Source organism: Amycolatopsis sp. NPDC031561, assembly GCF_055580625.1.
The window spans coordinates 930749-983030 of the sequence record NZ_JBVILA010000001.1 but is presented as its reverse complement, the minus strand read 5'-3'; the positions used below and the strand labels follow the sequence as shown (position 1 = coordinate 983030).

Below are 52282 nucleotides of genomic sequence, written 5' to 3'. Positions count from 1 at the left end.
GAAGAGGGGGCTTCGTCACCCCCTTTAAGTAGAACCCCCCCCCCCCCGCGACAAACCGGGGGGGGTTTCCCCCCCCCCCGCTCCCCGACAATCGGACGGTGGAAATTCACGCGCCAGGCACTACGGTGGTGGTACAGACCATTCACCCGAGGGAGTCCTATGCGTGCCACCGGATTCGCCGCCGTCTGTACCGCTCTCCTGCTGCTGGGAGGCTGTTCCGGCGAAGAGAAACCGGCGGCGCCACCGGTCAAGGACGCGGCGCAACTGGCTTCGGCCGCCGCCGAGGGCACGCAGAAGGCCCGCTCGTCGAAGATCGCGCTGGAGACCACCGCCGAGGACGGCCGCAAGGTCGTGGTGACCAGCTCCGGGCTCTACGAGGGCCCGAACAGCAAGTTCTCCATGGTCGCCGAGGTCGCGGGCGAGAAACGCGACCTGATCTTCGCCGACGGCGTCCTCTACTACCACCTGTCCGACGCGCAGGTCCAGGAACTCAAGACCGGCAAGGAATGGGTCAAGATCACCGCCGACGGCAAGGACGCGCTCTCCGCGGCCAACGGCAGGCTGATGACGGACGTCGTCGAGACAATGGACCCGACGCGCACGACCGACCGGATCTCGAAGTCCGGCAAGGTCACCAAGTCCGAGCAGGCCGACCTGAACGGCACGGCCACCACGCACTACGTCCTCGACCTGGGCGGTTCCCCCGCCGAAGTGTGGCTGGACGCCGATCGGCGTCCGGTGCAGGTCACCCTCGGCAAGACCACGGTCAAGTACGACAGCTGGGCGTCCGACGTGGTGATCATCGCGCCGCCGCCCGAAGCGATCGGCGACAGCCGCTGAGCCGTTCCCCCGATCGGGGCGAGGTCCCCGGCTGTGTTTCGCTTGAGTGCCCGACCTTGAAAGCAGGTCCTCATGCGGAGAACGGCCCTGCCCGCCGTCGTCCTCGCCCTCGGCGCGCTGCTCGGCGCGTGTGACGGCGAAACCGTCTCGTTCACCGACGCCCGCGCGCTCGCCGACGGTGTCACGGCCGCCATCGACGGCAAGGCCGCGAAGTTTGCCACCGACGTCACCGCGGGCACGATGCGCTCGAAGAGCCAGGGACAGGCCCGGGTCGCCGCGCTGGCCATGACCACGGACTTCCTCGGCGAACCGCTCGAACTCCGGCTGATCGACAAGACCGTCTTCGCCAAGGTCCCCGAGAGCGCCCGCGAGGACGTTCCCGGCGGCAAACCCTGGGTCAAGGTCTCCCCCGACGGCGCGGACCCGTTCTCGCAGGTCGCCGGCGGCAGCATCGACCAGCTGGCGAAGCAGAACGACCCCGGCCGCGCGCTCGACCAGGCGCGGCGGGCCGGCACGCTCACCGAGTCCGGGCGTGCCGAACTCGACGGCGTGTCCACCGAGCACTACCGGCTGGACATCGACATGGCCGCGCTGGGCGGTGATCTGCCCGCCGGACTGTCGGCGGAAGCTCTCGGGGAACTGAACGGCAAGCTCGGGAAGATCCCGATGGAGATCTGGCTCGACGACGCGCGTCAGCCGGTGCAGGTCGTGCTCGACCTCGCCCCCGTCCTCGCCGCTTCGGGTGTGCCGGACGCCGCGATGGCCCGGATCGTCACGCGCTACAGCGAGTGGGGCACGCAGGCGGACATCCAGGCGCCGCCGCCGGAGGAGATCGGCGAAATCCCGGCGGGCTGACCCTGTCACGTTCCCCGCGCCCGTCTCGTCCAGAGGGGGAAGGCGAACAGGAGGACGGACATGCGCGTGATGGTGATCGGGGCGACCGGGGTGCTGGGGCGGCCACTGGTGCGGCGCTTGCTGGCCGAGGGCCACGAGGTGAGCGGGCTTGCCCGCGGTGAAGACCGCGTCGCGGCCGTGAGCGCGACCGGCGCGAAGCCGGTGACGGGTTCGCTGTTCGACGTCGATTCCCTGACCGGGGCGCTGCGCGGGCACGACGCGGTGGTGAACGTCGCGACCCGGATCCCGGGCGGGCGCGCCGCGATGACGTCGGCGGGATGGGCGGAGAACGACCGGCTGCGGACCGACGGCACCCGGACGCTCGCGGCCGCCGCGCGCCGGGTCGGCGAACTGGGAATCGTGGTGCAGGAAGGGATTTCGTTCGTCTACGCCGACGGCGGCGACGGCGAACTGGACGAGGACGCGCCTCTCGCGCCCACGGGGCACCTCGCGTCTTCGACGGTGGCGCACGCGAACATCGCGGAACTGGCGGACGAGGGGCGCACCGCGATCAGGCTGCGGATCGGGCTGCTCGTCTCGGACGACCCGATGACCACCATGATGCTGACGGCCGCGCGGCGCGGTTCGCCGCTGATCATCGGCCGCCGGACCGACTGGACCGCGGCGATCCACCCGGACGACGCGGCGGCGGGCGCGGTCGCGGCGCTACGGGCGCCGAGCGGCGTCTACAACCTGGCCGCGGATCCGGTGCGGAAGCGGGAACTCGGTGAGGCGATGGCGGCCGCGGCCGGGGTCCGCCGGGCCCGCGCGCTGCCGAAGTGGCTGGCGAACCGCGTGGGCCCGATGGCGGTGCTGGCGCGTTCGCAGCGTGTCGTCTCGACGCGGCTCACCGAGGCGACCGGATGGCGTCCCGAACGCCCGGTCCCCGGCCCTACCTGGTTCTGACCCACCCGCGTTCAGTCCTCTAGTTGCGGTAGTTGCACGTGCAAGGACCGCGTCCAGAGGACTAAACGCAGGGGCGCGGTCCTGGCGACTCTCCCGGCAGCCCGTTACGTCCTGAAGGCCACCTTTGAGACGATCAACGTCTCGAAGGTGGCCTTCAGGACAGCGGGAAACGCCTCGCGACCGGGCCGAAACCGTCCTGGATTTTGACCCACCCGCGTTCAGTCCTCTAGTTGCGGTAGTTGCACGTGCAAGGACCGCATCTAGAGGACTAAACGCCGGGGGTTACAGGAGTTCCAGCAGGAAAGGGAGTTCTTGGGGCGCGTACCAGGCGAGTTCGTGGTCTTCGGCGTCGCCGAGGGTGAACTCCGCGTCCGGGTCGCCGAGGTCGGCCTGGTCGATCACGGCCGCGGCGGCCTGCACGGACTCGGCCGCCTCGGCCGCGTCGACGTGGATCGCGGCGACGTCGGCGAGCTTCACCGGCCCGGCAAGCCGGACGACGGCGGCGTCGAGATCCGGGCGCAGGGTGACCTCGTCGAGGTCGGCCGAGATCACCACTCGCCGCGGCTCCGGCTTCTCCTCGGCCGCGATCAGCCGGAGCGACGCCCTGGCGGCGTCGAGCAGCGCGGCGTACTCGAGTTCTTCGTCGGATCCGCTGGCGTAGGACTCCCGCAACGCCGGGGTCAGCGCGAACCCCGTGCCGCTCCGCGCCCGGAACTCACCGGCGGTTTCGAGATCGCGCAGCATCGCGATCGTCCCGGGTAGATAGACCCTCACCAGTGCGCACCCTTCAGCTCTTCCAACGATTCCTCGATCATCCCGGCGAGCAGGTCCACATCGGACACGGCCTTGCGATCGCCGTTCAGTCCGAAGTAGACACCACCGTGATACGAGGTGACCCCGATCGCCAGCGCCTGATTGCGCACCAGCGGCATGACCGGGAACATCTCCACCATCTTCGCCTGTCCCGCGTAGAGCGGCACCTGCGGGCCCGGCGAATTCGTGATCAGCACATTGAAAATGCGCCCCGACATCGACCCGGCAGCCCGCGCGCCCAGCGAATGCAGCGTCGCCGGCGCGAAGCCGCCGACCGTCAGCAGCCCGCGCGCGGCGACCGAGCGGCCCGAATCGAGGTGATCCGCCATCGCGTGGCCGATGTGCTGCAACCGCAGGACCGCGTTCGGCTCACCGACCGGGAGATCGACGAGATAGGCGTCGACCTGGTTCCCGACCAGCGCGGGCGTCGAAAACTCCGCCGTCTCGGCGTCGCGGACGGCCATCGGCACCAGCGCGCGCACGGTGGTCGTCGCGGTCAGGTTCGAGCCGCGGGAGAGCAGCCATTCCCGCAGCGCGCCGGAGATCGCCGCCAGCACGACGTCGTTCACCGTGCCGCCGTGCGCGGCGCGGACCTTGCGGAAGTCCTCCAGCCGCGTGCGGACCACGGCGAACATGCGGCCGCCGGAGGTACGGACGTTGAGCGGCCCGGACGGCGCCGGATTCACCATGGTCTTCAACGCCGACGCGACATCCCCGACCGTTTCGGTGACCTTGCCCGCCATCGCGGTGGCGTCGTGGGCGATGGAGCGGACGTTCTCCACCAGCTCCGTCGGCCGCTGCACCGTCTCGGCGACCGCGTCGAGGATCAGCTGGGTGCGGCTCGGTTCCCGGCGCGGATGCCAATGGTCGTCGAACGGTTCCGGCTCCTGCGGGGCGGTGTCGAGGATCAGCTGCCCGAGCTCGATCGTGCCGATCCCGTCCACAACGGACTGATGCGTCTTGGTCACCAGCGCGACACGGTCCCCCGCGAGCCCTTCGACGAAGTACGCCTCCCAGAGCGGCCTTCCCGGATCGAGCCGCCGCGACATCAGCCGCGCCACGAGATCGAACAGCTGGTCGTCGGAACCCGGCTGCGGCAATGCGGACCGGCGGACGTGGTAGTTGAGGTCGAAGTCGAAGTCGTCGACCCACACCGGGCGGGCGAGATGACCCGGCACCTCCAGCACCCGCTGCCGGTAGCGCGGCAGGAACGCCAGGCGCTGCCCGATCAGGTCGAGCAGCTGCTCGTAGGTGAAGCCGTCGCGCGGTCGTTCGAAGATCGCCACACCGCCGACGTGCATCGGGGTCGAGTGGTCTTCCACGTACAGGAACGAGGCGTCCAGCGCGGAGAGGCGGTCGGGCATGAGCCGATCCTTACATAGTGGGACACTCGCCGGTGTGGGTGATGACTCGGTGATCTCGCCGAAGGACCGGTTCCTGACGGTGTACGGCCGGAAACCGGTGCTCGAGGCATTGGACGACGCGGCGCTCGAGGTGGACAAGGTGATTCTCGCCGACACCGTGCGGGGCCAGAACGCCGCCGAGATCGAGCGCGCCGCCAAGGCCGCCGGGGTGCCGGTGCAGCGGGCGAGCGCACACCGCGTGAAGGTGCTGGCCGGGAACGGCAAGCAGGACCAGGGCGTCCTGGCCGACGTCGTCGCGCCGCGCATGCGGTCGCTGCACGCGGCGCTGTCCGACGGCAGGCCGCCGTCACGGGTGCTGCTGCTCGACGGGATCACCACTCCGGCGAACGTCGGGATGATCCTGCGCACGGCGACCGCCGCCGGGCTGGAGGGTGTCGTGGTGCCGCGGCGCGGGGTCGCCGCCCTCGACCCGATGGTGGTCAAGGCCTCGGCCGGGGTCGCGTTCCGCGCGCCGGTGCTGCGGTGCGGCAGCGCGCGCGAGGCGGCCGAGATGCTCACCGAAGCCGGGTACGGCATCTACGCGCTGGGCGCTTCGGCCCGCTCCTCGGTGTTCGACGTCGAACTGCCGCAGCGCGCGGCGTTCGTGCTGGGCGGGGAGACGAACGGTGTCGGCGCCGAGGTCGGCGAGCTGGTGACGGAGTGGGTTTCGATCCCGATGCCCGGCGAAGTCGAATCGCTCAACGTCTCGGCGGCCGCCGCAGTGCTCTCGTTCGAGCTGGTGCGCCGCGCTAAGACTTCGGGAACAAGGCGCTGAGCTCGGTCAACGTCTCCTCGACCGACGTGTGGTGCACACCCGCCATCCCGGCCGCCACCGCGGCGCGGACGTTGTGGGCGGCGTCGTCGACGAACACGCACCCTTCGGCGGGCAGGCCGAGCAGTCCCGCAGTGAGCAGGTAGACCTCGCGCTCGGGTTTGGCCACGCCGACCTCGCCGGAGAAGACGAGCGCGTCGAAGAACGGGTCCAGCGTCCGTTTGGCCTCGTCCGACGCGCCGGGGGCGTTCGAGAGCAAGGCCGTTTTGATGCCGCGCTCCCTGGCGGCCCGCAGGAAGGCGTACAGCTCGTCCGCGCCGGCGTCCGTGAGCACTCCGACGTAGTCGATGACCAGCCCGTTCAGCACCGGCCCACCGTACACAAGCGATCACCGCCCGGTTCATCCTCTCGGGCGGTTCGTGTCGCGCCTCGGTCCACCGCCGGTCCCTTAGTTGCTGGGCGCGGCCGAGGGGGCCGCGGAGGGGACGATCGAATGACTTCGTACGTACTGAGACGGCTGAAACCGTATGAACCGCCCTGCCGTCCCGACGGCCGTCCGGAGCGGCGGCTGCACCGGGTACCGCAGCCGGACAACCAGCTCACGCTGGACCTGCCGCTGTCCGGCGAACGGTTCGAGGAAACGCCGCCGCCAGGGCAGGGACCCGACACGCTGGACGGGCGGCAAGTGGGCAGGCTGCTGACCACCATCCTCGAAGCCTGCGACGGACGCCGTCCGGCGGTCCAGGTGCGGCCGATCCTCGACCCGGCGCTCCACAGCGCGCTGCTCGACCGCGGCCGTCGCCGTCCTCCGGGCGGCTACCGGCCGAAGTCGATCCATCTGTGCCACCCGGCGGACGGCGTCATCGAGGCCTGCGCGACCGTCGAACAGAACGAGCGCTTCCTCGCCTTGGCCGCGCGCTTCGAGCGGACACCGGCAGGCTGGGTGTGCACCCGCTTCCACCTGTTGAAGCCCCCGCGACGCGTTTCCGCGCTAAGGCTCGCCGCATGACGAAGGGGGCCTTCGCCGCGTCTGTCTCGTGCGGCGAAGGCCCCCTTCTCGTTCACTGTCTCAGCGGCGCGGGCCCTTCTTGCCCTTCTTCTGGGAGGCGCGCTGCGCGGCACGACGCTCCCGGCGGGTTCCGCTCTGGTCACCGTCGTCGCCGGCACTGTCCGAATGCGACTCGACGCCCCCGTCCTCGGACGGGCCCGACATGGTCAGCCCGGACTGCGAACCGCCCCCGAGACCCTTGCCCCGCAAAGCGGACGGCACGGATTCGGTGTCGGTCGCCGGACCCTGCGGAGGCGTCGGACGGGCGTGCCGTCCGTCGCCGTTGGCGGCCTGGCCGTTCCCGGAGCCGACACCGGCGGGCAGCGCGGACGCGGACTCCGGCGCCGGGGCGGCGGGCTCGGCCTGCTCGACCTGGAGGTTGAACAGGAAGCCGACGGCCTCCTCCTTCAACGACTCCAGCATCGCGCGGAACATGTCGTAGCCCTCGCGCTGGTACTCGATGACCGGGTCGCGCTGGGCCAGGGCCCGCATGCCGATGCCCTCCTTGAGATAGTCCATCTCGTAGAGGTGCTCACGCCACTTGCGGTCGAGCACGGTGAGCATGACCTGACGCTCCAGGCTGCGCATCGCGCCTTCGCCGACCTTGCCGTCGATCTCGACCTCGCGCTCGTCGTACGCGCGGTGGGCGTCTTCGAGCAGCGCCTCGCGCAGCCTTTCGGCGTCGAGGTCGTCATCCGCGGTGAGGTCTTCCCAGGTGACCTTGACCGGGTACAGCGTCTTGAGCGCCGTCCACAGCTTCTCGTGGTCCCAGTCCTCGGAGTAGCCCGAGGAGGTCTCCTCGGTGACGTACGCGTTGATGACGTCGACCAGCATGTGCTCGATCTGCTCGCGAAGATCCTCGCCCTCGAGGACGCGCAGGCGCTCGGCGTAGATCACCTTGCGCTGCTCGTTCATCACCTCGTCGTACTTGAGGACGTTCTTGCGGATCTCCATGTTCTGCTGCTCGACCTGCGTCTGCGCGCTCTTGATCGCCTTGGAGACCATCTTGTGCTCGATCGGCACATCGTCCGGCAGCCGCATGGTGGTCATGACCCGCTCGACCATCGTCGCGTTGAAGCGGCGCATGAGCTCGTCACCGAGCGACAGGTAGAACCGGGACTCGCCCGGGTCGCCCTGACGGCCGGAACGACCGCGGAGCTGGTTGTCGATCCGGCGGGACTCGTGCCGCTCGGTGCCGAGCACGTACAGCCCGCCCGCCTCGCGGACCTCGTCGGCCTCGGCCTTGGTCTCGGCCTGGATCTCTTCGAGCACCTTCGGCCACGCGGCCTCGTACTCCTCGGAGTGCTCCACCGGGTCGAGGCCGCGCTCGCGCAGCACCTCGTCGGCGATCAGGTCCGGGTTGCCGCCGAGCACGATGTCGGTACCGCGGCCCGCCATGTTGGTGGCGACCGTGACCGCGCCCTTGCGCCCCGCGCGGGCGACGATCAGCGCCTCCCGGTCGTGGTGCTTGGCGTTGAGGACCTCGTGCGGGACACCCAGCTTGAGCAGCAGCTTCGACAGGTGCTCGGACTTCTCGACACTCGTGGTGCCGACCAGCACCGGCTGGCCGTTCTCGTGCCGCTCGGCGATGTCCTCGGCGACGGCCTCGAACTTGGCCTGCTCGGTCTTGTAGATGAGGTCGGCCTGGTCGGCGCGGACCATCGGCTTGTTGGTCGGGATCGGCACCACACCCAGCTTGTAGGTCTGGTGGAACTCGGCCGCCTCGGTCTCGGCGGTACCGGTCATGCCCGCCAGCTTGTCGTACAGCCGGAAGTAGTTCTGCAGCGTGATCGTGGCGAGAGTCTGGTTCTCGGCCTTGATCTCGACGCCTTCCTTGGCCTCGATCGCCTGGTGCATGCCCTCGTTGTAGCGGCGGCCGTGCAGGATGCGGCCGGTGAACTCGTCGACGATGAGGACTTCGCCGTCACGGACGATGTAGTCCTTGTCGCGCTTGTAGAGCTCCTTGACCTTCAGCGCGTTGTTCAGGTAGCCGACCAGCGGCGTGTTCGCGGCCTCGTAGAGGTTGTCGATGCCGAGCTGGTCCTCGACGAACGCGACGCCCTTCTCGCTGACACCGACGGTGCGCTTGCGGATGTCCACTTCGTAGTGGATGTCCACCTTCATCAGCGGGGTCAGTCGCGCGAACTCGACGTACCAACGCGAGGACTGGTCTGCCGGGCCGGAGATGATCAGCGGCGTCCGGGCCTCGTCGATGAGGATGGAGTCCACCTCGTCGACGATCGCGAAGTTGTGGCCGCGCTGCACGCAGTCCTCGAGGCTCCACGCCATGTTGTCGCGGAGGTAGTCGAAGCCGAACTCGTTGTTCGTGCCGTGCGTGATGTCGGCGGCGTACTGCTGACGGCGGACCTCGGGGGCCTGGTCTGCCAGGATGATGCCGACCTCGAGGCCGAGGAAGCGGTGGATGCGGCCCATCCACTCGGCGTCACGTTTGGCGAGGTAGTCGTTCACCGTGATGACGTGCACGCCCTTGCCGGACAGCGCGTTCAGATAGGCGGGGAGCACCTGGGTCAGGGTCTTGCCCTCACCGGTCTTCATTTCGGAGACCTGGCCGAGGTGCAGCGCGGCGCCGCCCATCACCTGGACGTCGTAGGGCCGCTGGCCGAGCACACGCCAGGCCGCCTCCCTCGCCACCGCGAACGCCTCCGGCAGGAGGTCGTCGAGTGACTCGCCGTCCGCGTTCCGCTTACGGAACTCGTCGGTCTTGGCCCGCAGAGCGGTGTCCGAAAGTTCCTTGACGTCGTCTTCGAGGGTGTTGATGTGATCGGCGATGTTGCGCAGCCGCTTCACCATCTTGCCCTCGCCCGCGCGGAGCAGGCGGTTCAGCACCATCCGGTCGACCTCACTAGCTGATTGTGATCGCACCCGAGCCGATCCCGGGCAGTCTCGTATGCGGCGGCGCCGGGTTTCGCACCGCCGTCCGACCCCCATCGTAGGGAACACCTCGGTGTTCGCGCACGCACCGTCGGTCGGTACCTGACGAGACCGGGGCGGGCCCCGCCGGATCCGGACAGGGCGGCGGCCCGCACGCCGAACGCGTGCGGGCCGCCGTCGTAGGCGTTTATGGGTGTCGGAGGGCCGGCTAACTCAGCCGGATGACGCCGTAGTCGAAGCCTCGCCTCCGGTAGACGACGCTCGGGCACCCGGCGTCGGAGTCGTTGAACAGATAGAAGTCGTGACCGACCAGTTCCATCTCGTAGAGAGCCTGGTCGACCGTCATCGGAACCGCGTCATGCTTCTTCTCGCGGACGACGCGACCGGGCTGGTGTTCGGTCACCCCGTCATCCCAGCGCTGCTGCTGGGGCATCTCGAAGTCGTCACCGCTCTCGACAGCGAAACCGTTGGCCATGGGTTCGGCCTCGGGCGCTTCGAGTACAGCGGTACCCGCGAGATGTCGGGTGCCGGTGGTCGTGCCACCGGCGGCCGCCATCGAAGTCGCCTCGGCGACGGATTCCGGGCGGCTGCGGCCGTAGTGCACGCGCCGTCGGTCGTGTGTCTTCCGCAACCGGTTCTCGAGCTTGTTCAGTGCGGAATCCAGCGCTGCGTAGAAGTCGCCCGCACACGCTTCGGCGCGTACGGCGGGGCCCTTGCCCTTCCCGGTGATTTCGACGCGCTGGCAGTTCTTCGACTGCCGGCGATTGGGCTCATGGAAGAGCTCCACGTCGTATCGGATGACCTTCTTGTCGTAGCGCTCTAGCCGGGCCAGCTTTTCGCTGACGAGTGCCCGATAGTGGTCGGGCACCTCCACGTTGCGGCCCTTAACGACGATGTCCATACACGACCTCCCTCGCTGAAATGACTGCGAGCTGTAGATGTGTTCACTAGGGCGCCGGTAAAGCGGGGACGAAGCCCGGTATCGCGGGCGATGAGAGAACTCGGCATGCGGCCACGACGTCTCGTGTCGGATGTCCGAGCGCGGACTCAGCGCGGCTCCGGCGCCAGGGACATGGGCTGGTCACCTCCCTGCCTGCCGGGATTGCTGATAGCGCTGCACGTTAGCTGCAACACGCCCCGAGCAACAGCCCCCGAGCCGGGGGATATCAGGACGTGAGACCCCGTCACCGCACGCGACGAAGGCACTGTGCCCAGCGGGACAATCCGGCCTGTCGGGCGTCGTCCCGGTGATTTGTTTTCACGCGGACGGCGCAAGCCTCCGGACAGGAAAAAGCCGAGGGTGACGCCACCAAGGGAATCCGCCGCCACCCCGGTGGAGTGGCGAGCCGTCGGAGTGTTCCCCGGAAGCTGCCTCATATCCCGTCAACGTCCTTGTACCCATTCCCGTTCCCGATCATTCATCACTCTTGTAGGTGACCCCGTGATCACCCGGCGGCGGCCAGCGCGACCACCGCGGAAACGTGAATTCCGCTTATGTCCAATAGGCGCGTACAAGCGGCGGCCGTCGCTCCGGTTGTGATCACGTCGTCAAGCAGAATGACCTCCGACGGGTGAACACCCTGGACGAGGCGGATGCGGCCGTCGAGGTTCACCGCCCGCTCGGCACGGGTGAGCCGCGCGGCGTCGCGGACTCCGGCCCCGAGTTCGAGCACCGGCGCGACCGTCGCCGGTTTTCCCTTGCTTGACAGCACTTTTACGCATTCCTCGGCCATCCGCCGGACGTGCGGGCCGCCTCGGACCCGCGAGGCGTGCCGTCTCGACGGGACCGGGACGAGGCAGCGTTCCGGCTCCGGCCCCGGCAGGTGGACCAGGGCTTCGGCGAGGGCCCGGCCCAAGGACGGGGCGAGGTCGCGGCGGCCGCGTTCCTTGTAGGCGAGGATCAGGCGGCGGGCCTCGTCGGCGTAGCGGGCCAAGGCGTAGACGGGCACGAGACCGGCCATCGGGGCGCGGGTGATCTCGCTGAGCGAACCCCAAGCGGTCTGACAGGTGGCGCAGCAAGGGGCGCCGGGGGCGCCGCAGGACGCGCAGCGGGCGGGGATGAGGAGATCCAGGAGTTTGGACATGCCGTCGAGGGTGGCGGCGGGGACCGACAGTTCCGGGGGCCGATGTGTCGCGAGAGGTCCCTTTTGGACGCTTTCCGTCCTAAGGGGACCTGTCATGAGGGCAATCGAGGAGAAGGTCCGAAGGTCCGTGAAGGCCTCCTTCCCTACCTTGAGCGTAGGGAAGGAGGCCTTCACGTACTCCAGGCGACCAGAGTGCCGAACCGTGGTGGGTCTCGTGAGTGGTGAGGACGGTTAGAGCCGACCGGTATTTGCCTACCCACGCGCGACCTGGGCGAAGGTGAAGTGGCAGCGGTGGCACGGTCGAGCGTGAAGGAATCGGGACGTCGAGTGTCCCAAATCCTTCATCGTCGAGGGGTCTTCCGGTCTCGGAGCTTGAGCAACGGAAGATCGGGGACACTCAACGTCCCCAAACCTCCGTTGATCAAGCCCGGACACTCCAGCACCCGTCGAGCGGCAACCAGCACAAGCTCACCGAGGCGACATCAGGAGCCAGCGGGTAGGCAAGCACGGGTCCACCAGAACCGTCCTCACCACTCACGAGGCCCGACCAGGACGCTCAGCCCGGGTAGAACGGATCCGCGTCGGTCACCGTGTGCGCCTGCGGCCGCCAGACCTCGCCCAGTTCGGACGCGACCCACAGCCCGCCCGCGTCCGCGACCAGGTTCTGCCTGCTCGGCGCCGCGGTGACGCCGTGGACCGGCGGGGTCAGGTTCGAGCTGTTGAAGGCGTCCATCCGCTGCCCGTCCAGCGGCACCTTGACCACCGGAAGCGTGGTCGACGACGTCGCGGCGATCAGGTGGTCCTGGGTCGCCCAGTCGACGTCGACGACGTCCTTGAGGTCGCGTTCCTGCAGCTTCCGCGGCGAGCGCAGCGCCACCGAGTCCGCCGTACGCACGATCGAGGCGACCACCAGCTGCCCGTTGACCACGGCGGCCAGCCGGGATCCGTCCCGCGAAAGGCGCAGTTCGGTGATCTGGCCGAGCCCGGTGAGCTGGGTCGCGTCGACGCCGGCCTTCACCCAGCGGCCGTCCGCGGCCAGGGTGACCCTGGCGACGGTGTTGTGGTCGACGACCGTCCAGACCTCGCCGGAAGCCCCGCCGCCCCGCGCGACCGGCCGCCAGGTGGGGCGGCTCAGGCTGCCGCCGAACAGATCCACCGAAGCGAGGTCCCGGTCCAGTTCGCCGACCCGGAGCCACTGCCTGCCGTCGCGCTCTTCGACCACTGCGAGCCGTTTCCCGTCGACGGATTGCGCGCCGCTGACGACCTTGTACCCGCCATTGCCCGCCGGGCCGCCGACCGGTGCCCCGTCGCCGAGCGACCGGACCCGCCCGTTCACGGTCATCAGCCCCTTCAGCTCCGAGTTGGGGGCGATCTCCGTGTTGTAGGGCAGCAGTTCGCTGGCCCGCCAGTATTCGTTGCCCGGCACCAGCGCGCTGCCGTCGGCGAGCAGCCGGATCCGGCTCAGCGTCACCGTCTGCAGGGAGAGGACGATCTGCGCGGCGATCAGGTTCCGGTCCGCGAGGCTGGCCCCGCCGATCCCGGTCAGGTTGATGTCCAGTGTCCCGTCGTCCGTGCTGCGCACGTTGGTCTCGGTGGTGACCTGATCACCGAGCAGGTCCTGGACAGCGCCCTTCAACCCTTCCGACGGGCCTTGCAGCACCAGGTCCATCACCCGGCCCGGCAGCCCGGCCTGCGGTTTCGCCGCGACGTACCGGAGATCGGGGACGAAGGTGCCGGAGTCGGCCGAGTAGAAGCTGATCGGCACGCGGAAGTAGTTGGTCGCGAAATCCTTGTCGGTGACGGCGAGCTCCTGCGGCGGGTCCACGATCCGCCACTGGCCGTTCTGCTGCTTCCGCAGCTTGAACTGCTGCGAGTACTCGGTCTTCAGCGGGATGAACGCGCTGTCGGGGCTCAGGTTGCCGAGTTTGAACCCGCGGACGTTCACCACCTGCTCGTCCGGATCCCCCGTCGGCGACGAGGTGTCGTAAACGGTGCCGAAGGTGTTGTCGATGATCGTCAGCCCTGGTGACGGCTTCCAGTTGCGCCGGGCCTCGTCGTCCAGGTAGACCCGGGCGTCGGCGTTCGCCGTGCCCGGCGTCGCGGAGTTGCGGATGAACTGGCGGGTGACGGTCAGCGAGTCGATCCCGGCCGCGGGCTCGGGGACGTCCACCGGCGCCTGCCCGGGTTTGTCCCCGGGGACGACGACGGGCTGGGATTCGAGCGGGATGTTCGCGCAGCCGGCGACCAGCAGGAACACCGCGAACAGGGTCAGCAGCCGCTTCATCGGCCGACCTCCTCGGGTTCGGCGAGGATCGCGTCGGGCGCCGGGCGGACTTCGAGCAGGCCGGACGACGAACCGTGCGTATCGGTCGGCTTGTGATCGGGCGGCGGCAAGAGCAGCGGGCTCTCCCCCATCGGCGTGTCCTGCTGCCGCGGCAGCACGAGCCGGAAACAGGCGCCGTAGCCGGTCTCGCCCCACGCGTCGAGCACGCCGCCGTGCAGGCGGGCGTCCTCCTGGCTGATCGCCAGGCCGAGCCCGGTGCCGCCGGTGCGGCGGTTGCGGGACGGGTCGGCACGCCAGAACCGGTTGAACACCAGTTCCGCTTCACCTGGCCGGAGCCCGACGCCGCGGTCGCGCACGGTGATGGCGACCGCGGTCTCGTTGACCGCCAGTGTCAGCACCACCGGGTTCCCTTCGCTGTGATCGACCGCGTTGGCCAGCAGGTTGCGCAGGATCCGCTCGACGCGGCGCGCGTCGACCTCGGCGGCCGCCTCCTCGTCCGGCAGCACCAGCTCGACCGAACTGCCCGCGTTCCCGGCGATCACCCGGACCTGTTCGACGGCCCTGGTCGCGATGGGCCGGACGTCGATGAACTCGGCCGAGAGCTCCTCGACACCGGCGTCGAGCCTGCTGATCTCCAGCAGGTCGCCGAGCAGGGCCTCGAACCGGTCGAGTTCGTCGACCAGCAGTTCGGTGGAGCGGGCGAGGCCGGCCGGGAACTGCTCGCGCGACGCGTGCAGCACGTCGGCGGCCATCCGCACGGTGGTCAGCGGGGTGCGCAGTTCGTGCGAGACGTCGGAGGTGAACCTGCGCTGAAGACCACCGAAGTCCTCCAGCTGGCGGATCTGCCGCTGGATGCTCGCGGCCATCTCGTTGTAGGACACGGCGAGTTTGGCCAGATCGTCCTCGCCGAGCACGGCGAGCCGTTGATCGAGTGCGCCGCCCGCGAATCCTTCGGCCGCCGCGGCGGCCTGCCGGACCGGCCGGACCACCTGCCTGGTGACCAGGTTCGTGATCCCGGCCAGCAGGAGCAGCAGGACGAGACCGCCGACGAGCAGCGTGTTCTGCACGGTCGAGACGGTGTTCTGCTCGCTGGTGAGCGGGTACAGCAGGTAGAGCTGGAGCGGGTTGATCATCGTGGTCACCGGGGCGCCGACGATCAGATACGTCGTCTTGCCGCCGTCCGGTTCGGTGACCGTGTGCATCAGGTAGCTGACCTGCTCGGTCTCCACGAACTGGCGCAGCCGGACGGGCACCCGGTCGTAGGGACCCGCGGAAGCCGGCGTGTTCGACTGGTCGCGGCCGCCCGCGACCAGCACCGGTTCGAAGGTGCCCGCGGCCGATCCGGCGCCGTCCTGCGACGTCGTCGTGCTGGAGATCTTCTTCAGCGCGTTCTTCAGCCGCGCCGTCATCGCTTCGGGCGACTCGGTGCCGACACCGACCAGCTCGCTGGCCGCGGTCTCGACGACCGCCCTGGTCTGCGCGATCGCCGCGTTCTGCTTGGTCTCGAGCAGCCTGTCGGTGATCTGGTTCTGCAGCACCATGCCCAGCACGAACACCACGGCCGACGACAGCGCCAGCGTGGACACCGTGACCCGGAACTGCAGCGAATGCCGCCACAGCTCGTTGAACAGGACGACCTTGCGGCGCACGAAAACCACGATGCGCCGGAGGTGGCGCATCGTGGTTTGGGCAAGCCTCGGCAAGCGTCCGCTCATGGGGTCGTCACGGCGGGCCGGCCTTGTACCCGACGCCGCGAACGGTCAACACCACCTCGGGGTGTTCCGGGTCCTTCTCGACCTTCGAACGCAGACGCTGGACGTGCACGTTCACCAGGCGGGTGTCGGCGGCGTGGCGGTAACCCCACACCTGCTCCAGGAGCACCTCGCGGGTGAACACCTGACGGGGCTTCCTGGCCAGCGCGACCAGGAGGTCGAACTCGAGCGGGGTCAGCGGGATGGCCTTGCCCTCCCGCGTCACCTCGTGGCCGGGGACGTCGATCGCGAGGTCGCCGATCGTCAGCGACTCGGCGGGCTCGGCCTCGGTGCGGCGCATCCGGGCGCGGACGCGGGCCACGAGCTCCTTCGGTTTGAAGGGCTTGACCACATAGTCGTCGGCGCCCGACTCGAGCCCGAGGACGATGTCCACGGTGTCGCTCTTGGCGGTGAGCATGACGATCGGCACACCGGACTCGGCCCGGATCGCCTTGCAGACGTCGATGCCGTTCATCCCGGGCAGCATGAGGTCGAGGAGGACCAAGTCCGGTTTCAGCTCACGAAGCGCGGGCAGCGCCCGTGAGCCGTCGGCCACGACGGCTGTGTCGAACCCCTCCCCACGCAGCACGATGGTGAGCATCTCCGCGAGAGCAGGGTCGTCGTCGACGACCAGAACGCGTGCCTTCATAAACCTATGTTCGCACTAGTTTCCCCGCGCGAGCGCGCGACCCGGCGATGTGACCACCAGAAAGATCATCGAATCGGGCAAATTGCTCCATCCGAGTAGGGTCTTCTGCCCCTAGAGGGCCCGCCGGAGCTTGGTGAACGGGCGCGGGGAGTCGATCGCGAAGACGCCGGTCAGCGCGTCGCCGCGGTGATAGGTCGCGACAAAACGCTTCGAAGCGACGTCTCCTTCGGTGATCCGCACGTCTTCCGTGGCCACTCCGGCGAATTGGAGCCGCCGTCCGTACTGATCGGACCAAAAGTAACCGTGTCGTGCGAAATGCGTGACGGTCGAGCCGGCGAGCAGGTTCGCGACGGCGACGGCGGGCTGTTCGAAGGCGGCCGTCCAGTGTTCGGCGCGGACCCGCCTGCCGCGCAGCGGGCAGCGGTACCGCGCGACGTCACCCACCGCGATCACTCGGGGATTCGCTGTGACACAGCCGGAATCGACCAGCACCCCGTCGTCGACGGCGAGCCCGGAGCCGGTGAGCCATTCGGTGACCGGCCGCGCCCCCACTCCGGCGACGACGAGATCGGCGGGGATCTCCCGGCCGTCGGCGAGCCGCACCCCGGTGACGCGATCGGTCCCGGCGAACCCGGCGACGGGGACGCCCGCGATCAGGCGGACGTCGCTCTCCGCGTGCAATCCGGCGCACACCGTGCCCATTTCCGGGCCGACGACCGACGCGAGCGGAACGGGCATCGCCTCGATCACGGTGACGTCGTGCCCGAGCAGGCGGCAGGCGGACGCGACCTCCGCGCCGATGAAGCCCGCGCCGATGACGACCACCGGACCGGGCCCCGCCGCGAGTTCCCGTTTGAGCGACACGGCGTCATCGAGCGTCCGCAACGTGTGAACGCCTTTCAGACACCTGGCCGCGCCAAGGGTTCTGGCGACAGCGCCGGTCGCGATGACGTAACCGTCCGCGGCGATCGTGGTGCCGTCTTCGAGCGTCACTCCGTCGCGACCGAGTTTCTCGGCACGGACACCGAGACGCCATTCCGCGTCGAGATCGTCTTGCCCGGCGAGCGCGAGGTCGTCGGCGGAAACCTTGCCCAGCAAGAAGTCCTTCGACAGCGGTGGCCTGTCGTACGGCGGTTCGGCGCCGATCATCACCAGCCGTCCGTCGAAACCCCGCGCGCGCAACTCCTGCGCCGAACGGAGTCCCGCCTGAGAGGTCCCGACGACGGCGACGGTTCTCAAGCGACGTCCCGCTGAGCGCGGGTGTCCACGTAGATCACCCCGTCGTCGACGACGACCGGGTACGTGCGCACGGCGTTCTTGGCAGGCAGGCAATCCGGGACGCCGGTCCGCAGGTCGAACCGCGCGGCGTGCAGCGGGCATTCGACGAAACAGTCCTCGATCCAGCCGTCGGCGAGCGACGCGTCCTGGTGAGTGCAGGTGTCGTCCAGTGCGTAATAGCCGCCCTCGGCGTGGAAGACCGAGACGGGGATGGGGCCTTCGAGACGAAGAGCTTCGCCCTCGGGCAGTTCGGAGACGGAGCAGGCACGGATCATCGGGGCCTCCGGGGAAAGGACCGACGGTTGTTGATGTTGCGTATTACGAGACAGAACGTGCTCTGCGCAACAATCACCCCCGAGGGGCCGGTGCGTCAAGGGATTCGCCCACTCAGCCGAGCGGATCCGGGCGAAACGGCTACTGTTGCGTCATGCGGAACCAGGACGCGGGGAACGCAACGCCCAGTCAGGTGCAGTCCGTCGATCGCGCGATCAGCGTGCTGGAACTGCTGGCGCGCAACGGGGAAACCGGGATCACCGAGATCGCGGGCGAACTCGGCGTGCACAAGTCGACGGCCTCCCGCCTGCTGAGCGTCCTGGAGAACCGCGGCCTCGTCGAGCAACTCGGCGAACGCGGCAAATACGCGATCGGCTTCGGCGTCGTCCGGCTGGCAGGCGCGGCCACCGGCCGGATGGACCTGGCGAAACTGGGCAGGCAGACCTGCCAGAGCCTGGCGGAGACACTCGGCGAGACGGTCAACATCGCGATCGCCGACGACGGCGTCGCGATCAACGTCAGCCAGGCCCGCGGGTCGGCCGCGATCAGCACGCAGAACTGGACCGGCCAGCGCACTCCCCTGCACGCGACGTCCAGCGGGAAGGTGCTGCTCGCGTACCTGGGAGACGTCGAGCGCAAACGTTTGCTCCGGCGGAAACTCGAACGGTTCACGCCGCGGACCACGGTCGATCCCGACGAGCTGACCGCGGAACTGGAGCGGGTCGCCGAGGACGGGTACGCGGCCTGTTTCGAGGAACTGGAGCTGGGGATGCACGCGGTCGCGGTGCCGGTGCTCGGCCCCGGCGGCGACGTCGTCGCGGCGATGAGCGCTTCCGGCCCGTCGTACCGGCTCTCGAAGCAGCGGGTGCGGCAGATCGTGCGGCCACTGGCGGAGGCTTCGGCGGATCTTTCGGCACAGCTGGGGTACTTCGCCGAGTGAGGTGAAGAGGGCGACCGCTTCGGGCTCTTGACAGCGCGGCGGCACGTGCCGCACTTTGTTGCTGAAGACGGAACACCGTGCCTCATCCGCAACAGCGCCTGTCACCCCGATGCCCGCGTGTCCTTTGTGGACTCACCGGGCAGGCAGGAGGTTCCCCTCACCATGGCCCTCAGACCCCGTGTGGTCGTGATCGGCGCCGGCATCGTCGGCTGCGCGATCGCCGACGAACTGACCGAACGCGGCTGGACCGATCTCACCGTGCTGGAACAGGGCGACCTGTTCACCACCGGCGGGTCCAGTTCGCACGCGCCCGGCCTGGTCTTCCAGACCAACGCCTGCCGCACGATGACCGGATTCGCCCAGTACACCGTCGGCAAGTACGGCGCGCTCGACCTCGACGGGCAGCCGTGTTTCCGGCCGGTCGGCGGGCTGGAGGTGGCCACGACGCCGGAGCGGCTCGCCGATCTCAAGCGGCGGCACGGCTGGGCGACCGCGTCGGGCATCGAGAGCAGGCTGATCGACCCGGCCGAATGCGCCGCGCTGCATTCGCTGCTCGATCCGGCCAAGGTGCTCGGTGGGTTCCACATCCCCTCCGACGGGCTGGCCGCACCCCTGCCGGCGGCCGAGGCGCAGGCCCGCCGCGCGATCGGGCGCGGCGCGAAGTTCCTCGCGCGCCAGAAGGTCGTCGGCGTCGAAAGCGCGGGCGGGCGGGTCACCGGCGTCACCACCGAGACCGGGAGCTTCCGCGCGGACATCGTGCTCTCGTGCGCCGGCATGTGGGGCCCGGTGCTCGGCGAACTGGTGGACCTCACGATCCCGCTGGTGCCGATGGCGCACCAGTACGCCCGCACCAGTCCCTTGCCGGGGCTCACCGGCACGACCCGGCCGATCCTGCGGCATCAGGACGCCGACCTCTACTTCCGCGAGCACGGCGACCGGATCGGTATCGGCGCGTACGGGCACCGGCCAATGCCCTTGCCCGCCAAGGAGATCGGCGCCGGTGACGGCATGCCGTCCGAACTCGCGTTCACCCCGGCGGACTTCGAGGAGTCCTGGGCCGCCGCCGTCGGCCTGCTGCCGTCGCTGGGCGAGACCAAGGTCGAAGAGGGCATCAACGGCCTGTTCTCCTTCACCCCGGACGGGATGCCGCTGCTGGGCGAGCACCCGGACCTCGACGGATTCTGGGTGGCCGAAGCCGTCTGGATCACGCATTCGGCCGGTGTCGCGCGGGCGATGGCGCAATGGCTGGTCGACGGGCAGCCCGAAGCGGATCTGCACGGTTGCGATCTCGCCCGGTTCGAGCGGGTCCAGCTGGCCCCGGACCACGTCATGGCGCGCAGTTGCCAGAGCTTCGTCGAGGTGTACGACGTCGTCCATCCCCTGCAGCCGATGGAAGAACCGCGGCCGCTGCGGACGAGCCCGTTCTACGAGCGGCAAGCCGGACTCGGCGCGTATTTCCTCGAAGCGGGCGGCTGGGAGCGGCCGCACTGGTACGAGGCGAACGCGGACCTCCCCGAGGTGGCGAGCATCCCGGAGCGCAACGACTGGGCCGCGCGGTACTGGTCCCCGATCGGCGGCGCCGAAGCGCTGGTCGCGCGGCGCCGGGTCGCGATGTTCGACATGACGCCGCTGAAACGCGTCGAGGTCACCGGCCCGGGCGCGTTGCCGTTCCTGCAGACGATGACCACGAACCAGCTCGACAAGAAACCCGGCTCGGTCACCTACACGCTGTTGCTCGGCGAGGACGGCGGCGTGCGCAGCGACCTGACGGTGGCGAGGCTCGGCACCGAGCGGTTCCAGGTGGGTGTCAACGGCAACATCGACCTCGACTGGCTGCGACGGCATCTGCCCGGCGACGGCACCGCGCAGATCCACGAGACCACCCCGGGGACCTGCTGCGTCGGCCTGTGGGGACCGCTCGCCAGGGCGGTGCTGCAACCACTGTCCACAACGGACTTCTCACACAAGGCGATGGGCTACTTCAAGACGAAACAGGCGTACGTCGGCCTGGTCCCGGTGACCGCGATGCGACTGTCCTATGTGGGCGAACTCGGCTGGGAGCTGTACACCAGCGCCGATCTCGGCCGCGAACTGTGGGACACGGTCTGGGAGGCCGGGCGGCGGCACGGGATCATCGCCGCCGGACGCGACGCGTTCTCCAGCATGCGCCTGGAGAAGGGATACCGCCTGTGGGGCACGGACGTCACAACCCAGCACGACCCGTACGAGGCGGGACTCGGGTTCGCCGTGCGGATGGACAAGGGCTACTTCATCGGACGGGACGCGCTGGCGGGCCGCTCGGAGGAGACGGTCACCAGGAAACTGACCTGTCTCACCGTCGACGATCCGTATTCCGTCGTCCTCGGCAAGGAGCCGGTGTACGCCGACGGCCGTCCGGCCGGGTACGTCACCAGCGCCGCGTACGGTTACACCGTCGGCAAGAACATCGCGTACGCCTGGCTTCCCGCCGAACTGTCCGTACCGGGCAGACCGCTCGAGATCGAGTACTTCGGCGAGCGGATCCCCGCCGTCGTGGCCGGTGAACCGCTGTTCGACGCCGGGATGAGCCGGATCAGGAGCGCCGCATGAGTCCTTACGACGTCATCGTCATCGGCCTCGGCGGGATGGGCAGCGCGGCCGCGTACCGGCTCGCCCGGCGGGGGCAGCGGGTGCTGGGCATCGACCAGTTCGCGCCGGTGCACAACCTCGGGTCGAGCCACGGTGGCTCGCGGGTCACGCGGCAGGCGTACTTCGAGGATCCCGCGTACGTCCCGCTGCTGCTGCGGGCGCACGAACTGTGGGACGGGATCGAACGCGACTCCGGCCGGAAGATCTTCACCCGCTGCGGCGGGATCATGCTCGGCGGGCCCGACTCGCGGACGGTGTCGGGAAGCCTGGCCAGCGCCCGGAAATGGGAGCTGCCGCACGAGATCCTGGACGCGCCCGAGATCCGGCGCCGGTTCCCGACGATGCGCCCGGACGACCACGAGATCGCGCTGTACGAGGAGAACGCCGGTTTCGTGGTACCGGAAGGCAGTGTGGCGGCGCATCTCCAGCTCGCCGCGCGGGCCGGGGCGGATCTGCACCACGAGGAGAAGGTCCTTTCGTGGCACCAGACTTCCACCGGCGTCCGGGTCGGGACGGCGCAGAACTTCTACACGGCGGACCAGCTGGTGATCTGCCCCGGTGCCTGGGCACCGCGGCTGCTCACCGAACTCGGCGTCGAGTTCACCATCGAACGCCAGGTCCAGTACTGGTTCGCGCCGTCGGGCGGGGCGGAGCCGTTCCGCGCGGAACGGCATCCGATCTACGTCTGGGAAGGCGAGAACGGCCGCCAATTCTACGGTTTCCCTTCGCACGACGACACTGGGAGCGTGAAGGTCGCGTTCTTCCGCGGCGGCGAGACCTGCACGCCGGAGACCATCGACCGGACCGTGCACGCAGAAGAGATCGACACGATCTCGGAGTTCGTCGGCCGGAAGCTGCCGTCGCTGCCCGGTGGGTTCCTGCGCGCGGCGACCTGTATGTACACGAACACCCCCGACGAACACTTCGTCATCGCGCGCCATCCCGCACACGAACGAGTCGTGGTCGCCTGCGGGTTCTCCGGGCACGGCTTCAAATTCGTCCCGGTGGTCGGCGAAGTGCTCGCCGACCTGATCGTGGACGGCACCACCGCGCATCCGATCGCCCTGTTCGATCCCGCCCGGCTGACCGGGGTGGCGGGATGACCCAGGCCGAACCACTGATCCCGACCCTGGGCGGCCGGTACTACACCGATCCCGGGGTCTTCGCGGCGGAGCAGGAGAAGATCTTCGAACTCGGATGGTTCTGCGCGGTGCGGACGGCGGACGTGCCGTCCGCCGGGGACTTCCGGACCGTCCAGGTCGGACGGGAGAGCGTGATCGTCACCCGGGCGCGTGACGGCGGGCTGCGCGCGTTCCTCAACGTCTGCCGCCATCGTGGCGCCCGGCTGTGCACCGAGGAGAAGGGCACGGTGAGACGCGCGTTCCAGTGCCCGTACCACGCCTGGACCTACGGACTCGACGGGAAGCTGATCGCGGCGCCGAACCTGGCGAGCCTCCCGGACATCTCCCGCGCCGAGTACGGGCTGCACACCGTGCACCTGCGGGAATGGCTGGGTTACGCGTGGGTCTGTCTCGCCGCGGACCCGCCGTCGTTCGAGGCCGACGTCGAAGGCGCGGTGCGGGACAGGCTCGGCGAGCTGGAAGCGATCGAGCGGTACGGCCTCGACGGGCTCTCGGTCGGGCGGCGGATCACCTACGACGTCAAGGCGAACTGGAAACTGATCGTCGAGAACTTCATGGAGTGCTACCACTGCGCGACGATCCATCCCGAACTGACCGAGGTGCTGCCGGAGTTCGCCGGCGGGTACGCGGCGCAGTACTACGTCGGGCACGGCGCGGAGTTCGGTGAGGACGTCGACGGGTTCACCATCGACGGCGGTTCGGGCTTCGGGCGGCTCGACGGTGTCGCGAGCGAACAGGACAGGCGGTACTACGCGATCACCATCCGGCCGCAGGTGTTCGTGAACCTGGTGCCGGACCACGTGATCTTCCACCGGATGTACCCGCTCGCGCCGGACCGGACGGTCGTCGAATGCGATTGGCTCTATTCGCCGGAGGTCGTGGCGTCGGGGCGGGACGTGTCACGGTCGGTGGAGCTGTTCCACCGCGTCAACGAGCAGGACTTCGACGCGTGCGAACGCTGCCAGCCCGCGATGGCGTCCCGCGCCTACCGCGGCGGCGGGGTGCTGATGCCGTCCGAACACCACATCGGCGAGTTCCACGACTGGCTGCTCTCGCGACTAGAGGACTAGTTGCGGTAGTTGCACGCGCAAGTACCGCGACTAGAGGACTAATCGCGGAACAGTTTGGTCGCCAGCGCGGGGGTGTCCACACCGGCGACGCCGTCGAGGACGTGCCAGGGCGCGAGCCAGCTCGTCGCGGCGAGTTCGTCGTAGACCACCGAGCATCGCTTCTGGAGCGCGTCGTCGGTCTCGAAGGAATCCCGCGCGCGGTCGGCGTCGCTCTCCGCGCGGCGCTGCGCGCGGTCGGCGGCGACGTCGGCGGTGACCCGCAGCAGCAGATGCGCGGCGGGCACCGGGAGGCCGAAGCGGTCGATCTCCAGTTCACGGAGCCACCGCACGAACTCGCCGTCCGCGCCCTGGTGGAGCCGGGCGGCGCCGTACGCGGCGTTCGACGCGACGTACCTGTCGAGCAGCACGACGTCGTGATCGCCGAGCCGGTCGCGGATCTCGTCGCCCGCGCCCCGCCGGTCGAGCGCGTAGAGCATCGCCATTCCGTAGACGGAGTCTGCGAGGTCGCCGTGCCCGCGGTGCAGCGCTTCCTTCACCAGGTCGGCGTGCACGCTTTCGCCGTAGCGCGGAAACGCGATGGACGTGACGCTCGCACCGGCCGCGTTCAGCGCGCCGGTCAGCGCGTCGGCGAGCGTGCGCTTGCCCGCGCCGTCCAGACCTTCGATCACCACGAGTCGTCCCACGGGAATACCTTAAGGCGCCGTGGTCGACCGGCGGGCCAGACGGGGTCAGCACACGTCCGGCCCACCGGTCCGCTAGGGGATGCGCCTCTTCGAGTGCAGGAAGAAGCCGGCGACACCGATGAGGAGCAGGCCGCCGAAGATCAGCAGCGGGACGAAGCCGGTGTCCTGCGCGTCGGGCGCGGGGCCGCCGTCGCCGCGGGGCATCACTTGGGCGTTGTAGCCGCCGGCCTTGCCTTCTTGGGCGTACGGCGAGCTCGCGAGCATCGCGCCGTACCGGCCGGAGACCGTCTTCTGATACTCCGCGAGGGTCGCCGAAGCACCGGCCGCGTAGCCGCTGGCGCCCGAGTCGAGCAGTGTCACCCGGCCGTCGCGCAGCGCGTACCAGGCGTCGACCTGGGGTTCGTGGAGCAGCGTCGCGCCTTCCGGCAACCGCCGGGCCAGTGCGCTTTCCCGGTCGCCCGACGCGATGTTGCCGACGCGCCAGGCGCCGTCGTCGCCGCGGACCGACCAGACGGTCGCGGTCTGCCCGTCGGACGCCGTCACCGGGACGGCGACGTAGGCGAGCTGCCCGGCGACCGCGCCGTCACCGGCGACGAAATCCCTCGAAAGCTCGTAAACCGGGAAGGTTTTGTCGGTGACGTGGACAGCACTGACTGACGGCGTGCGGCTCGAACCACCCGTCTGTGTGAAGAAGCGGCCGATTTCGGCACGCAGAGTGGGGTCGTCGGCCGCCGCCTTCGCGGCCGCGAGATCTTCACTCGACAGTTGGTCCGCGCGCGCTCCGGGCGCTGAGATCAGCAGGGTGACCGCGACCAGCCCGGCGAGCCCGAGGAACCGCCGCGCGCTCATCGCCGGATCCCGGTGAGAGTGTGCGTCCAGGTGAAGGACTTGTTGCCGGCGTAGAAGTCGTAGGTCGACCAGTTGTAGCGGTTACCGGTGGGCAGTGGATCCCCCCACGAGACCCACTTCCGGCCGGCGTCGGCGCCGTAGAGCACGTGCATGTGGCCACCACCCGAAGCCCAGCCGACCCGGGTCTGCACCGGCCGGTCCGAACCGGTCTGCGCCTGGACGTCGGCGTAGGAGATGCGGCTCTTGAGGTAGTTCCCCGGGGCCGAGAAGCCCAGCTTGCCGAAGGCGCGCCGGACGTCGCCCAGCGTTCCGGGGCGGTCGGCGCACTCCGGACGGCGCTCGTCGTGAGCGATCCGGCAGAATTCGTTCTGGGCGACGGTCACACCGTGGTGTGCCGCGATGGTGTTGCCGGAAGCCACCCAGCACCACTGGGACTTCTGCTGCACCTGCATGGCGATGGGGTTCCGGTGGGCAGGCGGCTGGGGCAGGGCGCTCGCCGGGGACTGGACCACGAGCCACGCCACGAGACTCGCGGCGCCCGCGGCGCAAACCCTCCTCGAGAACACAGGCACAACGGGCCTCCTGGTCACCATGGCGAACCAATGTGGTCACAACGGTGAACAGCAGGCTCACACAGAGCAAGATGGGCACTCGGCGGAACGGACCGTTCCGGGGCGTTTCCACACCCCGGAACGGTCACTCTTCCGGGGTCAACCACCCCGAACGGGGGACGTAGTGTTCACAGTGCGCTGCTAACGTGAACGTTCCGCGGTGTTCACGCTCAGCGCACACACTGGTCTGGTGAAGGGACGAGCGGTGACACGAGACGGCGCTGATGCGCTCTCGGCGGGAAGGCTTGCCTCGAGCGAGGACACCCCGACGATCATCGACGGCACGCGTCGTCAACCGCTCGAAACCCTGCCCAAGGAGCTCGTCGAGGCCTTGCGCAGCGGCGAATTCCACCACGCGCTACGGCAGGCGATCGCCTATCGCGGCCTCTCGCTCGCCCGGCTCCGCGCCCACCTCGGACTCCGCGGCGTCCAAATCGGACAGTCGACCCTGAGCTACTGGCAGCGCGGATTGCGCCAGCCGGAGGTACCCAAGGCGCTCCCGGCGGTCCGCGCGCTCGAATCGGTGCTGCAACTGCCCGCGGACGCGCTCGTCGTGCTGATCGGCCCGCGGACGGCGCGGGCGCGCGGGCACCAGATGGCCGCGTCGTTCCACGACATCCGGTCCGGCGACATGGGCTCGATCGTCGATCAGCTGCTGGCGGAGCTGGGCGCGTACCCGTCGTCCAATCGGTACAACGCCGACCTCGAGATGCTCTCGGTGCACGACACGATCACCTTCGACGCCGCGCACCGGCAGATCGCCCTCCACACCCGGCTGGTGTGTCGCGCGCGGCGTCACGGCCCGGACAGGTACGTCACCGTCTACAACGGCGACCCGGGCTGCCACATCGGCGACGTCGACCTGATCACCGCCGAGGGCTGCCGCGTCGGCCGGATCCGGCGCAACGCCGAGGCCGAGACGATGGCGACCGAACTGCTCTTCGACCGGAAGCTCGCCGAGGGCGAGATCCACGTGTTCTGCTTCGAGGTCCGCGACGACTCCGGCACCGCGTCGCCCGGGTACTTCCGGATGCTGCGGGATCAGTGCGCGAGCTATCTGGTGCAGCTGAAGTTCGCGCTCGGCGCGCTGCCCGCCCGCTGCACGCGGCAGTTCCGGACACGCGACGACGCCGTCCCCGTCGAGTCGGAGGAGCTGCCGCTCGACATGGGCGGGGTGACCAGCGGGTTCTTCAGCGACGCCGGGCCGGGGCTGGCCGGCATCGAGGTCGAGTGGCGCTAGCGCGCTATGAAAGGCCCGTTACTTGCAAAATTTGCAAGTAACGGGCCTTTCATAGCGTCTCTCAGTACCGTCGGTACCGTCAGTACCGGTAGTGATCAGTCTTGAAGGGACCTTCGACGTCCACGTCGATGTACTCGGCCTGGTCCTTGGTCAGCTTCGTGAGCTCGCCGCCGAGAGCGTCGAGGTGGATCTTCGCGACCTTCTCGTCGAGCTTCTTCGGGAGGCGGAAGACCTCCTTGTCGTACTCCTCGTGCTTGGTGAACAGCTCGATCTGCGCGATCACCTGATTGGAGAAGCTGTTCGACATCACGAACGACGGGTGCCCGGTCGCGTTGCCCAGGTTCAGCAGACGGCCCTCGGACAGCACGATGATGCTCTTGCCGTCGGGGAACACCCACTCGTCGACCTGCGGCTTGATGTTGATCCGCCGGATGCCCGGGTAGCGCTGGAGGCCTGCCATGTCGAGCTCGTTGTCGAAATGGCCGATGTTGCCGAGGATCGCCTGGTGCTTCATCCGCGCCATGTGCTCGATGAGCACGACGTCCTTGTTGCCGGTGGTCGTGATGATGAGGTCGGCCTCGCCGAGGACGTTCTCCAGCTTCTTGACCTGGTAGCCGTCCATCGCCGCCTGCAGCGCGCAGATCGGGTCGATCTCGGTGACGATCACCCGCGCGCCCTGGCCGCGCAGCGATTCCGCGGCGCCCTTGCCGACGTCGCCGTAACCACAGACGACCGCGACCTTGCCGCCGATGAGGACGTCGGTGCCGCGGTTGATGCCGTCGATCAGCGAGTGCCGGATGCCGTAGCGGTTGTCGAACTTCGACTTGGTAACCGCGTCGTTCACGTTGATCGCCGGGAACAGCAGCTCACCGGCGGCGGCGAGCTGGTAGAGCCGCAGCACGCCGGTCGTGGTCTCCTCGGTGACACCGCGGATGCCTTCGCCGATCTTGGTCCATTTGCCGGTGTCGGCCGCGACGGAGGCGCTCAGCAGCTGGAGGAACACGCGGAACTCGTCCGAGGTGTTCTCGTCCGGGGAGGGGACGACGCCCGCCTTCTCGAACTCGGTTCCCTTGTGCACCAGCATGGTGGCGTCGCCGCCGTCGTCGAGGATCATATTGGGACCCTCGCCGTCCCAGGTGAGCATCCTCTCGGTGCACCACCAGTACTCCTCCAGCGACTCGCCCTTCCAGGCGAACACCGGGACGCCCTTGGGCTCCTCGGCGGTGCCGTGCGGGCCGACGACGATCGCCGCGGCGGCGTGGTCCTGCGTGGAAAAGATGTTGCAGGAGGCCCAGCGCACCTCGGCACCCAGTGCGACGAGGGTTTCGATCAGGACCGCGGTCTGTACCGTCATGTGCAGCGAGCCCGAAACCCGGGCTCCCCGCAGGGGATACACCTCGGCGTACTCGCGGCGCAGCGCCATCAGGCCCGGCATCTCGTGCTCGGCGAGGCGGATCTCCTTACGGCCGAACTCGGCGGCCTCGAGATCGGCGACGGCGAACTCGATGCCGTTGCGGGTGTCGTGCCGCTTGGCAACGCTTTCGGGGGTCATATGCGCGCTTCCTCCAAGGTTGGATGACAACAGAACAGTACCGTTGTCGGCTCAAAGCCCACTGCACTGTTTGGAGGCCTTCACCGTGGTCATGCCGGGTCCCGATACCCGCGTCGTCGAAATACGCGTACCCGGGCTAGTGGGCACGAGCGGTGAAAGTCTGCTGGATTCGACGTCGGTGGTCGACGTCGCGGGCGACGGGATCGGCAGGCTGATCCGGCCGTCGGACCGGCTGCGCCGTCCCGCTCCCGGACCGGTGCTGCCCGCGCTCGGCCGTTCGATCCCGCGCATCCTCGAAGGCTACCTGTGGAGCGGGATGACCTCGGGGGGCGCGGCGAAGGCGACTTGGGCGCTGCTGTTCCCGTTCTCGCTGGCGAACGTCGCGCACTGGATGCTGCCGCCGGTCCCGGAGGGCAAACGCTTCGCGGCCGCGCTCGGCACGGCGTGCCGGGCGGTGCTACGGGTGGCATCGCTGCTGCTGACGATGCTGCTGATCAGCCAGCTCGCGGTGGTCTCGCTCGACCTGTTCGCCGCGCAATGCCTCGCCCCCGGCTCGACGTGCCTGGCGGGCGCGCCGTCGTTCCTGCGGGATTTCGCGCCGCTGCGGACGGCGATCGGGGTGGTGCCGCTGCTGGTGCTGATCTTCGTGCTCGACCGGATCCCGTCGTCGGACTGGCGGTCGCGGAACCGGCTGCACCGCGCGCACAGTCCGGCCCCGCTGCAGCCACAGGACATGCCGCGGACGCCGGGCCTGCGCACGCTGCACACCGTCGCCGCGCTGACCTGCCTCGCGCTTCCGTTGCTCGGCGGGCCGTTCCGGCTGCCGACGGCGACGTTCGACCTCGTCGTGTGGATCTGCGCGATGGCGCTCGTCCTCGCCGCGCTGGTGGCCTCGACCGTCGGCTTCTCCGCCGGGCCGGTGGTCCGCGGCGGGATGATCGCGTTCGCCGTCGCGCTGGTCGGGATCGCCGTCGTCCGCCGGACGCCGCTGCCCGCCGGACTGCCGGGCGGCGGACTGGGCGGGGCGGAAGGGACGGTCGAAGCGCTGGGCGCGGCGATGGTCGCGGTGACCGTCCTGTTCGCGCTGATGCTCATCCCGGCGGCCTTGCTCGGCCGTTCGACCTGGAAGCACCTGCCGCGCCGGTTGCGGCCCTGGCTCGGCGGCTGGGCCGCGGCGCCGGTCGTCGCGCTGGCGGGCCTGCTCGGCGGCGGCTTCGGCGCGGGGCTCGCGGTCGCGCTGCGGCAACTGGTCGGCGCGACCGACCTCCGGCTCCCCGACACCTACGTCCTGGTGACCGTGCTGTGGGGCGCCGGGCTCGCGCTCGCCGTCGTACTCGGCTTGCTGGGCTTCGCGGTGGCCGTCCCGCTGCGGCGGCTGCGGCGAGGCGTCCCGAAGATCGTCGGGCTGATGGAGATCGGCAAGGCACAGGAAGAGGAGGCCGCCCACGTCTGGGCCCGCGCCTCGTGGGAACGCAAGCATCTGCACCATCTCGCGCTCGCGGTGGCGCTGGCGATGGCGGCGGGCGGCGGCGCGCTCCTGGTGCTGCGCTTCGGTTTCGGCCCGCTGGGCGAGTGGTCGAAACCGATCTCGGGGATCGGGGTGTTCGCGCTGGGCGCCCTGGCCGCAGGACTGCTGCGCGTCGTTTTCGCCGCGGCGACGACGCCCAAGCGCAGCCGTCACCTCGGCGCGCTGGCGGACCTCGTGTGCTTCTGGCCGCGGGCCGCCCATCCGATCGTTCCGCCGAGCTACGCGCTCAAGGTCGTCCCGGAACTCGCGGACCGCGTCAAGGAACATCTGGCCGATCCGGGCACGCGGGTCGTGCTCTCCGGCTACAACCTCGGCAGCCTGCTGACCGTGCTCGCCGCGGCGCGCGTGCTCGCCGACCTCCCGCCCGAGGACCGCGAGCGCGTCGGGCTGCTGACAGCGGGCTCGCCGCTGCAGTGGGGTTACCAGCGGGCCTTCCCCGCGATGCTGCCGCAGGCGCAGCTGGCCGGGTTGTACGAGGATCTCGGCGGACGCTGGCGGGCGCTGTGCCGCGGCACGGACATCTTCGGCGGCGGCGTCACGACGTGGCGGCACCGGGTGGTGTCCGGGAAACTGCTCGGCGACGGCTACCTGGCCACCGGCGGAACGGGTCCGCTGGCCGCCGAAGCCGACGAGCAGGGTGTCCTGGTGCTCGGCGGCGATCACTGGCTGCCGGACCCGATGCGCGGGCCGACCGGGCGGCACCGCTGGGCGCCCGGCGTCCTCAAGCACACGGACTACGTCGTCGACGCCGAATGGGACAACGCCGTCGCGATGGCCGCCGGGCTCGGCCGCCCCCGCCCGTCGAACCCTTGGGGCGAGCAGGGATCGCTGTTCGGGGACTTCCCGCAAACGCGCTGAAGGCCCCTCCCCCGACACGCGTGAAGGCCCCCTTCCCTCGGCTCAGCCGAGGGAAGGGGGCCTTCACGCGCCATCAGCTAGCTTCAGTCGGTCTTGCCGCGGCGCACGCGCAGCAGGACCAGGACGCCGGCACCGGCCAGCACCAGCAGGCCACCGGCCCACAGCAGCCAGGCGTTGTCGAAACCGGTGTCCGCGAGACCGCCGCCGTTGCCACCGTTACCGCCCACGTTCGGGGCCGGGGCGGAGGTGCTGGTCGGGGTGTCGGCCGGCTTCTCCGTGGTCGAGGTCGGCGCGGTCGTCGGCGGCTTGGCCGTCGAGGTCTTCGTCGGCTCGGACGGCTTCGGCTGCTCGGTCGGCTTGGTCTTCTCGCCGCACGCGTACCACTTGTCGATGTTCGCCTTGCTGCCGTCGCGGTTGAACGGCGCGCGCAGCTCGGTCCACGGCGGGGTGTCGGCGAGCTTGCGCTTGCCGGGCTCGTAGACGTTGTAGCCGTCGTCGCCACCGAGGACGACGATCGCGGTCACCTTGACGCCCTCGCCGAGGCCGGTGATGTTGAGCCGCTTCTCACCGGCGCCACCGGTGAACTTGAAGTCCGCGTCGGACAGGGCCTTGCCGCCGGCCTTGACCTGCTCGCACTTGCTGATGTTGCCGGGGATCGGCTTGGCGCGGTCGTCATCGGAGTGACAGGCCAGCGCCGAACCGGCGGTACCGAGCAGGGCGGCGGTCGCCAGTGCGACGACGGTGACGGCGGAACGGACACGCCGTCCGGACATGATCTGCATTCAGAGCTCTCCTGTACCGATCGGGGGACAAACGAGCAAAGCGCGGTGCCTCGTTCGAGGGATGAAGGTCAACTCGCGGTGCTTCTACACGAGTTCCGTTCACCCGACAGGGTGAGGCGAGAGACCGGACGCTATCGCACACCGATTTCACACCGAAACCGGGGCCCCCGACAAAGCGGCCCACCATCCACGCCAGGAATGGTGGGCCGCCGAAACGAGAATGATCAGTCCGAAACGGACTCCGTCTTCTCTGCCTTGTTCTGCTTGCCGAGCACTGAATGGCGACGGCTGTAGACGAAGTAGACGACGACGCCCACCACCATCCACGCGATGAACCGCAACCAGGTCAAAACGGTCAGGTTGAGCATCAGCCAGAGGCAGGCGAGGATCGCCAGGATCGGGATCAACGGCACCCACGGCACGCGGAAGGCACGCGGGAGATCCGGCCGCTTCTTGCGCAAGACCATCACACCCGCCGAAACGAGGATGAAGGCGAACAGCGTGCCGACGTTGACCATTTCCTCGAGCTTGTCCGCCGGGAAGAACGTGGCGGCGACGGCGACCAGTGCGCCGACGACGATGGTCGCCCGCTTCGGTGTCCCGTTCGGGCCGGTCTTCGCCAGGCTGCGCGGCATGAGGCCGTCGCGCGACATCGCGAAGATGATCCGGATCTGGCCCAGCATCAGCACCATGACGACGGTCGTCAGACCGGCGAGGGCACCGACGGAAATGATGTTGGCCGCCCAGTCGACGCCGTTGACCGCGAACGCGGAAGCGAGGGTCTTCTTGCCGCCGTCACCCGCCGAAGTGGCGAGGTCCTTGTAGTTCACCATGCCGACGACCACGAGCGACACCGCGACGTAGAGCACCGTGACGATGGCGAGCGAGCCGAAGATGCCGCGGGGCACGGCCTTCTGCGGGTTGCGGGTCTCCTCCGCGGTGGTCGCGACGATGTCGAAACCGATGAACGCGAAGAACACCAGCGACGCCGCGGCCAGCAGGCCGAAGACGCCGAACGAGCTACTGCTGCTGCCCGCGAACACCGAGAAGAGCGATTGGTCGACCCCGGTGGCCGACGACTCGGCGCCGGACTGGGCCTCCGGGATGAACGGTGTGTAGTTGGCGGCCTTGATGTAGAAGACGCCGAGCACGATCACGAAGAGCACCACCGCGACCTTGATCCCGGTGATCACCATCGAGAACCGCGAAGACAGCTTCGTGCCGACAGCGAGGAGCGTCGCCAGCACCAGCACCACGATCAGGGCGCCCCAGTCGACGGGGACGCCGCCGATCTCGAACGTCGTTTTCGTGCCCTTGCCGAAGATGTAGGAAAGCACGGTTTCGAGATAGGCCGACCAGCCCTTCGACACCGCGGCCGCGCCTACAGCGAGCTCCAGGATCAGGTCCCAGCCGATGATCCACGCCATGAACTCGCCGAACGTGGCGTACGAGAACGTGTACGCGCTCCCGGCCACCGGGACGGTCGACGCGAATTCCGCGTAACAGAGAGCCGCCAGCGCACAGGCGATGGCCGCGAAGACGAACGAGAGCGAGACCGACGGCCCGGCGTAGTCGCCGGCCGTACGCGCGGTGAGCGTGAAGATCCCGGCGCCGATGACGACGGCGACACCGAACACGGTCAGGTCCCAAGCACTCAGGTTCCGCCTGAGCTTGGTCCCCGGTTCGTCGGTGTCCGCGATGGATTGCTCGATGGATTTCGTACGCCACAGACCGTTTCCGGGCACCCTTGACCTCCTACACCTGACTGCGGTTCAAGGGACCCTATCGCCCGGTCGTGGCGGCAGCGCGGTGGGAGAGCAACGAAGTACGCGGAGGTCGCGGCGGTGATCGGCGGAATACGGACAGTTGCCCCGCACGGTGATCACGGAACCGGCGTTTCCCTCGCCCCGATGTCAGGAAAGGGGCTTTCAGGACGAAAAACGTCTTGAAAGCCCCTTTCCTGACATCCGAGAGCGGACAGTGGCCCGCCCGGCTCACGCCAGCGAGCGGTCCAAGTCCGGCTCGAGGTAGATCAGCTTCGCCGTCGGCACCTTCGCGCGAACCCGCGCTTCGGCGTCGTCGATGGCCTGCGCGACTTCGGCGGTCTCCAGCCCTGGCACCAGCGCGAGCTTCGCGGCCACCAGCATCTCGTCCGGGCCGATGTACAGCGTCCGGATGTGGATGACCCGCTCGACCTTGCCCGCGGCGAGTTCGTCGACGATCGTGTCGAGGTCGGGCTCGGAGGCGCCCTCACCGATCAGCAGGCTCTTCATCTCGATGATCAGGATGACCGCGATGACGCCGAGCAGCAGGCCGATCGTGACGGTGCCGATGCCGTCCCACACCGGGTCGCCGGTGGCGACCGAGAGCCCGACGCCCGCGAGCGCGAACACCAGGCCGAGCAGCGCGCCCGCGTCCTCCAGGAGGACCACCGGCAGTTCGGGGGTCTTGGCCTGGCGGATGAACGCCCACCAGCCCGCGTCGCCCTTGATCTTCTTCGACTCCTGGATCGCGGTGTGGAAGGAGTACGACTCCAGTCCGATCGCGACCACGAGGATGCCGACGGCCACCCACGGCGAGGTCAGCGCCTCCGGCTCGCTGATCTTGTGGATGCCCTCGTACAGCGCGAACACCGAGCCGAGGCTGAACAGCATCAGCGCGACGATGAACGAGTAGAAGTACCGGTCCCGCCCGAAGCCGAACGGGTGCGTGCGGGTCGCCGCGCGCTGCGAGGTCTTCTGGCCCAGCAGCAGGAGGCCCTGGTTCGAGGTGTCCGCGAGCGAGTGCACGGATTCCGCGAGCATCGAAGACGACCCCGTGATGAGGAAGCCGGTGAATTTGGCGGCCGCGATTCCGGCGTTCGCCACGAGCGCGGCGATGATCGCCTTGGTTCCGCCACCTGCAGACACGTTCAACTCCCCTGGTGTCCTGAAAAAATGGTGTCCCGATATGCCGGGTTCGAAGGCTAGCAGTGCAGATGAGGCCCGTGGCGCCGGGCGGGACAGGTCACAGAATTGTCGGAACCCCTCGCTAGTCTCGCCCCTCTCATGACCTGGGAGGTGCCCGTGCCGCGATTCGGCGTGCTCGGACCGTTGACGATCGAGAGCCCGCCCGGGCGGCGCACCGCGCCGCGCGGCGATCATCAGCGTGCCCTGCTGGCCGTCCTGCTGCTGAACGCGAATTCGTCCGTCCCGGTCGACGCCCTGGTCGAGACCCTCTGGCCGGAGACACCACCGAAGTCGTACTCCTCGAATCTGCACACCTACGTCTCCCGTCTGCGGGCGCGGTTCGAGGGGCTGGAGATCGAGCGTGACCCGCTCGGATACCGGCTGGTCGTCGAGCCCGGCGACCTCGATCTGCTGTCCTTCCGCGAGGCCGCCGCGGCGGGGAAGGCGGCGGCGCGGGCCGGTGATCCGGCGGCGGCCGCCGGGCACTATCGCCGGGCGCTGGCGGAATGGCGCGGGCCGGTCCTGTCGGGACTGCATCTCCCCCGGCTCGACGCGGACGTCGCCCGGCTCGAGTCGGAACGCCTCGCCGCTTTCGAAGACTGTGTGGACGCCGAGCTGTCCGACGGCAGGCACGGCGAGCTCACCGGCGAACTCCAGGCGATGATCACCGAGCATCCCCTGCGCGAGAGGCTGGCCGCGCAGCTGATGACCGCGCTGCACCGCGCCGGGCGGCAGGCCGATTCACTGGCCGTCCACCGCGAGCTGCGCACCACCCTCGTCGAGGAACTCGGCGTGGAGCCCGGCGCCGAGGTCCGCCGCGTGCACGCCGCCGTGTTGCGCGGTGAGGATCCGGTGCCACCCGTCAAGGCCGCGCCGGTCTTCCCGATCTGCCAGCTGCCCCCGGACATCGCGGATTTCGCGGGTCGCGAGGGCGAGGTCGCGAAGCTCTCCGGGTTGCTCGGCGCGAGCACGGGCGTCCCGGTCGCGGTGATCACCGGCGAACCCGGCGCGGGCAAGTCCACCCTCGCGGTCAGCACCGCGCACCGGCTCCGCCGGTCCTTTCCGGACGGGCAGCTGTTCGTCCCGCTCGCGGGCGCCTCCAGCCCGCGAGACCTCGCCGACGTCCTCGGCGACCTGTTGCGCGCACTGGGTGTCACCGGCCCCGCCATCCCGGACGACGTCGAGGCAAGAGCGGCGGTCTATCGCGGCCGTCTCGCCGATCGGCGGGTCCTCGTGGTGCTCGACGACGCCGCGGGCCCCGATCAGGTCCGCGCGCTGCTGCCGGGCACACCGGGCAGCGCCGTCCTGATCACCAGCAGGCAGCGGCTTTCCGGGCTTGCCGGGGCGGATCGCCTCCCTCTCGCGCCGCTGTCCGGTGCCGAGGCGATGACCCTGCTGGCACGGCTGGCCGGGCCGGATCGGGTGGGCGCCGAACGAGCGGACGCGGAGCGCATCGCCAAGGCCTGCGGCAATCTCCCGCTCGCGCTGCGGATCGCGGGCAGCAGGCTCGCCATGCGGCCGGGCCTGCCGCTCGGGAAACTCGCCGGGAAGCTGGAGGACGAGGTCTCGCGCCTCGACGAACTCCAGGTCAGCGATCTCCAGGTGCGCGGCAGCATCGCGTTGAGCCATCAGGCCTTGAGCCCGGCCGCGCGACGCGCGTTCCGGTTGATCGGCCGCTCCCGCACGCTCGATCTGCCCGCGTGGGCGGTGTCGACCCTCATCGACTGCGCTGACAGCGAGGACGCTGACGAGGCCATCGACGAACTCGTCGAGGCGAGCCTGCTCGAGGCCACCGGTGTCGATCCGACCGGTGAGCAGCGGTTCCGCCTGCACGATCTCGTGCGCGTGTTCGCCACGGAACTCGGACGGGAGCTGGAGACCCACGACGAGCGGGTGGCCACCGTCGCGAAGGTGTCGGACGCGGCGCTGTGCCTCGCCGACACGGCGGCCCGCCGTCTGCCGAGGACGGTGCCGATGCCGTTGTCGGATCAGGACGTGCCCGCGCAGCCGTTGGCGGCCGAACTGGTCGAGCGGCTGTTGCGCGATCCCGGGACGTGGTTCTCCGTGGAGCGGGCCAACCTGGTCACCGCCGTCTCGTCGCTGTGCGCCGTCGGCTGGCTGCGAAAAGCGTTGCGGATACTGGAAAGGCTGAGCACGTACCTGTACCTGCACAGCCACTACACCGACATGAGGACGGCGTACGAGACCTTGCGCGACGCCGCCCGAAAGGCGGGCGACAGGCACATCGTGGTCATCGCCGAGGCGAACCTGGCGGTGTTGCTGCACGCTCGCGGCGAGTACGAACGCGCCGTCGAGGGGTATCGAGAATGTTCGAAGGAACTGGCGGAGCTGGGTGATCTGGCCACGCGAGCATGGGTGGAGACCAATCTGGCGCACTGCCTCGTCGGGCTCGGCCGGGCCGGGGAATCGCTGCACGCCGCGACCCAGGCCCGCGAACTGTCCACTGTGGAGGATTCGGGAACCCATGCGCGGCGGGCGGAATCCGCCGCGCTGCACAGGCTGGGCAAGATCTCCGAAGCGCTGGAGATCGATCGCCGGATCCTCGCCGAGGCGAGGGAATCGGCCGACGACCGCCGGCTCGGCATCGCCCTGCAAGGGCTTTCGTGGTCACTGATGCTCGACGGCCGCCCGGAAGAGGCGCTGGAGACGGTCGAGGAATCCGTCCTGGTCCTGCGCCGGACGACGGCAAAGTCGGCGCTGGCGAAGTCGCTGCGCACGCAGGGCGCGATCCTCGCCGGCGCCGGACGGCGCGCCGACGCGGTGAAGGCGTACGAAAACGCGCGGCGGCTGGCGGGCGCGCTCGAAGAACGGCCGCGAGAGCTTTCCTGCACCCGCGCGATCGCGGCGAGCTGGATCGGCGACGGCCGCGCCGACCGCGCGATTCCCGTGCTGCGCCAATGCCTCGGCGAATTCCGTGCCATGGGCGGGAAACCCGCGACCGGCCTCACCCTGCACGTCCTGCGCAGGGCGTACGAAGCCGTCGGGGAAACAGAGGCGGCCGAGGCGGCGGGTGAAGAGGCGAAACGATTGGATGTCCCCCACGACGCCAACGCTTCGACCCTTGTCCGGTTGCTGTTGTCGCTCACCGAACCCGCCCCGGCCTGACCGGGTGGTGCCCGACCCCTCAGACGAGCACCACCCGGAAGTCAACCCACGGAGAGCCGCCGGCCCGTATCGGGACGAGCCGACGACAACCGCAGGGTCACCCCTTCGGATGATGATCGCGGAACCCGCCACACGGAACGCACACAGTTCGGCCAAGACGCGTTTCGTCCTCTAGTTGCGGTCCTTGCACGTGCAAGGACCGCAACTAGAGGACGAAACGCGGAGAGGTCAGCAGGTGCCGGCGGTGGCGCGGAAGACCTGGGTGCGCTCACCGGAGAGCGGCCGGACGCGGACGGCGGGGTCGGCGGCCGGGAGCCACACCGACTGGCCGCGGCGGAGTTCGACCCGCTCGCCGTCGTCGGCGGTCACCAGGATGCTGCCCGCGGTGCACAGCAGGATCTGCGGGCCGACGTCGTGGACGGCGACCTCGCCGTCGTCCCCGGCCTCCCACTCGATCCGCGACAACTCGAACTCGGGCGCGTCGGTGCGGTACACCGACAGGCGCTCCTCGCGCTCGCCGCTCTGGACCGGCATCTCGCCGCACGCGAAGTCGACGACGCGCAGCAGCTCCGGCACGTCGACGTGCTTGGGGGTCAGCCCGCAGCGCAGGATGTTGTCCGAGTTCGCCAGGATCTCGACGGCGGTGCCGTGCAGGTACAGGTGCAGGTTGCCGGCGGGCAGGTAGATCGCCTCGCCCGCGCTGAGGGTGAGGCGGTTGAGCAGCAGCGCCGCGAGCACGCCCGCGTCACGCGGATGCGACTCGCCGAGTTCCAGGATGGTCCGGCATTCGACGTCGAACTCACCGCGTTCCTGGATGTGCTTCACACACGAATCGAGGACCTCGGGCAGCAGTTCGTCGAGCGCGGCCTGCGGCAGGGTGATCCAGGTGGTGAACAGCGCGCGCAGCCCGGCCGGATCCGGCTGGGCGTCCAGCAGCACCGCGTACTTCGCCAGCCCCGGCGTCTCGATCGCCTTCAGCAGCGCGATCGTGCGTTCCGGGTCGCGGAAGCCCGCCAGCGCGTGGAACTCCGTCAGCGCGCAGACGAGTTCCGGTTTCGCCGTCGGATCCGGGTAGTTGCGGTTCGAGGCGTCGCGCGGGATGCCTGACGACTCCTCGCGCGCGTAGCCCTCCGCCGCCTGTGCGGCCGAGGGGTGCGCCTGCATCGAAAGCGGCTCTTCGGCGGCGAGGATCTTCAGCAGGAACGGCAGCCTGCCGCCCCAGCGGCCGGCGCAGCCCTCGCCTAGCTGGCCGATCGGATCGGCTTCGACGAGTTCCAGCAGGCTCCGCTCGGTGCCGTCCGGGCCGATGACGTGGGACGGGTCGCCGGGGTGGGCGCCCATCCACAGTTCCGCCTCCGGATGCGGCGCCGGCACCGGACGCCCCAGCAGCTCGGGGATCGTCGTTCTCGACCCCCACGCGTAGGGCCGCACGGCATTGCGCAGCAGCTCCACTGTCACCTCAACTCCTCGCCGGGCACGGGTGGTGCCGGCCCTCATTTCTTACGTCGCACCCGGGGCTCACGCCGTTGCAGGCGTGTACCTCCCAGCGCCGCCGATACTGCCGACGGCCAGCCCCAGATAGACCGCGGCCAGCTCGAAACGCAGCGCGAGAACGGCCGCACGCACGATCTCGTCCGTTTCGATCTCTTCGGCGGGGGCGATCACATCCGCACCGGGCAGCAGGTCTTCCGCCTGGTAGCGGGCCGCCTCCGTGGCCGGCCCCGTCCGAACCGAGAGGAGCAACACCTTCGGCACGACGCCGACCCCCTCCTCCGGGTCCGCGAAGATATCGCGCTGCACGCCCCCGGACAATGCCGCACGCCGCAAAGCGGGCCTTGCCAAGGCCTGGCGATAGTCCTCGACATCACAGACGAGGGCCGCGTGGGCGGCGAAAGCGTGTGCCGCGTGCTCGCCGACGGCGACCGCGACCGGGTCCAGCCCCCACAGGAGCGGCTGGCGGTCGGCCAGCTTCAGCGCCATCGCCTTGGCCGGGTTCGCGAACGAGTCCCTCGCCAGGTAGTCCTTCTCGGCTTCCGCGTCGAGATGGTCGGCGAGCTGCTCCAGATCGGCCACCAGCAGGCCGAGCGCGTTCGCGGTCAGCAGCGCGGCGGCGAGCCCGCGCGGGAAGGCCATTTCCGGCGGGACCGGGAGCCTCGGCGCGAGGATCAGTCCCTTGCCCGCGACGGCGGCCGCGACCGGGCCCTCGCCGGGAGCGGACAGCACGACCGTCGCCCCGAACCGGGCGGCACGCTCCAGCGAAGCGGCCAGCTCCCGATCACCGGCGTCGTCGGTGTGCGCGAAGACGACGTCGAGGGCACCGATCCAGCTCGGCACGACCTCGGCGACGACCACCGGCACCGGGCAGGCCGGGGTCAGCAGCGCGGCGACCAGCCTGGTCAGCGTCCGGCTGACGCCGGGCCTGTCGATCAGCACGAGCGAGCGCGGGCGCCCGACGTCCAAGCGGTCGCTCAGTTCGAGCTCGGCCGCGGCTTCGGCGGTCGCCCGGACCTGGGCGCCCGCCATCGCGGCGGCACGGAGCAGCCCCGCGGTGTCGGCCTCGGCCAAGCGCGCGGGATCGTCGAGCAGGGAATCGTCAGGGACCGTCGGCATGTGCGCCATCCGGGGTCGTCGGCTCGGTGGCTTCGTCCAGCAACAGTACCGGGATTCCATCACGGACCGGATACACGCGACCGCACTCCGTACAGGTCAGCGCGTCCGCCTCCGGATCGGCCGTCGTCCCCGGCCGCAGCGGCGCGTGATCGGGGGACGGGCAGGCCAGGATCTCCAGCAACTGTGCGTCAAGCGTGACGGCCATGGTCTCTCCCTACCTGTGGGACATCTCTATGTGTGTTTTCACGACACATTCGTTACCCACGGACGATCGCCAATACGTCTTCGGTCAGCGCCCGGACGGCCTCGGCGTCGGCGGCCTCGACGTTCAGGCGGAGCAGCGGCTCGGTGTTGGACGGGCGCAGGTTGAACCAGCCACCGCCGGGAAGCTGCACGGTGAGCCCGTCCAGTTCGTCGATCTCGACGCCGTCGCGCGCGGCGAAGGTGTCCTTGACCGCCATCATGCGCGCGACCTGGTCGTCCACGGTGGAGTTGATCTCGCCGGAAGCCGCGTAGCGCGAGTACTCCGCCGTCAGCTCGGACAGCGGGCCCGTCTGCTCGCCGAGGGCGGCGAGGACGTGCAGCGCGGCCAGCATGCCGGTGTCGGCGCGCCAGAAGTCGCGGAAGTAGTAGTGCGCGGAGTGCTCGCCGCCGAAGATCGCGCCGGTCTTGGCCATCTCGGCCTTGATGAACGAGTGCCCGACCCGGGTGCGCACCGGCTTGCCGCCGTGCTCGGCGACGATCTCCGGTACCCCCTTCGACGTGATCAGGTTGTGGATGATGGTGCCGCCCGGCTCCTTCTCCAGCTCACGGATCGCGACCAGCGCGGTGATGGCGCTCGGCGACACCGGCTCGCCACGCTCGTCGACCACGAAGCAGCGGTCGGCGTCGCCGTCGAACGCGAGACCCGCGTCGGCGCCTTCCTCGCGCACCTTCGCCTGGAGGTCGACGATGTTCTTCGGGTCGAGCGGGTTGGCCTCGTGGTTGGGGAAGTTGCCGTCGAGTTCGAAGTACATCGGCACGACGTCGAGGGGCAGGCCCGCGAAGACCGTCGGGACGGTGTGGCCGCCCATGCCGTTGCCTGCGTCGACGACGACCTTCAGCGGACGGCTTCCGGACAGGTCGACGAGCTTGCGCAGGTACGCCGCGTAGTCCGCGAGGACGTCCTTCTCGGTCACCGAGCCGCGCTGGCCCGCGAAGGTGGGGACACCCTGCTCGACGGTGTCGCGGATCTCCGCGAGACCGGAGTCCTGGCCGACCGGCGCGGCGCCCGAACGGCACAGCTTGATGCCGTTGTACTGCGCCGGGTTGTGGCTGGCGGTGAACATGGCGCCCGGCAGGTTCAGCGACCCGGAGGCGAAGTACAGCTGGTCGGTGCTGGCGAGACCGATCGTCACGACGTCGAGGCCCTGCGAGGTCACACCGTCGGCGAACGCGGCGGACAGCTCGGGCGAGGAGTCGCGCATGTCGTGGCCGATGACGATCGCGTCCGACTCGGCTTTGATCAACAGGGCGAACGCCGAGCCGAGGTCACGGACGAGCGCCGCGTTCAGCTGTTCACCGACCACGCCGCGAATGTCGTAGGCCTTCACGATGCCCGAAAGGTCTGGCACGCCTGCTCCCCGCCAATAGTCTCGTTACAACGCCCTCTGGCGCCTCGAAAGCCTACCGGCGGGCCTTGGTGTCAGGCTCGGCCGGGCAGGACGCGCAGGTGGCCGCGCCTGCCGGAGGGACCCTCGGGTTCGGGGTCGGGCGCGGGCTTGTCGGAACGGCCCGCTTCGCGCACGGCCTCGGCCAGCGCGGTCAGCTCGTCGGCGGAGGGATCGGGAGCGGCGAAGGCCCCCTCGTGCCGGACGACTTCCCAGCCCTTGGGCACGGTGAGCCGGAGGGCGTGGGCCTCGCAGAGGTCATAGGAGTGCGGCTCGCTCGCGGTGGCCAGTGGCCCCACTACGGCTGTCGAGTCGCTGTAGGCATACGTGAGCGTGGCGACAGCGGGTTCGAGACAACCCGTTCGCGAACACTTTCGTACGCTCCGCACGATCGAGAACGATAGCGCGTCCCCGGCCAGGTGTACCGGCGACACGCGCTTTGATTCGCCGAGCGCGTACCCTTCGGATCGTGGCGACGGCTCGTGATTCCCGACAGCGACGGCGGATGCGCCGGGACCGGCACGGCCGGGGCCTGCGCGGAGCGCTGTATCCGTCGACCCTTCCCGCCGCCGCTAGCAGGGCAGAGAGGTTCGACGCGCTGGTTTTGGACGCGCTCGAACCGATCGAAGCGCGGTGGCGGCACGAGCTGACGAAGCTCGACGTGGCCGTCGACGACGTTCCCGAAGTTCGCTCGGATGGCGCACCGGCCGGAGTGGACGGCGTACTGCACGACGGCGCCGTCCCGCTCTCACGGCTCGTGCCCGCCGGCGTCGACCGAGCCGGACTGCCGACGCGCGCCCGCATCGTCCTCTACCGCCGCCCCCTCGAAGCACGCGCGAAGGACCCCGGCGAACTCGCCGAACTCGTCCACGACGTCCTCGTCGAACAGGTGGCGGGCTACCTGGGCGTCGAACCCGACGTCATCGAAGGCGACTGACTCTCTCTCCCACACCGCCCCGACCCAGCCCCCGCCCTTCCCCGGGGGGCGTCCCCAGCCCAGCGTATCGCGAGGGACCGACGGGACCTGCGGAAACGGTGCTGTAGCCCCGAGTTGTCCACAAGGGGACTGGCCTGTGGACAACTTGCTGTCGTGCAATGAACGGGCCTTTCCTTGCGAATTTTGCAAGGAAAGGCCCGTTCATTGCACGGGTCGCCGGGGGCATCCGCGTCAGGAGCTCAGGTCCGTGAAGGACTCCTTGAGGGACCCAGAGTCCCTCAAGGAGTCCTTCACGGACTTGGCGAGCCCAACGCCCCCGCACCTAACGAGAAGGCAGACCGTCCCGCCGCCGCGTAGGCACGGCCGTCAGCAGCGTGAACAGCACCGCGGCGATCTGCGCCAGCAGCAGCAGGTTCCGGGTGGTGCCCTGGTGCTCCACCACCACCTCCGAAGGCGTGGGAGGCACCGAGACCGCCACCTGATGCCCCCAAGCCCGCACGATCGGCACGGCCTTGCCGTCCACGGTCGCCTGCCAGCCCGCCTCGAACTCCGCGGCCAGCACGAGCAGCCGTCCGGTCGGCCCTTCCGAGACGCGCACCCGCACGTCCGGCAGCCCGGCCTGTACCGGTGCCACCCCTGGCGACGCCCCCGGCGCGCCCTTGCCGGTCACGGCCGCCTGCGCCAGTTCCGGCGAGATGAGCGCCACCTGACCGCCCGCGGGCAGCAGCCGCAGCACCGGACGCCCGTCCGAGGTCGGCGCCGCCAGAACCACCAGATCACGCGCGAGTGCGACGAAAGCCGAACCGTCCGCACCGGCGGGCAGCACGACGTACAGCACGCCCGAGGCCGCGGCCGCCGCGAAGGCCTGCTTGACCGCGTCCGGCGAACCGGTCAGCAGGTCGCGGCGCCACGAGGCCAGTCTGTCGGCGCTGCCGGGTGTCGGCGCGAGTTCGTCGTCGCCGTAGAGCGGCAACCGGCCCCCGGTCTGCCGAACGGGCTCGCCCACGACCAGGACCGAGCGTCCGCTGGAAGCCAGGTCGTCGGCGGCGAGCGAGGGACGCGCACCCGACCGCAGCGGGCCTTCCCGGCCGGCGGCGACCGCGCCGGTCACCAGCGTCAGCAGCACGAGCACCCCGGCAACAGCAGTGACCTTCGTCAGCCACGGCGCGGGTTCGACGGTCGTCCCGCCGCGCTGCCAGGTGGCCAGCACCGTCCACAGCAGCCCCGCGCCGATCACCAGCAGCGGCACCCCGGCGTACCCGGTCGCGTGCGCGCCGCCCGTCATCGGCGTCACCGCCACGAACCGCACCGCCACGAGCCCGAGCACACCCAGCACGACGACGGCGACACCGGCGCCCGCGCCCTTCGACGGCCGGACCACCAGCGCGACGATCGCGGCCGCGACCAGCGCCACCCCGATCGGCCAAGCGCCGGGACCGCCGGGATCCAGTCCGGCGAGATCGGCACCGGACGCGGCCGTGGCGGCACCGCCGAGCCCGTGCAGCAGCAGTTCCGGATGCCTCAGCAGCACACTCGGCCACGGCAGCAGCAACGCCAGCGGCAGGAAGACCACGATGCCGACCGACGCGATCCGCCGCGCGAGCCCGGTCGGCGAGGGCAGCACCACGAACCCGACCACCAGCCCGACCAGCGCCAGCGCGTGCGCCAGCGGCGAGAACGCGCCGATCAGCGCCAGCCCGATCGCACTCAGCGCGGAAACGTGCAGCCATCGCGAGTCCGCCCGGACCAGCAGCCCGACGATGCCCGCGATCACCAACGGCAACAGCAGGTGCACGACAACGACATCGAGCCGTCCCTGCGCGACCGAAGCCGTGGCGGCGGGCAGCACGCCGTACGCCGCCGCGACGACGGCACGAACCCAGCGACGCACGCGAAGGTGCCGGGTGGCCACGTAGGCGCTCAGCGCGGCGAGCGGGATGTCCCCGATCAGCAGGATCGCGACCAGCGCCGCGGGTCCGCCGATCGGCGTGAAGATCGCGCCGAGGGTGCCCAGCACCGGCAACGTCGCGGGCGCGGGACTCGCCGTCCCGCCCGCGATCGCGTGCCACGGCGCGAGATACGACGACCAGATCTCGCCGAGACCGCCGACGGGCAGCAGTTTCCCGCCGAAGAGGTCCAGTCCGAGCCGGGAACCGTTGACCACGAAGGCGAGCGCCGTCAGCACGACCAGCATGAGGACCGGCGGGGCGAACACGGTCGCGCCGAGCACCCGCTTCCGGTCGACCTCGACGAACACGAGTTCCGGCTCCGGCCGCCGCCCGCCGTCACGCGGCACCGGCGACGGTTTCGGCCTGCCCGCGGCGGGTTTCTCGGATACGTCTTCGGGGACGGCGACCGCGACGACCGCGCTGGGCCGCCGGAGTCCCGTCCCCCGCGAGCCGACCCCGCGCATCGCCCCGGCGGGCAGCGCGCCGGGGCCGACGGGGCGATCTTGCCCGGCCCGCAACGCCTCCGGCGGGATCCAGGCGCCTTCCTGGTCCGCGCTCTCCGGCACGGTCCCGAGGGCGAAGTCCCGTTCGACACCGCGCCGGACGAGGCCGACGACACCGGCGCGGACCGCGTTGCGCATCCGCGTCACGCGCCCGGTGAACAGGCCGCGGACGTCACCGGGCCGGTCGGTCTTCCGGCGTTCGGCGCGGGCCGCGCGCAGTCCGCCGCGGCCGCGCAGCAGGTACCAGGTCGCCGCGAGTTCCGCGCCCGCCTCGCCGGTGCGGCGCAGCAGCAGGAACGCGAGCGCCCGGAACAGCGCGAAGAACGGAATTCGAATCAAGCCGAACCAAAAGGACAACGGGGAACAATTGACGAGGAACACCCGGAGCCCGTGCGCGCGGTTCGCCGTCGCGAGGGAAAGGCCGAGCGCGTCCGGTTCCCGTTGCCCGGTACTGAGCGCGCGGGCGTGCCGGAGCCTGGCGCCCGCCACCGAGAGCACGCGGCCGCCCGCAGCGTTGGCGCGCCAGCCGAAGTCGAGATCCTCGCGCAGCAAGGGAAACCCGGGGTCGTAGCCGCCGAGGTCGTGCCAGACTTCCCGCCGCACCAGCGATCCCGCGCTCGGCACGGCGAGCACCGCGGTGTCGGCCTCTTCGGGTGAGATCTGCTGCCGGTGACCGATGGCGTCGGTCGACAGTCCGGCTTCGACGATCAGCCGCGGGTCGCTCCAGTCCACCGCGAGCGGGCCGAGCACCGTCGCCTCGGGCTCGTTTTCGGCCGCTGCCAACAGGTTCTCGAGACAGTCCGGTTCCGGCGCACAGTCGTCGTGCAGCAGCCAGAGCCAGCCACCGGGATCTCCCCAGCGTTCGACGGCGTGCGCGACGGCCTCGCCGACCGCGGCACCGAAGCCGACGTCATCCGAAAGTGTGAGAATCCCGTCCAGAACGGGAGTGGTGTCGGTACCGCCGACGACGCCTTCGGGCGCGGCCGCGTCGGCGAGGATCTTGGCCGTCCGGTCGGTGGAGCCGGTGTCCACGGCGAGCACGTGCCGGGGCCGGACACCGCTGCGCCGGAGCGCGGAAAGCGCCAGTGGCAACCAGTTCTCGCCGTTGTGACAGACCACAATGGCCAGTACGGGGACCGTGCGCAGCACAGGTGACGCGGCAGTGCGAGACAACGGGCACTCCAGATGTGGCGGCGAAGTCGAGTGCCGCCACCCTACGACGCGACCCTGTCACCCGTTGGTGGCCCCACTATGTGGATGCGGGGCAGGAAGCGATCTCCGGCGCACTGAGGGTGCCGGAGATCGCCGTCACACAGCTCGCTTTTTCAGTTTCCTACGCTCACGTTCGGAGAGCCCGCCCCAAATACCGAACCGCTCGTCATGCGCGAGGGCGTACTCGAGGCACTCGTCCTTGACCTCGCAACCGAGGCAGATCCGCTTGGCTTCGCGGGTGGAGCCGCCCTTCTCGGGGAAGAACGCCTCCGGGTCCGTCTGCGCGCAGAGGGCCCGTTCCTGCCAGTCCTGCTCTTCCGCGGAGGCATCGTCGAAAAGCTCGGTGAGATCGCCCAGTTGCTGCTCCGGGACCTCACCCCAACCCACGACTTGCCCCCATTCCCTTCCATCTGCTTCCAACCGCACGTCCGCCTCCTCGCTGTCCACGCACTCCCCAGGCTGGCGGTGTTGAAACACCATCCGCCGCCCCCTTCCAGCGACGAATGACATCACTGTGATTACACCCGTGTAGTGCGGTCAGGTCAAGCGGAGTAGCGAGTTCGGGGGATACCCGCGCCCCATCGCGCAAGGGGACACGCCGGTAACTTCACATCGGGCATACGGAAGACTGGTGGGGTGCAGAGATCAGCAGTGCGGCCCAGCCCGATCTTCCTCGGCATCCTCGCGGTCACCGTCCTGGGCGGTGTACTGGCGGCTTTCGGTGATGCGACCACGATTTCCAGCCAGAAGTACGACCCGCTGATCATCGCCGGAGTGGTCCTTCTCGTCGCCGGCGGCTGGGTCGCGTCACTGACGCTGCACGAGTTCGGGCACGCCGTCGTGGCGTTCCGCGGCGGTGACCACAGCGTCGCCCACAAGGGTTACCTGACCATGGACGTCCGGAAATACACGGATCCGGTGCTGTCCATCATCCTGCCGTTGGTGTTCCTCATCATCGGCGGCATCCCGCTGCCGGGTGGCGCGGTGTGGATCGAACACGGGCGCCTGCGTTCACGTTCCGTCCAGTCGTGGGTATCGCTCGCCGGGCCGCTGAGCAACCTCGCCGTCGGCGTGGTGCTGGCGCTCCTCGTCGCGCTGGTGCCGATGGCGAACGGGCTCGTGATCGGGCTCTCGTTCCTGGCGCTGCTTCAGATCGTCACGTTCCTCTTGAACATCCTGCCGATCCCCGGCCTCGACGGCTGGGGCGCGATCGAGCCTTACCTTTCGCCCGGCGCGCGCGAGTTCGGCGCGAAGGTCCGGCCGTGGGCGCCGATCGCGCTGTTCGCCGTGCTGTTCCTTCTGCCGGGAGCCAGCCCGCTGCTGTGGAAGGTGTCCTACGCGATCTTCGACACCGTCGGAGGTTTCAAACTCGCCGCCATGTACGGCCAGGACGCGTTCACGTTCTGGAACTGAGTTCGCCGTCGGGGTGTTCGACGAACCACTCGTGCGCCCGTTTCCAGACTCGTTTGAGGCCGGATCGCTCGCCGAGGTAGTCGCCCGCCATGCCGACGACCGGCAACTTCCCGAGTGCACGATGGAAAAGACGGCCGCGAGGCCGCTTCTCCAGTTCTTCGACGATGCCCAGCAGTCCCCGGCCGAGTCGCCACAGCGTGCCCGCGGCCGCCTTCAGCGTGACCTTGCCGTGCTTCTTCTTCGCTTCGTCGAGTTCTTCGGTGAGCTTCGCCGCTTCGTCGTCTTCGGCGGCCTTGTCGTGTTCGGCGTGCTTACCCGCCGCGACCACCGGATCGATGTCGCGTTCGAAGAGCACCCACGCGATCAGCCGGACGCGGGCGCCGACGTCGGTCACGCCGTACTCCCCCGCGATCGCGCACAGCAACACTCCCTGCGACGCCGAGCCGAGCGCGTCCTGCACGGGCAGCCTGTCGGCGAGCGCGCCGCCGAGACCGGGGATCGCGGTGATCAACGCGGTGAACCGGCCGACCCGGTTCACCCACCAGTCGGTCCGCTGGTAGTTCGTCATCTCCGCCCAGGCCGCGGTGCCGGGCACCTTGACCGAGGTGATCCCGTCGAGCAGCTTGTCCTTCAGCTTGGGCTCGACGCCTTCCAGCGCGTCCTCACGCCGCCCCCTGGCCTGCAAGCCGAACGGATCCGCGTCACGCAGCGCGTCGACCATCGGACCGCAGGCGCGGACGAACGGCCGCAGCACCGCCACGACCTGGCGATCCGAAATCGCTTCACCCATCTTCGCCTCCCTTGGCGGCTTTCGCCGCCGTGCCCAGACCGCTGCCCAGCGCCAGCGCTCCCGGAAGGGCGCCACCGCCGATCAGCAGCAGTGCCCGCCAGTCCTGTACCAGCACCAGATCACCACCTGGCCCGGTCACGCCCATTCCCAGTACGACAAGTACCCAGACGAGCAGCGGAATCACCGAAAAGGAGGGCCGGACCACTTTCGCGGTCGTCCTCACCAACAGCGGTGTCGTGATCACCGCGAGCACCACGGTCACCGGGAACGGGGCGTCACCGAGCTTCGGCAGCACGATGCCGTCGAGCCGCAGCGGCAGGAAGAACAGTTCGAGCAGCCCGAGCAGAAGCGCGGCGAAGCACAGCACCACCAGCATCAAGCGCCGTCCGGTCGAAAGAGGCGGCGTCACCGTCACTTGGCCAGTCCCCCGAACAGGTCGGCCGCGGCACCCTCGGCCGGTCCGTGGGCGAGCACGAAGTACTCGTACGGGGTGATCGGCTGCGCGACGTCGTTGCTCAGCGCGAAGTGGTCCGCGAGATGCGGCGGGGCGGGCACGCTGACCTGAGTCTCGTGCGCCCGCAGCGCCGCGGCCTTCGCGGGGAGATGCGCACCGACGTCGAGAACGGTCGTGATCGTCTCGTCCGGTGTCACCGGCAGTTCACCGTCTTCGGGGACGCGGAACGCCGAGCGCCCGCGCAGCGCGGCGAGCCCGGCGGTGACGGCGTCGCGGGAAGAAACGGTGTGAAAGACCCGCTCGACCGAAGATGCCTTCGGCGCGGCGGCCATCGTGATCTCGTGCGCGCGGATGTGGTCGGGATGCCCGTAACCCCCGAAAGCGTCATAAGTGACGACGACCTCGGGCCGGACCTCGTCGAGGATCTTCGCGAGCTGGGCCGCCTGCTCGTCGAGGTCGCCGCCGGAGAACGCGCGCGGGTGGGCCGCGGACGGCGTCCCGGCCATCCCCGAGTCACGCCATCGCCCGATGCCGCCGAGATACCGGTGCCGGGTGACGCCCAGCGCGGCACAGGCCGACGCCAGTTCGCCCGCGCGGTAGCCGCCGAGCTGATCGGAAGCCCACGAACCGAGCCCGGCGAGAAGCGGCGGGATGATCTCGCCTTCCTCACCGAGAGTGCACGTGACGACGGTCACGTCGGCGCCTTCGGCCGCGTAGCGCGCGATGGTGCCGCCGGTGGTGATGCTCTCGTCGTCCGGATGGGCGTGCACGAGGAGCAATTTGGGCCGCGCGGAGATCACGGCTTGAAGACTAATTCGAACACGGCGCGCTTTCCTTTATAGGGTGTCGGGAACGGAAGCCCCGAGCACCGACCTTAGTCGGGCGACTCTCGGTTATCCTCGCGCGAGTCACGGGCTTTGCGCCGTGACCATATGTACCCCCACGAAGGGCATCTTGGTGAGCACTGAAGCAGCATCGTCGGACCTCGGCGGCGTGTCGGGTTCGGTTCTGTCCATCTCCGACCTGAGCGTCTCGTTCCCGACCGACGACGGCGTGGTCGACGCCGTCAAGGGCATCGGATTCGACGTCAAGCCTGGTGAAATCGTCGCGGTGGTCGGCGAGTCCGGTTCCGGCAAGTCGGTGACCTCGATGTCGGTGCTCGGGCTGCTCCCGAAGACGAGCCGGATCGCGGGCGAACTCCGCCTCGGCGACCGCAACCTCGCCGACCTCAAGGAGAAGGACCTCCAGAAGATCCGCGGCAACCAGGTCGCGATGATCTTCCAGGAGCCGATGACCGCGCTGAACCCGGTCTACACCGTCGGCTGGCAGCTGCGCGAGGCGCTCCGCTCCCACCAGGACATCTCGAAGGAAGCCGCCGACAAGCGCGCCATCGAGCTGCTGGAGATGGTCGGCATCCCGAACCCGCCGCTGCGCTTCAAGCAGTACCCGCACCAGCTCTCGGGCGGTCTGCGCCAGCGCGTCGTCATCGCGATGGCGATCTCGTGCGACCCGAAGGTGATCATCGCCGACGAGCCGACCACGGCACTCGACGTCACCGTGCAGGCGGAGATCCTCGGCCTGCTGCGCAAGCTTCGTGACACCCTCAACACCGCCATCGTGCTGATCACGCACGACATGGGCGTCGTCGCCGACCTCGCCGACCGCGTGGTCGTGATGTACCAGGGCAACATCGTCGAAGAGGCGCCGGTGCGCGACCTGTTCGCGTCGCCGCGGGAGGAGTACACCCGCAAGCTGCTCGCCGCGGTGCCCGTGCTCGGCCAGCGCCCCGAAGGACGCCGCCTGCTCGACGACGCCGGCATCTCCGCCGACAGCGACGAGGCTTCGAAGATCGCCGAGGAGATCCGCCTCGAGGACAGCGAACTCGCGGCCGTGATCGAGGAGAACGCGCCCGCGCTCGAGATCAAGAACCTCGTGCTGGAGTACCCCGGCCGCCGCGGCCAGGCGAAGAACCGCGCGGTGGACGACGTCTCGCTGAGCATCGCCAAGGGCGAGATCGTGGGCCTGGTCGGCGAATCCGGTTCCGGCAAGTCGACCGTCGGCCGCTGCGCGATCCGCCTGCTGACCCCGACAGAGGGCACCGTCTCGATCGCGGGCAAGGACATCACGAACATGTCCAACAAGGATCTGCGCCCGCTGCGCCGCTACTTCTCGATCGTGTTCCAGGACCCGGCGTCCACGCTGGACCCGAAGATGACCATCGGCGAGTCGATCGCCGAGCCGATGGTGCTGCACAAGTTCCTGGCGGGCAAGGCGCTGAACGAGCGTGTGGCGTCCCTTTTGGACAAGGTCGAGCTCGGCGGCCACTACCGCAACCGGTACCCGCACGAGCTGTCCGGCGGCCAGCGCCAGCGCGTCGCCATCGCGCGGGCGCTCTCGCTCGACCCGGCGCTGCTGATCGCGGACGAGCCGACCTCGGCGCTGGACGTCTCGGTGCAGGCCCGGGTGCTGGACCTGTTCCTCGACCTGCAGCGCTCGCTGCAGTTCGCGTGCCTGTTCATCAGCCACGACCTCGCCGTCGTCGACCTGCTGGCCGACCGTGTCGCGGTGATGCAGCACGGCAAGCTCGTCGAGGTCGGCACCCGTGACCAGGTGCTGCACTCGCCGCGCGAGGAGTACACGCGCCGCCTGCTCTCGGCCGCTCCGGTGGCGGACCCGGTGCTGCAGGCCAAGCGGCGTGCGGCCTGGGAGGCGGGCAAGCTCGCTCCGGTCGCGGACTGACGCTTCTGGGTGTGTCATGAAAGGGGCTTTCAGGACGGTTTTCGTCCTGAAAGCCCCTTTCATGACACACATACGCGCGTGCGAGACCGTCACCCACACCACCCCAAGCGGGGGGAGGGCCCCCTTCCCCTGCCGGGCCGAGGGAGGGGGGGGTTTCCGGGCCAAAAAAAGTGTTGCGCCCT

The 52282-nt window shown here is 69.6% G+C and carries 43 protein-coding genes; 15 read left to right on the top strand and 28 right to left on the bottom strand.

Going from position 1 to position 52282, the window contains the following annotated elements; all coding sequences use genetic code 11:
- Positions 1–159: 159 nt before the first annotated feature.
- From ACZ5IK_RS04750 to ACZ5IK_RS04740, 3 genes are all read left to right on the top strand, one after another.
- Positions 160–840: an SCO4651 family lipoprotein gene (locus ACZ5IK_RS04750; protein WP_465486558.1), complete on the top strand. Its 681-nt coding sequence runs from the start codon at positions 160–162 to the stop codon at positions 838–840.
- Positions 841–912: 72 nt separating this feature from the next.
- On the top strand, positions 913–1695 hold the full coding sequence (locus tag ACZ5IK_RS04745; protein WP_465486557.1) for an SCO4651 family lipoprotein: 783 nt from the start codon (positions 913–915) through the stop codon (positions 1693–1695).
- Between the two features lie 60 nt (positions 1696–1755).
- Entirely contained in the window at positions 1756–2640 is an 885-nt protein-coding gene (locus tag ACZ5IK_RS04740) for an NAD-dependent epimerase/dehydratase family protein (protein ID WP_465486556.1), read from the top strand.
- A 282-nt stretch (positions 2641–2922) separates the two neighbouring features.
- Here ACZ5IK_RS04740 and ACZ5IK_RS04735 read toward each other — a convergent pair whose 3' ends face one another.
- Together ACZ5IK_RS04735 and ACZ5IK_RS04730 are read right to left on the bottom strand one after the other, a co-directional pair.
- Positions 2923–3414: a DUF6912 family protein gene (locus ACZ5IK_RS04735; RefSeq protein ID WP_101610425.1), complete on the bottom strand. Its 492-nt coding sequence runs from the start codon at positions 3412–3414 to the stop codon at positions 2923–2925.
- Complete coding sequence (locus ACZ5IK_RS04730) at positions 3411–4817, bottom strand: WS/DGAT/MGAT family O-acyltransferase (RefSeq protein ID WP_465486555.1); 1407 nt, start codon at positions 4815–4817, stop codon at positions 3411–3413. The genes ACZ5IK_RS04735 and ACZ5IK_RS04730 overlap by 4 nt, the downstream gene beginning before the upstream one ends.
- Before the next feature lie 34 nt (positions 4818–4851).
- Here ACZ5IK_RS04730 and ACZ5IK_RS04725 point away from each other — a divergent pair, with 34 nt between their 5' ends.
- Positions 4852–5631 (top strand): TrmH family RNA methyltransferase, encoded by a 780-nt coding sequence (locus tag ACZ5IK_RS04725; protein WP_465486554.1) that lies wholly within the window; start codon positions 4852–4854, stop codon positions 5629–5631.
- On the opposite strand, the gene ACZ5IK_RS04720 is transcribed toward ACZ5IK_RS04725, so the two are convergent.
- The gene (locus tag ACZ5IK_RS04720) at positions 5606–6010 is read right to left on the bottom strand and encodes an HAD-IA family hydrolase (RefSeq protein ID WP_465486553.1); all 405 of its coding nucleotides are present in this window, start codon (positions 6008–6010) and stop codon (positions 5606–5608) included. The two genes, ACZ5IK_RS04725 and ACZ5IK_RS04720, sit on opposite strands and share 26 nt — an antisense overlap.
- A 111-nt stretch (positions 6011–6121) precedes the next feature.
- On the opposite strand from ACZ5IK_RS04720, the gene ACZ5IK_RS04715 reads away from it, so the two are divergent.
- Complete coding sequence (locus ACZ5IK_RS04715) at positions 6122–6637, top strand: Rv3235 family protein (RefSeq protein WP_101610432.1); 516 nt, start codon at positions 6122–6124, stop codon at positions 6635–6637.
- Positions 6638–6697: 60 nt separating this feature from the next.
- Here ACZ5IK_RS04715 and secA read toward each other — a convergent pair whose 3' ends face one another.
- The 8 genes from secA to ACZ5IK_RS04675 all read right to left on the bottom strand — a co-directional run bounded on the left by secA (position 6698) and on the right by ACZ5IK_RS04675 (position 17889).
- Positions 6698–9526: a preprotein translocase subunit SecA gene (gene secA, locus ACZ5IK_RS04710; protein ID WP_465486552.1), complete on the bottom strand. Its 2829-nt coding sequence runs from the start codon at positions 9524–9526 to the stop codon at positions 6698–6700.
- A 250-nt stretch (positions 9527–9776) separates the two neighbouring features.
- Complete coding sequence (gene hpf / locus ACZ5IK_RS04705; protein ID WP_465486551.1) at positions 9777–10469, bottom strand: ribosome hibernation-promoting factor, HPF/YfiA family; 693 nt, start codon at positions 10467–10469, stop codon at positions 9777–9779.
- A 544-nt stretch (positions 10470–11013) separates the two neighbouring features.
- A complete protein-coding gene (locus tag ACZ5IK_RS04700) occupies positions 11014–11652 on the bottom strand; it encodes a ComF family protein (protein WP_465486550.1) in 639 nt (212 codons plus the stop codon).
- Between the two features lie 556 nt (positions 11653–12208).
- On the bottom strand, positions 12209–13936 hold the full coding sequence (locus ACZ5IK_RS04695) for an LpqB family beta-propeller domain-containing protein (protein WP_465486549.1): 1728 nt from the start codon (positions 13934–13936) through the stop codon (positions 12209–12211).
- Positions 13933–15615 (bottom strand): MtrAB system histidine kinase MtrB, encoded by a 1683-nt coding sequence (mtrB, locus tag ACZ5IK_RS04690; protein WP_465486548.1) that lies wholly within the window; start codon positions 15613–15615, stop codon positions 13933–13935. The genes ACZ5IK_RS04695 and mtrB overlap by 4 nt, the downstream gene beginning before the upstream one ends.
- A 43-nt stretch (positions 15616–15658) precedes the next feature.
- The gene (mtrA, locus tag ACZ5IK_RS04685) at positions 15659–16336 is read right to left on the bottom strand and encodes an MtrAB system response regulator MtrA (protein WP_005150760.1); all 678 of its coding nucleotides are present in this window, start codon (positions 16334–16336) and stop codon (positions 15659–15661) included.
- A gap of 111 nt (positions 16337–16447) precedes the next feature.
- A complete protein-coding gene (locus ACZ5IK_RS04680; RefSeq protein ID WP_465486547.1) occupies positions 16448–17575 on the bottom strand; it encodes an NAD(P)/FAD-dependent oxidoreductase in 1128 nt (375 codons plus the stop codon).
- Positions 17572–17889, bottom strand: a complete 318-nt coding sequence (locus tag ACZ5IK_RS04675; RefSeq protein ID WP_465486546.1) for a bifunctional 3-phenylpropionate/cinnamic acid dioxygenase ferredoxin subunit — start codon at positions 17887–17889, stop codon at positions 17572–17574. The genes ACZ5IK_RS04680 and ACZ5IK_RS04675 overlap by 4 nt, the downstream gene beginning before the upstream one ends.
- 152 nt (positions 17890–18041) lie before the next feature.
- Here ACZ5IK_RS04675 and ACZ5IK_RS04670 point away from each other — a divergent pair, with 152 nt between their 5' ends.
- The 4 genes from ACZ5IK_RS04670 (at position 18042) to ACZ5IK_RS04655 (ending at position 23667) form a co-directional block, all read left to right on the top strand.
- Entirely contained in the window at positions 18042–18827 is a 786-nt protein-coding gene (locus ACZ5IK_RS04670; protein WP_465486545.1) for an IclR family transcriptional regulator, read from the top strand.
- Positions 18828–18989: 162 nt separating this feature from the next.
- The gene (locus tag ACZ5IK_RS04665) at positions 18990–21416 is read left to right on the top strand and encodes a GcvT family protein (protein WP_465486544.1); all 2427 of its coding nucleotides are present in this window, start codon (positions 18990–18992) and stop codon (positions 21414–21416) included.
- Complete coding sequence (solA, locus tag ACZ5IK_RS04660; protein WP_465486543.1) at positions 21413–22558, top strand: N-methyl-L-tryptophan oxidase; 1146 nt, start codon at positions 21413–21415, stop codon at positions 22556–22558. Before ACZ5IK_RS04665 ends, solA begins: the two co-directional genes overlap by 4 nt.
- Positions 22555–23667 carry an aromatic ring-hydroxylating oxygenase subunit alpha gene (locus ACZ5IK_RS04655; protein WP_465486542.1) on the top strand — a complete coding sequence of 371 codons (1113 nt, stop codon included), beginning with the start codon at positions 22555–22557 and terminating at the stop codon, positions 23665–23667. The genes solA and ACZ5IK_RS04655 overlap by 4 nt, the downstream gene beginning before the upstream one ends.
- A gap of 38 nt (positions 23668–23705) precedes the next feature.
- Here ACZ5IK_RS04655 and ACZ5IK_RS04650 read toward each other — a convergent pair whose 3' ends face one another.
- The 3 genes from ACZ5IK_RS04650 to ACZ5IK_RS04640 form a co-directional block, all read right to left on the bottom strand.
- The gene (locus tag ACZ5IK_RS04650; RefSeq protein ID WP_465486708.1) at positions 23706–24338 is read right to left on the bottom strand and encodes a dTMP kinase; all 633 of its coding nucleotides are present in this window, start codon (positions 24336–24338) and stop codon (positions 23706–23708) included.
- A gap of 84 nt (positions 24339–24422) precedes the next feature.
- Positions 24423–25199 carry a hypothetical protein gene (locus tag ACZ5IK_RS04645; protein WP_465486541.1) on the bottom strand — a complete coding sequence of 259 codons (777 nt, stop codon included), beginning with the start codon at positions 25197–25199 and terminating at the stop codon, positions 24423–24425.
- Positions 25196–25765, bottom strand: a complete 570-nt coding sequence (locus ACZ5IK_RS04640; RefSeq protein WP_465486707.1) for a papain-like cysteine protease family protein — start codon at positions 25763–25765, stop codon at positions 25196–25198. The genes ACZ5IK_RS04645 and ACZ5IK_RS04640 overlap by 4 nt, the downstream gene beginning before the upstream one ends.
- Before the next feature lie 250 nt (positions 25766–26015).
- Between ACZ5IK_RS04640 and ACZ5IK_RS04635 the strand changes: the two genes are divergently transcribed.
- Positions 26016–27050 carry a hypothetical protein gene (locus ACZ5IK_RS04635; protein ID WP_465486540.1) on the top strand — a complete coding sequence of 345 codons (1035 nt, stop codon included), beginning with the start codon at positions 26016–26018 and terminating at the stop codon, positions 27048–27050.
- 79 nt (positions 27051–27129) lie between these two features.
- Here ACZ5IK_RS04635 and ahcY read toward each other — a convergent pair whose 3' ends face one another.
- Positions 27130–28602, bottom strand: coding sequence for an adenosylhomocysteinase (gene ahcY / locus ACZ5IK_RS04630; protein WP_101610449.1), 1473 nt, complete (start codon positions 28600–28602; stop codon positions 27130–27132).
- A 91-nt stretch (positions 28603–28693) separates the two neighbouring features.
- Between ahcY and ACZ5IK_RS04625 the strand changes: the two genes are divergently transcribed.
- On the top strand, positions 28694–30988 hold the full coding sequence (locus ACZ5IK_RS04625) for a hypothetical protein (protein WP_465486539.1): 2295 nt from the start codon (positions 28694–28696) through the stop codon (positions 30986–30988).
- An 83-nt stretch (positions 30989–31071) separates the two neighbouring features.
- Here ACZ5IK_RS04625 and ACZ5IK_RS04620 read toward each other — a convergent pair whose 3' ends face one another.
- The 3 genes from ACZ5IK_RS04620 to ACZ5IK_RS04610 all read right to left on the bottom strand — a co-directional run bounded on the left by ACZ5IK_RS04620 (position 31072) and on the right by ACZ5IK_RS04610 (position 34679).
- Complete coding sequence (locus ACZ5IK_RS04620; RefSeq protein ID WP_465486538.1) at positions 31072–31770, bottom strand: LPXTG cell wall anchor domain-containing protein; 699 nt, start codon at positions 31768–31770, stop codon at positions 31072–31074.
- Between the two features lie 224 nt (positions 31771–31994).
- On the bottom strand, positions 31995–33515 hold the full coding sequence (locus ACZ5IK_RS04615) for an amino acid permease (protein WP_465486537.1): 1521 nt from the start codon (positions 33513–33515) through the stop codon (positions 31995–31997).
- Between the two features lie 249 nt (positions 33516–33764).
- On the bottom strand, positions 33765–34679 hold the full coding sequence (locus ACZ5IK_RS04610; RefSeq protein WP_465486536.1) for a cation diffusion facilitator family transporter: 915 nt from the start codon (positions 34677–34679) through the stop codon (positions 33765–33767).
- A gap of 156 nt (positions 34680–34835) precedes the next feature.
- On the opposite strand from ACZ5IK_RS04610, the gene ACZ5IK_RS04605 reads away from it, so the two are divergent.
- Positions 34836–37844 carry an AfsR/SARP family transcriptional regulator gene (locus ACZ5IK_RS04605; protein WP_465486706.1) on the top strand — a complete coding sequence of 1003 codons (3009 nt, stop codon included), beginning with the start codon at positions 34836–34838 and terminating at the stop codon, positions 37842–37844.
- Between the two features lie 228 nt (positions 37845–38072).
- Here ACZ5IK_RS04605 and manA read toward each other — a convergent pair whose 3' ends face one another.
- The 5 genes from manA to ACZ5IK_RS04580 all read right to left on the bottom strand — a co-directional run bounded on the left by manA (position 38073) and on the right by ACZ5IK_RS04580 (position 42492).
- Positions 38073–39296, bottom strand: coding sequence for a mannose-6-phosphate isomerase, class I (manA, locus tag ACZ5IK_RS04600; RefSeq protein WP_465486705.1), 1224 nt, complete (start codon positions 39294–39296; stop codon positions 38073–38075).
- 66 nt (positions 39297–39362) lie between these two features.
- The gene (locus ACZ5IK_RS04595) at positions 39363–40454 is read right to left on the bottom strand and encodes a hypothetical protein (RefSeq protein ID WP_465486535.1); all 1092 of its coding nucleotides are present in this window, start codon (positions 40452–40454) and stop codon (positions 39363–39365) included.
- A complete protein-coding gene (locus ACZ5IK_RS04590) occupies positions 40438–40659 on the bottom strand; it encodes a Trm112 family protein (RefSeq protein ID WP_101610456.1) in 222 nt (73 codons plus the stop codon). Before ACZ5IK_RS04590 ends, ACZ5IK_RS04595 begins: the two co-directional genes overlap by 17 nt.
- Before the next feature lie 52 nt (positions 40660–40711).
- Positions 40712–42067, bottom strand: a complete 1356-nt coding sequence (locus ACZ5IK_RS04585) for a phosphomannomutase/phosphoglucomutase (protein ID WP_101610457.1) — start codon at positions 42065–42067, stop codon at positions 40712–40714.
- A 71-nt stretch (positions 42068–42138) separates the two neighbouring features.
- Positions 42139–42492, bottom strand: coding sequence for a DUF3499 domain-containing protein (locus ACZ5IK_RS04580; RefSeq protein WP_074038239.1), 354 nt, complete (start codon positions 42490–42492; stop codon positions 42139–42141).
- Positions 42493–42608: 116 nt separating this feature from the next.
- Between ACZ5IK_RS04580 and ACZ5IK_RS04575 the strand changes: the two genes are divergently transcribed.
- Positions 42609–43040, top strand: a complete 432-nt coding sequence (locus ACZ5IK_RS04575) for a metallopeptidase family protein (RefSeq protein ID WP_005150818.1) — start codon at positions 42609–42611, stop codon at positions 43038–43040.
- Positions 43041–43362: 322 nt separating this feature from the next.
- On the opposite strand, the gene ACZ5IK_RS04570 is transcribed toward ACZ5IK_RS04575, so the two are convergent.
- Both ACZ5IK_RS04570 and ACZ5IK_RS04565 read right to left on the bottom strand, forming a co-directional pair.
- The gene (locus tag ACZ5IK_RS04570; RefSeq protein ID WP_465486534.1) at positions 43363–46665 is read right to left on the bottom strand and encodes a glycosyltransferase; all 3303 of its coding nucleotides are present in this window, start codon (positions 46663–46665) and stop codon (positions 43363–43365) included.
- A 135-nt stretch (positions 46666–46800) separates the two neighbouring features.
- The gene (locus tag ACZ5IK_RS04565; RefSeq protein ID WP_007028952.1) at positions 46801–47184 is read right to left on the bottom strand and encodes a WhiB family transcriptional regulator; all 384 of its coding nucleotides are present in this window, start codon (positions 47182–47184) and stop codon (positions 46801–46803) included.
- A gap of 171 nt (positions 47185–47355) precedes the next feature.
- Here ACZ5IK_RS04565 and ACZ5IK_RS04560 point away from each other — a divergent pair, with 171 nt between their 5' ends.
- Entirely contained in the window at positions 47356–48117 is a 762-nt protein-coding gene (locus ACZ5IK_RS04560) for a site-2 protease family protein (RefSeq protein ID WP_101610459.1), read from the top strand.
- Here the strand turns inward: ACZ5IK_RS04560 and ACZ5IK_RS04555 are convergent.
- From ACZ5IK_RS04555 to mshB, 3 genes are read right to left on the bottom strand one after another with little or no spacing between them, the layout of a single operon-like run.
- The gene (locus ACZ5IK_RS04555) at positions 48101–48907 is read right to left on the bottom strand and encodes a hypothetical protein (RefSeq protein WP_101610460.1); all 807 of its coding nucleotides are present in this window, start codon (positions 48905–48907) and stop codon (positions 48101–48103) included. The two genes, ACZ5IK_RS04560 and ACZ5IK_RS04555, sit on opposite strands and share 17 nt — an antisense overlap.
- On the bottom strand, positions 48900–49283 hold the full coding sequence (locus ACZ5IK_RS04550) for a hypothetical protein (protein WP_168214602.1): 384 nt from the start codon (positions 49281–49283) through the stop codon (positions 48900–48902). The genes ACZ5IK_RS04555 and ACZ5IK_RS04550 overlap by 8 nt, the downstream gene beginning before the upstream one ends.
- A 35-nt stretch (positions 49284–49318) precedes the next feature.
- A complete protein-coding gene (mshB, locus tag ACZ5IK_RS04545) occupies positions 49319–50161 on the bottom strand; it encodes an N-acetyl-1-D-myo-inositol-2-amino-2-deoxy-alpha-D-glucopyranoside deacetylase (protein WP_465486533.1) in 843 nt (280 codons plus the stop codon).
- Positions 50162–50318: 157 nt separating this feature from the next.
- Between mshB and ACZ5IK_RS04540 the strand changes: the two genes are divergently transcribed.
- Positions 50319–52100 carry an ABC transporter ATP-binding protein gene (locus ACZ5IK_RS04540; RefSeq protein WP_465486532.1) on the top strand — a complete coding sequence of 594 codons (1782 nt, stop codon included), beginning with the start codon at positions 50319–50321 and terminating at the stop codon, positions 52098–52100.
- The last annotated feature ends 182 nt before the right edge of the window (positions 52101–52282 follow it).

What these genes read in the sequence shown, in the direction of transcription:
- ACZ5IK_RS04655 (WP_465486542.1), top strand. Translation starts at nt 22,555, where the DNA reads ATGACCCAGGCCGAACCACTGATCCCGACCCTGGGCGGCCGGTACTAC.
- ACZ5IK_RS04675 (WP_465486546.1), bottom strand. Translation starts at nt 17,889, where the DNA reads ATGATCCGTGCCTGCTCCGTCTCCGAACTGCCCGAGGGCGAAGCTCTT.
- ACZ5IK_RS04715 (WP_101610432.1), top strand. Translation starts at nt 6,122, where the DNA reads ATGACTTCGTACGTACTGAGACGGCTGAAACCGTATGAACCGCCCTGC.
- ACZ5IK_RS04550 (WP_168214602.1), bottom strand. Translation starts at nt 49,283, where the DNA reads ATGCTGGTGGTGCTGTGCTTCGCCGCGCTTCTGCTCGGGCTGCTCGAA.
- ACZ5IK_RS04730 (WP_465486555.1), bottom strand. Translation starts at nt 4,817, where the DNA reads ATGCCCGACCGCCTCTCCGCGCTGGACGCCTCGTTCCTGTACGTGGAA.
- ACZ5IK_RS04665 (WP_465486544.1), top strand. Translation starts at nt 18,990, where the DNA reads ATGGCCCTCAGACCCCGTGTGGTCGTGATCGGCGCCGGCATCGTCGGC.
- ACZ5IK_RS04645 (WP_465486541.1), bottom strand. Translation starts at nt 25,199, where the DNA reads ATGAGCGCGCGGCGGTTCCTCGGGCTCGCCGGGCTGGTCGCGGTCACC.
- ACZ5IK_RS04575 (WP_005150818.1), top strand. Translation starts at nt 42,609, where the DNA reads ATGCGCCGGGACCGGCACGGCCGGGGCCTGCGCGGAGCGCTGTATCCG.
- mtrB (WP_465486548.1), bottom strand. Translation starts at nt 15,615, where the DNA reads ATGCGCCACCTCCGGCGCATCGTGGTTTTCGTGCGCCGCAAGGTCGTC.
- ACZ5IK_RS04625 (WP_465486539.1), top strand. Translation starts at nt 28,694, where the DNA reads ATGCCGGGTCCCGATACCCGCGTCGTCGAAATACGCGTACCCGGGCTA.
- ACZ5IK_RS04740 (WP_465486556.1), top strand. Translation starts at nt 1,756, where the DNA reads ATGCGCGTGATGGTGATCGGGGCGACCGGGGTGCTGGGGCGGCCACTG.
- solA (WP_465486543.1), top strand. Translation starts at nt 21,413, where the DNA reads ATGAGTCCTTACGACGTCATCGTCATCGGCCTCGGCGGGATGGGCAGC.
- ACZ5IK_RS04590 (WP_101610456.1), bottom strand. Translation starts at nt 40,659, where the DNA reads ATGGCCGTCACGCTTGACGCACAGTTGCTGGAGATCCTGGCCTGCCCG.
- ACZ5IK_RS04620 (WP_465486538.1), bottom strand. Translation starts at nt 31,770, where the DNA reads ATGCAGATCATGTCCGGACGGCGTGTCCGTTCCGCCGTCACCGTCGTC.
- ACZ5IK_RS04670 (WP_465486545.1), top strand. Translation starts at nt 18,042, where the DNA reads ATGCGGAACCAGGACGCGGGGAACGCAACGCCCAGTCAGGTGCAGTCC.
- ACZ5IK_RS04595 (WP_465486535.1), bottom strand. Translation starts at nt 40,454, where the DNA reads ATGCCGACGGTCCCTGACGATTCCCTGCTCGACGATCCCGCGCGCTTG.
- secA (WP_465486552.1), bottom strand. Translation starts at nt 9,526, where the DNA reads ATGGTGCTGAACCGCCTGCTCCGCGCGGGCGAGGGCAAGATGGTGAAG.
- ACZ5IK_RS04745 (WP_465486557.1), top strand. Translation starts at nt 913, where the DNA reads ATGCGGAGAACGGCCCTGCCCGCCGTCGTCCTCGCCCTCGGCGCGCTG.
- ACZ5IK_RS04555 (WP_101610460.1), bottom strand. Translation starts at nt 48,907, where the DNA reads ATGGGTGAAGCGATTTCGGATCGCCAGGTCGTGGCGGTGCTGCGGCCG.
- ACZ5IK_RS04750 (WP_465486558.1), top strand. Translation starts at nt 160, where the DNA reads ATGCGTGCCACCGGATTCGCCGCCGTCTGTACCGCTCTCCTGCTGCTG.
- ACZ5IK_RS04565 (WP_007028952.1), bottom strand. Translation starts at nt 47,184, where the DNA reads ATGGTGTTTCAACACCGCCAGCCTGGGGAGTGCGTGGACAGCGAGGAG.
- ACZ5IK_RS04695 (WP_465486549.1), bottom strand. Translation starts at nt 13,936, where the DNA reads ATGAAGCGGCTGCTGACCCTGTTCGCGGTGTTCCTGCTGGTCGCCGGC.
- ahcY (WP_101610449.1), bottom strand. Translation starts at nt 28,602, where the DNA reads ATGACCCCCGAAAGCGTTGCCAAGCGGCACGACACCCGCAACGGCATC.
- mtrA (WP_005150760.1), bottom strand. Translation starts at nt 16,336, where the DNA reads ATGAAGGCACGCGTTCTGGTCGTCGACGACGACCCTGCTCTCGCGGAG.
- ACZ5IK_RS04700 (WP_465486550.1), bottom strand. Translation starts at nt 11,652, where the DNA reads ATGTCCAAACTCCTGGATCTCCTCATCCCCGCCCGCTGCGCGTCCTGC.
- hpf (WP_465486551.1), bottom strand. Translation starts at nt 10,469, where the DNA reads ATGGACATCGTCGTTAAGGGCCGCAACGTGGAGGTGCCCGACCACTAT.